The organism is Streptomyces niveiscabiei (assembly GCF_033794345.1).
In the GTDB taxonomy this organism is placed as follows: domain Bacteria; phylum Actinomycetota; class Actinomycetes; order Streptomycetales; family Streptomycetaceae; genus Streptomyces; species Streptomyces niveiscabiei.
Genome location: NZ_JARAYJ010000024.1, coordinates 55,494 through 112,934, shown reverse-complemented (window position 1 = coordinate 112,934; position 57,441 = coordinate 55,494). Strand labels below are relative to the sequence as shown.

The following is a 57,441-nucleotide window of genomic DNA, read 5'->3' as shown; positions in this document are numbered from 1 at the left end:
CCGCCTATTTTCCGCTCTCTGGGCCGTACCACTGGAGAGCCTGGCCGGTCACTGCTGCGATGCAGGCGAAGTCGTGGTCGCGGTGCAGGAGAGTGAGCCCTTGCAACTCGGCCGTCGCGGCGACGACGAGGTCCACCGCACCCGCACTGCGATGCTTTCCCTGTTTGGTGAGAGCTTCCTGGACCTGCCAGGCGCGGTCGTAGGCGCGGTCGTCGACGGGAACCCAGCCGAAGATCAGCCGCATGTCCTCGATGCCGCGCGCCCGGTCGGCGGCCGACCGGGCGCTGTAGAAGAACTCGAGCTCGGTGATCGGGCAGGTGGCGATGAGCCCGGCGGCTGCCGCCTGGTCCCAGCCGTACTGCTCCGCGTCCTCGCGCATGAACCGAGCGAGTGCGCTGGTGTCGATCAGGAACTGGGCCGCGTTCACCGACGGTAGTTCTCCTTGTTCTCGAACAGTTCCAGATCAAATGCGCCGTCGCCCGCCGCAGCCCGCAGCCGGGCGAGAGCCAGGGCGCGACGCCGACTCTCCAACACCTCGCGAAGAGCGGTGTTGACGGTCTCCTTCTTGGTGTTCGTCCCGAGGGCTTTCGCCACGTCCGCGACCAGGTCGTCGTCCAGGTCGATAACCGTCCGACTCATGTGCGCCTCCTGATATCAAATGTGGGGTCAAGTATATCCAGCGAGGGTGCCTTGGGGGTGTCATGTGGCCCGAACCCGGAGACCACTGACTGCGCCGGTCCGTGTCCAGTGCCCACGAGGGCGTGTGTCAGCCGACGGGGTAGCCCTGAGCGAGGGCGGACCTGCGGAAGGCGGGGAGCTTGTCGAGGGGGACGACGAGGTGGCGTTCGCCGAGGCGGGCGCAGTGGGCGCGGGTGCGGCGGTCGGTGGCGAGGAGGGCCGCGACGGCTGCGTCCGCGCACTCGATGAGGTGCACCGGCCCGGTGTCGCGGACCTGGCCGACGCGGCGGGCGGCGTCGGCCAGGAGCGTGGTGACCGTCTGCGGGAGGGGGACGGTGGTGGCAGCGTTCAGATGGTGGCGGAGTTCGGTGAGGTCGCGGCCCGCGTCGACGGCGGCGAGCAGCGAGGCGGAGGTCAGGGCCCACACGCGGTCGCTGGTGCGCTCGGCGAAGGCGTCGAGGAGGAGGGCCTCGGCGGGGGCGAGTCCGTCGAGGGCCACGACGTCGTGGTTGGGGAGCACCTTCAGACGGCCCGAACCCTTCGGGCCGGTGCCGGCCGGTGCGGGGGTGGGGAGGTAGACGGCGGTCTGCTCGGTGGCATAGGCACCGAGCGGGTTGAGGCGGAGGGCGAGGAGACCGTCGTAGCGGCTGATGCAGTCGGTCCAGTCGGCGCCCCAGTTGTCGCGGTAGTCGTCACGGGCGCCCACCGGCGGCTGGTAGTCCACATCGATCAGGCCGAGGACGGCGGCGTACTCGAAGAGCACGGCGAGGGTGTAGCGGCCCTGGAGGAGTTCCCAGTTGTGGAACCCGTCGTAGCCGAGGCTGCCGTACTCGGGGTCCTCCAGGTACAGCTTCCACAGGGCGCGCTCGGTGCGGGCGATCCTGGGATCGTGACCGGCCTTGCGCATGGTGCGGAAGAGCGTGTCGACGTCGGTCCACTCACCGGGTGCACAGGCGGCGAGGGCCGCGCCGACCTGGGCCCGGCGCGGTTTGACGGCGGTGAGGACGTTCGCCGCGCGCTGGCCCTTGATCGCGTCGACGCGGGAGAACTCGTCGATCACGCCGCGGCTGAGCCAGCGCCGCCACAGCAGGGCGAGCGTCTCGTGCGCCGGTTTGGTCAGCGCCGCGCTGCCGCGTGCGGTCAGCACGAGTTTCCCGGAGGCCAGTTCCGCGAGTCCGCCGGCCTGGAGCAGCAGCGGCCAGGCGAAGGACGCGATCGGTTCCTCGGCGTAGAAGTCGCCGCCACTGAGCGCTTCCGCGACCGCCTTGACCGTCGCCGCGGACGGGCGGAGTGTCTTCTCGCTACAGCGCAGCCTGCCCGCCGCGCAGAGTTGAAGCACGGCCTTCAGGTCGGCCTGCGCCTCGTGCTCCGTCGCGCGTACCTGATGTTCGTCGTGCTCGCTGGTCACAGGGGCCCCGACTCCAGGAGGTAGTGGTAGTTGCCCGCGCCGCAGGTGTGCTCCAGCGTGCGTACGATCTTCTGGGCGTCGTCGCGTGGGCCGTTGATGTAGAACGGCTTCCCCTGGCGGCCGAAGCCGATCCGCGGGGCGGCCGGGCCGGGCTCGCCGAGATGTACGGCGACCTGCGCGAAGTCCGGCGCGGGCTCGAAGCCGAGGGCGCGGGCGTAGGCCACACCACCGTGCACGATGCTCTGCGCCTGCTCCAGGCCGATCCGTAGCGGCGGTTGGTCGAACGCCCGGTAGCAGTCGCGTACGTAGGCGTCCAGCGATCCTCCGCCCATCACCTGTGGGCCGACGGTGTCCTTGACGCCGAGGCAGTAGACGTCGACCAGGAACCCGAAGACGGTGACCCGGCTGGCCCGCTCCTGGCGGGCGATCAGGACCTGGGCGAAACCGGCGACTGCGGGATTCCCGGAGCCTTCGTCGTCCGCGCGTGCCCAGTCGGGGGCCGCGGACAGCTCCAGGCCGGTGCTCCAGCCGGCGCTCACCCAGCAGCCCACCACCGGGCGCTCGGTCGGCGCGGCCGTGCTCTGCTGTTCGTGGGCCACCTGGCGCACCAGCGCGCTCGCCCGAGCCGGCTTCAGTCCGAGGGCCCGCGCGATCTGCTTCGGCCCGCTGCCCTTCTCCCGCAAAGACCGTACCTGGGACAGTAGTTGCGCGTCGTCGCCGTTCACGGGCACATTGTTCCGCAACTCCGGGGTGTCAGGTGTGGGGCCTGGCTGTTCCCGGCCGCGCGTCCCTCCGTGCCGGGGAAGGCGAACGGGGCCTGAGGACAACGTCGAAAGGCCCCACCTCGCGGTGGGGCCTTTCGACGTATTGCCCGGTGAGAGCAATGGCGGAGGATACGAGATTCGAACTCGTGAGGGGTTGCCCCCAACACGCTTTCCAAGCGTGCGCCCTAGGCCTCTAGGCGAATCCTCCGGTCGGAACATTACATGACGTCGGAGGGTGGTTGCGAACTCGTTCGGGGGAGGGGAGAGGGGGGCTGGGAGGGGGTGGGGGATCGGGTAGGCTGGGGGACAGCCCCTCACGCGGCGCTATCTGACTGAACTCCCCCAGGGCCGGAAGGCAGCAAGGGTAGGTCGGCTCTGGCGGGTGCGTGGGGGGTCTTCGCGTTGGTGCGCGGCGCTCTCCGTGAGGGGTCGTCCCTGGCGCGCGGCCCGGTTTGTCAGTGGGCGCCTATAACCTCGTAGGCGTGTCGTCTCTCGCGCTGTACCGCCGTTATCGCCCGGAGTCGTTCGCCGAGGTCATCGGGCAGGAGCATGTGACAGACCCGTTGCAGCAGGCGCTGCGGAACAACCGGGTCAATCACGCGTACCTGTTCAGTGGCCCCCGCGGTTGCGGGAAGACGACGAGCGCGCGGATCCTGGCGCGGTGCCTGAACTGCGAGCAGGGCCCGACGCCGACGCCGTGCGGGGAGTGCGAGTCGTGCAAGGACCTGGCGAGGAACGGCCCGGGCTCGATCGACGTCATCGAGATCGACGCGGCGTCGCACGGCGGCGTGGACGACGCCCGTGACCTGCGCGAGAAGGCGTTCTTCGGCCCCGCGCGCAGCCGCTACAAGATCTACATCATCGACGAGGCCCACATGGTCACGTCGGCGGGGTTCAACGCGCTGCTGAAGGTCGTCGAGGAGCCCCCGGAGCACCTCAAGTTCATCTTCGCGACGACGGAGCCCGAGAAGGTCATCGGCACGATCCGCTCGCGCACGCACCACTACCCCTTCCGCCTGGTCCCGCCGGGCACGCTGCGCGACTATCTCGGGCAGGTGTGCCAGAAGGAGGACATCCCCGTCGAGGACGGCGTCCTGCCGCTCGTCGTGCGCGCGGGCGCGGGCTCCGTACGTGACTCGATGTCCGTCATGGACCAGCTCCTCGCGGGCGCGACGGCCGAGGGCGTGACGTACGGCATGGCGACGTCCCTCCTGGGGTACACGGACGGCTCGCTGCTCGACTCGGTCGTCGAGTCCTTCGCCACGGGCGACGGCGCGGCGGCCTTCGAGGTCGTCGACCGCGTCATCGAGGGCGGCAACGACCCGCGCCGCTTCGTCGCCGACCTCCTGGAGCGCCTGCGCGACCTCGTCATCCTCGCGGCCGTGCCGGACGCCGCGGAGAAGGGCCTCATCGACGCCCCCGCCGACGTCGTCGAGCGCATGCAGGCCCAGGCCGGCGTCTTCGGCGCGGCCGAGCTCAGCCGCGCCGCCGACCTGGTCAACGAGGGGCTGACGGAGATGCGCGGCGCGACGTCCCCGCGCCTCCAGCTGGAGCTGATCTGCGCGCGCGTCCTGCTGCCCGCCGCGTACAGCGACGAACGCTCCCTGCTGGCCCGCCTCGACCGCATCGAACGCGGCGCGAGCTTCGTGACCGGCGCACCGCCCGCGGGCATGCCGGTCGGCTACGAGCCCGCGTCCGACGCCCACCAGCCGGTCCCCCCGGGCGGCGGCGCGGCAGCCGCGAGGGCGGCGGTCCGGGGAGGAGCACCGACGGGTACGCCGCAACAGACGCCGCCCGCGTACGCCGCCCCCGCGCAACCCCAGCCCCCAGCCCCGTACGCGGCACCCGCCCAGCCCCAGACTCCGCCCGCTCCCGGCACCCCCGCCCAGCCCCCCGCCGGGTACGCCGCCCCCGCGCAACCCCAGCCCCCAGCCCCGTACGCGGCACCCGCCCAGCCCCAGACCCCGCCCGCTCCCGGCACCCCCGCCCAGCCCCCCGCCGGGTACGCCGCTCCCGCGCAACCCCAGCCCCCAGCCCCGTACACCCCACCCGCCGAACCCGCCGAGCAAGCCGCCCCCGGTGCCTGGCCCACCCCCGCACCCCCCGGCGCCGGCCGCAAACCCGGCGGCTGGCCCACGGCCGCGAACCCCGGCAGCGCGGCCCGCCCCGCGCAGGCACCGCCCTCCGGGCACACCCCCGCGGCGGCCCCCGGCGGACAGGCCCCCGGCTACACCCCGCCGACCGGCGGCCTCGACCCCCGCATGCTCTGGCCCAACATCCTCGAAGCCGTCAAGAACCGCCGCCGCTTCGCCTGGATCCTCCTCAGCCAGAACGCCCAGGTCACGGGCTTCGACGGCACGACCCTGCAACTCGGCTTCGTCAACGCGGGCGCGCGCGACAAGTTCGCGAGCAGCGGCAGCGAGGAGGCGCTGAAGCAGGCGCTGGCGGAGCAGTTCAACGCGCAGTGGAAGATCGACGCGGTGGTGGACGCGAGCGGAGGCGGCGGCGCCCCCCTCGGTGGCGCTCCTCTCGGTGGCGCCCCCCTCGGCGGCGCCGCTTTCGGCGCCCCCCCGCAGGGCTACGCCCAGCCCGCCCCCGCGTACCAGCCCCCGGCACCCCAGCAGAGCTACCAGGCCCAGCCGCCCCCGGCGCAGCCGACAGCACCCACCCCGCAACCCCCGTCCCCCACACCCCCACCCCCGGTCCACGACATCGTCGCCCCCGAGGACGACGTCCCCGAGGACGACGACCCGGACCTCAACGAGTCGGCCCTGTCGGGCCACGAGCTGATCGTGCGGGAGCTGGGAGCGACGGTGATGGAGGAGTTCACGAACGAGTAGGGGACCCCGCCGGGGGGAAGCCGCCCACTCCCCGGGCGGCGTTGGAGGAACGCACAGCCCCCTCGACCCCCGGCGTTCAGCGGTTACGCTGACTCCCGTGAACGTCCTAGTCATCGGCACCGGCGCCCGCGAACACGCCCTGTGCCGCTCCCTGTCCCTCGACCCCGCCGTCACGTACCTGGCCTGCGCCCCCGGCAACGCCGGCATCGCGGAGGTGGCCGAGCTGCACCAGGTCGACGCCCTGGACGGCGAGGCGGTGACGGCGCTGGCGCGGAAGCTGGACGCGCACTTGGTCGTCGTGGGCCCGGAGGCCCCGCTGGTCGCGGGCGTCGCCGATGCCGTACGCGCGGCGGGCATCCCCGTGTTCGGCCCCTCGAAGGAGGCGGCCCAGCTGGAGGGCTCGAAGGCGTTCGCGAAGGAGATCATGGCGGGCGCGGGCGTCCCGACGGCCCGCTCCTACGTGTGCACGACCCCGGAGGAGGCCGCGGAGGCGCTGGACGCGTTCGGCGCCCCGTACGTCGTGAAGGACGACGGCCTCGCGGCGGGCAAGGGCGTCGTCGTCACGAGCGACCTGGACGTCGCGAAGGAGCACGCGGCGGCCTGCGAGCGGGTCGTGATCGAGGAGTTCCTGGACGGCCCGGAGGTCTCCCTCTTCGCGATCACGGACGGCGAGACGGTCGTCCCCCTCCAGCCCGCGCAGGACTTCAAGCGCGCCCTGGACGGCGACGAGGGCCCGAACACGGGCGGCATGGGCGCGTACTCCCCGCTGCCGTGGGCGGACCCGAAGCTCGTCCAGGAGGTCCTCGACACGGTCCTCCAGCCGACGGTGGACGAACTGCGCCGCCGCGGCACCCCCTTCTCGGGCCTCCTGTACGCGGGCCTGGCGATCACGAGCCGGGGCGTACGGGTCATCGAGTTCAACGCCCGTTTCGGCGACCCGGAGACCCAGGTCGTCCTGGCCCGCCTGAAGACCCCGCTGGCCGGCGTCCTGCTCGCCGCCGCGAACGGCACCCTCGCCGACCTGCCCCCCCTGCGCTGGAGCGAGGACGCGGCGGTCACGGTGGTGATCGCCTCCCACAACTACCCCGGCACCCCCCGCACGGGCGACCCGATCACCGGCCTCGACGAGGTCACCGCCGAGGACGCCCCCCACGCGTACGTCCTCCACGCCGGCACCCGGCGTGAAGGCACCGACATCCTCAGCGCCGGCGGCCGGGTCCTCTCCGTCACCGCCACCGGCGACACCCTCACGCACGCGCGCGACCGCGCCTACCGGGCGATCTCCCGCATCACCCTGGACGGCTCCCAGCACCGCACGGACATCGCGGCGAAGGCGGCGGCCGAAGCCTGAGCGCGCCGACTGAACCCGAAGGGCCCCGTATCCGTCTGTGGATACGGGGCCCTTTCGCCGTCCGCGCCCCCGGAAATCCATCAGCCGACCTCGTGATCACGTCAGCCACCTCTCCCCAGAGCCATTCCATCGAGTGACCGTCGGGCCATCCGGCTGACGGGGCTGCCCGCCCCAACTAGGGTGCGGCCCATGTGTTCAGGCGCCTGCCTAGGTTCCGGCACTTGGCCCACCGGCATTGCGATGTCAGTGGTGGGTGCCACAGTGGGGGAGTGAGCAGAGGCAGGCGGAAGCGAGCGAGCCGGGAGGGGGAGTGATGCGGGCATGAGCGGCGGTTCGGTCGGTACGGAGGCGGGTGTGCGGGCCGCGCGCGCCCGGGCCCTCGCGGTCCTGCGGCTGCGCGGGCGCGCGCTCGGCGCGGCCCTGCTGCCGGCCGCGGCGGCGGTGATCCTGCTGGCCGGGGGAGGTACGGGCCACCTGGTCGGCCCCGGCTGGGACCGGGCCCGCTGGATCGTCTCCGGCGTCGCCGTCGTCGTCCTGATCGCCGCCGCCGGGATCGCGCTCCTCGTCGCCCGCGCCCGCCCGGCGCTCAGCCCCACGGTCCCGATCCCCGAGTCCGCGGCGCCCGACCTCTACCGCCTGGTCCGCGACCTCGCCGACCGGCTCGACGTCCCCGCGCCCTCCGCGATAGCCCTGACGCCGGACTGCGACAGCTGGCTGGAGGACCGCACGCACCGCGCGCACGGCACGCCCCAGCCGCCCCGGCGCGACGAGGTCGCGGACACCCACCGGCCGGGGCGTACGGCGGTGGCGCCGGTCCTCGTCATAGGCTCGCCCTTCCTGTGGTGGATGCGCGTCGGCGAACTCCGCGCGGTCCTCGCGCCGGTCGTCGCCGGTACGGGCCCCTCCGCCCACCCCGACATAGCCGCCGCCCGCCGCTTCGTGCGCGGGCTGGACGCGGCGGTCGCCGTCACCGCCGGCCGCTCCCCCCGCGTGCTGTTCGCGGGCGTCGGACACGTCGTACGGCTCCTGCTGCGCGGCTGCCGGGTCCACGCGGCGGAGATGGAGCGGGGCGTCGCCGCAGCCGCCGCCGAGCGCGCCCAGACCGTCGACTACGGGCTGCGGATCGTCGCGCAGGAACAGGTCGGCCTCGCGTACGCGGGCTGGGACCGCCTGCTGACGCGGGTCGCGCTCCCCGCGTGGCGCATGGGCCGCTGGCCGTCCCGCCTCGACGCGGGCGTGGTGGCCGCCCTGACCGAGCTCTCCCGCCGGGACCGCCTCGCCGAAGGCTTCGCCTCCCGCCTCGGCGAACGCCCCGCCTGCGACCTCCTCGAAGAACCCGGCACCATCGACGAGGCCACCTCCCTCCTCGCCGCCCGCCTCTTCCACGGCGGCCCCACCGAACCGGGCCCCGACTGGTCCCCGGTGAGCTGGCAGGACTACCCGGACGAGGTCGTGGACCGCAAGTGGCGCACAGACGCGGCCCGCCTGCATCGGACCCTGGACGCGATGGGGGTACGCCGGACCCCGGGGACACACGCGCCGACGCTGGCGCGGGTGCTGGAACACCTGACGGAGGGCGAGCCGGGGCCGGGGTCCGGCGAGCGGGGTGCTGGTGGGCGAGGCATCGAACCTGTACTGGACGCCGGTGCTCAGGACCCCGACCCCAGCCAGTCCCCTCGTACGACTGCCCCGGAGCCGGAGGCCGACCCGGGTGCCCCAGCCCCCCGCGCCGACGACACCCCCCCCTACCTCGACGACGCCGACCTGTACCCCGAGGACCCCCCCGCCCTCTCCCCCCGTACCTCCGCCCTGGCCGCCCGGCTCAGCGCGGAGCTGGCGCGTGACGAAGCCGCCGCCCCCCGCCCCGCCCCCGGCGCCACCCCCGGCCCCGACGCGGCGCTCTGGGACGACGCGGCGCTCCCCCTCTTCCCCCTCCAACCCCCGCGCACGGAGCGGGAGTTGCTCGCGGATCACGTCACCGCGATGGTCTGCTGCGCGGCGATGGACACGGCGGGCGCGACGCCGGGCCTGGACTGGCTGGACGGCCCGGTCCTCCTGGTCGCGGGCGAGCGCGCCCCCGACCTGACCCCCCGGGTCCTGAGCCTCGTGGAGGACGGCGACCCCGACCCCCTCCGCGTCTGGCTGGTCGAGCTGGGCATACGCCCGGAAAAACCCCTCCGCCTGGTCTGAACCACCGAAACGCACCGGCCGGAGGAGCCCCACCCGTTCCGGAGCTGTGGATTCCTCTTCAAACCAATTAGCGACGAATAGTGACTACCTAAGCGCGTTATGTGATGTGCTGGGACAGATCCCGCCCTGAGGCAAGGGCAAGCGACATAGGACAAGCACACCGCACACGGCACGACCACGGGGGCATGCGGGAGGGGAGCGACGATGGTCAGGGAGTCGGAACAGGGACGCGCGAGCAACCACGAAGACCCCGCACTCGACGAAGTACCGCAGCCGCCCCCACCCGGCACCCCCACCCCCCGCTGGCAGTCCGGCGCCCTCGCCCACGCCGTCTCCGACCCCTTCGCCCTGGGCCCCCTCCCCTGGCTGCGAGGCAGCGAGACCTACTTCGAGGACGGCCGCATCATCCCCTGGTACGCGGACCCGCACACCCCCCGGGTCCCCCCGCCCAGAGACAAGACGTTCCCCACCGGCGCCCCCCGCTCGGCGGACGACGTACACCGCCAGATCAAGGGCTTCACCTCCCCCGGCGCGGTGACCCCCGGCGAGGCCCTCGACTTCCACATCACGGTCGACCCGCCCCAGCGGTTCACGGTGGACGTCTACCGGATCGGCCACTACAACGGCGAGGGCGCCGCGAAGATCACGACGAGCCCCCGCCTCTCGGGCATCGTCCAGCCCCCGCCCCTGGCGGCGGACCGCACGGTCTCCTGCCACCACTGGTGGCTCAGCTGGCGCCTCCAGGTCCCGGCGTACTGGAACGTGGGAGCGTACGTGGCGGTCCTCACGACGGTGGACGGCTACCGCTCGCACATCCCCTTCACGGTGCGCGACAACCGCCCCGCCGACCTCCTGCTCCTCCTCCCGGACGTCACCTGGCAGGCGTACAACCTGTACCCGGAGGACGGCAGCACCGGCGCGAGCCTCTACCACGCGTGGGACGACAAGGGCCGCCTCCTGGGCGAGGCGGACGCCGCGACGACGGTCTCGTTCGACCGCCCGTACGCGGGCGCCGGCTTACCCCTGCACGTCGGCCACGCGTACGACGTCATCCGCTGGGCGGAGCGCTACGGCTACGACCTGGCGTACGCCGACGCGCGCGACCTGCACGCGGGAACCGTCGACCCCACCCGCTACCGGGGCCTGATCTTCCCGGGCCACGACGAGTACTGGTCCGCGAACATGCGCCGCACGACGGAGTTCGCGAGGGACGCCGGCACCTCCCTCGTCTTCCTCTCCGCGAACACCATGTACTGGCAGGTCGAACTGGGCCCGTCCCCCTCGGGCGCCCCCGCCCGCCTCCTGACGTGCAGGAAGAGGAAGGGCCCCGGCAAGTCCCTCCTGTGGCGCGAGATCGACCGCCCGGAACAGCAGCTCCTCGGCATCCAGTACGCGGGCCGCGTCCCCGCCCCCCGCCCGATGATCGTCCGCAACGCCCACCACTGGCTGTGGGAGGCGACGGGCGCGCACGAGGGCGACGAGATCGAGCACCTGGTCGCGGGCGAGGCGGACCGCTACTTCCCCCGTACGGCGCTCCCGGAGCACGAGGAGCGGGTCCTGCTGGCGCACTCCCCGTACGACGACGCCCGCGGCACCCGCCGCCACCAGGAGACGTCCCTGTACCGCGCCCCCTCCGGCGCCCTCGTCTTCGCGTCGGGCACCTTCGCCTGGTCCCCGGCGCTGGACCGCCCCGGCCATGTGGACGCCCGTATCCAGCGGGCGACGGCGAACCTCCTGGACCGGATCTGCAAGCGCGACTGACCCGCCGAGCGGGCCGAAAACCGTATACGGGAGAATCGAGGCACCTGTACAGATCCACGGGGAGGAACCGTGCCCGGATTCGTAGTAAAGCCCGAACCCGTCGAGGTGCCGGGCCTGGTCCACCTGCACACCGGAAAGGTGCGTGAGCTGTACCAGAACGAGGCGGGCGACCTCGTGATGGTCGCGAGCGACCGCCTCTCGGCGTACGACTGGGTCCTGCCCAGCGAGATCCCCGACAAGGGCCGCGTCCTCACGCAGCTCTCGCTGTGGTGGTTCGACCAGCTCGCCGACCTGGTCCCGAGCCACGTCATCAGCACGGACGTCCCCGAGGGCGCCCCCGCCGACTGGCAGGGCCGCACCCTGGTCTGCAAATCCCTCACGATGCTCCCCGTCGAGTGCGTGGCCCGCGGCTACCTCACGGGCTCCGGCCTCGTGGAGTACGACGCGACCCGCACGGTCTGCGGCCTCGCCCTCCCCGAGGGCCTGGTCGACGGCAGCGAACTCCCGGCCCCGATCTTCACCCCGGCGACGAAGGCGGCCGTCGGCGACCACGACGAGAACGTCTCCTACGAGGAGGTCGCCCGCGAGGTGGGCGCCGACACGGCGGCCCAGCTCCGCCAGGCGACGCTGGCCGTCTACAGCCGCGCCCGCGACATCGCCCGCGACCGGGGCATCATCCTCGCGGACACGAAGTTCGAGTTCGGCCACGACAAGACCGGCGCCCTCATCATCGCGGACGAGGTCCTCACCCCCGACTCCTCCCGCTTCTGGCCGGCGGCCGACTGGCACCCCGGCCGAGCACAGCAGCCGTACGACAAACAATTCGTACGCGACTGGCTGACGTCACCGGAATCAGGCTGGGACAGAAAGAGCGAGCAGCCCCCGCCCCCGCTGCCGCCGGAGATCATCGAGGCGACGAGGGCGAAGTACGTGGAGGCGTACGAACGCTTGACGGGCCAGACCTGGTCGTAAGGCGCACGAGAAACTCCCCCGGACGGCAGAAGCTCCGGGGGAGCTTTGTCATGCCGGGGGACCTCGCTCTTTCAGGGGGGGGCTGCATCGATATGCGGCTCCGCCGCGTGGGCGAGACCAGCCTCCACCGGGCCCGCACCCGAAACTCAACGCAAGAAAACCCCGACCCAATCCCGGGCCGGGGTTTCAACTGGAGCGGACGACGAGGCTCGAACTCGCGACCTCAACCTTGGCAAGGTTGCGCTCTACCAACTGAGCTACGTCCGCACTGCGCCGAAGCGCGAGGCCAACTATACCCAACCCCGCTCCCGTGCGATCCGCACAGCCGCATGCCGGTTCTCCACCCCCAACTTGGACACGGCGGACGACAGATAGTTCCGCACGGTCCCCTGGGACAGCGACGCCCGCTCGGCGATCTCCGCGACCGGCGCCCCATCGGCGGCCAGCTCCAGCACCTCCGCCTCCCGAGAGGTCAGCGGCGAATCCCCGGAGGAGATCGCGTCGGCCGCCAACTCCGGGTCCACGTACCGGTTCCCGGCATGCACGGTACGGATGATCTCGGCGAGCCGCTGAGCGCTGACGGTCTTGGGCACGAACCCCCGCACCCCGGCGGCAAGGGCCCGCTTCAGATGCCCCGGCCGCCCGTGACTCGTCACGATCAGCACCCGGCAGGACGGCAGCTCCGTACGGAGAGATGTGGCGACCTTCACACCGTCCGCCCCCGGCATCTGAAGATCGAGCACGGCGACGTCGGGCTCATGGGCCAGAGCCATGGCCAACGCCTCCGGCCCGCTCGCGGCCTCCGCGACGAGGACGAGGTCGTCCTCCAGGGACAGCAGCGCGGCGAGCGCCCCCCGGATCAGATGCTCGTCGTCCGCGAGCAGCACCCGCACAGTCATGAAGTGACCTCATTCACAGAAACCGGCACCGTAGCCACCACCCGGAACACCCCACTCCTCACGAGCCCGGCCTCCAGAGTCCCGTCGACGGACGCGAGCCGCTCCCGCAGCCCGGCGAGCCCGGACCCGCCCTCCCCGACCCCGTCGGACGCCCCGTCGTTCTCGACGGTCAGCACGACCCGCTCACCGCTCACGACGAGCCGTACGCGGCACCGCTGAGCGTCCCCGTGCCGCAGCACGTTGGTGGTCGCCTCCCGCACCACCCAGCCCAGCACGGACTGCACCTCCCCGGCCAGCCCCCCGGCCTCCCCGCGCACCTCGCAGGAGATCCCGGCGGCGCTCAACACCCCCCGCGCACCGAGGAGTTCGACCCCGAGGTCGACCTCCCGGTACCCCCGGACGACTTCCCGCACCTCCCGCTGCGACTCCTGCGCGATCCGCTGCACCTCGACCATCTGCTCGACGGCCTCCGCCCGCCCCCGCCGCGCGAGCTGCACGGCGAGCTCGCTCTTCAGCGCGATGACGGCGAGGTTGCGGCCCATGACGTCGTGCAGGTCCCGCCCGAACCGCAGCCGCTCCTCGGCGACGGCGAGCCGGGCCTGGGCCTCGCGGGCGTGGTCGAGTTCGTACACGGCTTTGGTGATCCAGATCGAGAAGACGCCGACGGCCGCGCAGAGAGAGGCCGCCAGGAACACGACCACGGCGACGACCAGTGCAGCGAGCCAGGGCTGGCCGAAGGCGAGCATCGCCGGCACTGTACCGACGCTGAACCCGCCGACGACGGTGTACATGTACCGGCGTTCCCGCAGGCCGAAGCAGATGACGCCGGGCCCGAAGAACATGATGACGCCGTAGGTGACACCGGCCGCGTCGTCGACGTGGTCGCCGTCCGGGCCGTACTGGCCGAGCGCGAGCGCCGTGAGGCCGATGACGACGCTGAGCGCGCCGAACGCGTACAGCAGCCGTACGGGTTGCCCGCGCACCCCCCGGTGCCAGTCCATGGCCCGCGAGACGACCACCATGATGGCCGCCGCGTGCAGCAGGACCAGTACCCCCAGCAGCCCGCCGAACCCCGCCCCCAGCGCCCCGAGCGTCGGCACGATCACGGACGCCTCGATCACCCCGAACGACCCGAACGACCACCGCGTGTACGTGTCGAACTTCTCCGGCGTGCTCTTCCGCCCCCACCAGCCCCGCATGTCGTCCCGTTCCTCAGCGCCGGGGTTCCCACTTGAACCACCGCTGCACAGCAAACACGGCGGCGACGGTCCAGGCCACTCCGACGCCGATCGCCTGGAGCGCCTCGGCACCGGACATCTCGCCGGTCCAGGCACCCCGGATCAGCGTGATCGCGGGCGACAGCGGCAGCAACTCCATGACGGACGCGGCGCGGTCGGGGAAGAGCTCCAGCGGTACGGCGACCCCGGAGCAGATCATCGAGAGGAACAGGAACGGCATCGGCGTGACCTGCGCGCTCTCCGCGGTCTTCGTCACCCCGGACGTCACGGCGGCCAGCGCCGCACACACCACGATGCCCAACAGCACGCCCAGCACGGCGAGTTGGGGCGCCTTGGGGGCGTCCATGTCGAGCAGGACCGTGCACCCGGCGATCAGGACGAGACACTGCACGAGCCCCGTCGCGACCATCGGCAGCGCCGCCCCGACGAGGATCTCGCCGTCCCGCAGCTCGCCCGTGCGCAGCCGCTTCAGCACCAGCTCCTCGCGCCGCATCGTGTAGATCCCGGCCAGCGTCGAGTAGACGCCGAACAGCAGCGCGAACCCGATCCCGGCGGGCAGCAGGACCTGCCCGATGTCGAGGCCGGTCTCCTTCAGCATCTTGTCGTCGGTGAACGCCTTGAGGCTGAACGGCAGCATCAGCGGCACCATGACCGCCGTCACGAGCATGCTCTTGCTGCGCCCCAGCAACGTGAACTCGGCCCGCGCGAGCGCCTTCATCCGCCCGCCCGGCGTCGTCGTCGCGACCCCGCTCACACCGCCACCTCTTCCTTGTGCTCCGACGCGATCCCGAGGAACGCCTCCTCCAGCGACGCGGACCGCACGTCGAGCCGCCCCAGCTCGACCCCGGCGTCCCGCGCCCACAGCAGCACCCCGGTCGCCGTGCGCTGCAAGTCGTGCGTACGCAGCCGGACGAGGCCCCCCTCGACGGCGTGCCCGCTCACCCCGAGTTCCGCGAGCGGCGGCAGGTCCCCGACGAAGTACCCGGCGGGCAGCTCGAAGGAGATCCGGGACGGCTGCGAGGCGGTCACCTCGGCCGGCGTGCCCGACACGGCGACGCTCCCGGCGTGCATGATCGCGAGCCGGTCGGCGAGGCCCTCGGCCTCCTCCAGGTAGTGCGTGGTCAGCAGCACGGTCGTCCCGGAGTCGCGCAGCGCCCGCACCAACTCCCAGGTGTCGCGCCGCCCTTCGACGTCGAGCCCGGTCGTCGGCTCGTCGAGGAACAGCACCTCCGGCCCGCCGAGCAGCGCGAGCGCGAGATCGAGGCGCCGCCGCTCACCGCCGGACAACTGCTTGACCCGTACGCCGTGTTTGGCGCCGAGCCCCACCAACTCCAGTGCCTCACCGACGGGTCGGGCCCCGCTCACGCACCCGGCCCACATACGGGCCGTCTCCGCGACGGTCAACTCCGAGGGAAACCCGCCCTCCTGGAGCATGACCCCGGTCCGGGGCCGGACGGCGGCCCGCTCGGCGTACGGATCGTGCCCGAGCACGCGCACCCGCCCCCCGCTCGGCTGCGCGAGCCCCTCCAGCAGCTCGACGGTCGAGGTCTTGCCCGCCCCGTTGGTGCCGAGCAGCGCGAAGACCTCGCCCCGGTCGACGTGGAAGGTCACTCCGCGGACCGCCTCGAACCCGCCCCCGTACACACGCCGTAGGCCCTCGGCCTCGATCACGCGTTCTTTCGTCCCCTTGGCGTTCATGCGTTCAGCGTCCCGCGCGGGAAGTGGGGGAGCCAGTGCGCGATGTCATGGCCCGGCATGACAAATGTCAGACGCGTGAACAGGGCACGAAAAAGGCCCGGTTCCGAAGAACCGGGCCTTTGACCCTGAGCGGACGACGAGGCTCGAACTCGCGACCTCAACCTTGGCAAGGTTGCGCTCTACCAACTGAGCTACGTCCGCAAAGCATCCGATCGGCTCCCACCGATCGGCGCAAGCACCACCCTACCTGACCCACAAGCATGATCAGTACGGCGTTGCAGAGCGGGTGACAGGAATTGCACACTGCGCCTTCCCCCTGGAAGGGGGATGTTCTGCTACTGAACTACACCCGCACAACCTGCCTGGCCTGGGTTTTTCTCCCGTGCCTGGCGGCGTGCTCCAGACATTAGCCGATCGAGAGGGGGGTAACGCAAGTCGGCTGCCTCCAGGCCCTCCTGAGGGGGCCCGGCGGCAGCCGACGGCCGGGCTACTGCGCCTCGGCGAACGCCTCGTACACCTTCTTGGGGATCCGGCCGCGGGCCGGTACGTCGAACTTGTTCGCCAGGGCCCAGGCCCGGACGGCGGACGGGTCGGGGGCGACCTCCGTCTGCTTGTACGCCTTGCCGGAACGCGACCGCTTGCGGCCGGCCTCCACGTACGGCGCGAGCGCGGTACGCAGTTTCTCGGCATTGGCTTCATTCAGGTCGATCTCGTACGACTTGCCGTCGAGCCCGAACGCGATCGTTTCCGCCGCTTCCGAGCCGTCGATGTCGTCAAAGAGAGTGACCACGACCTTCTGCGCCACGAATATCGGTCCCTTCGGCTGAAAATGCCAATTTTTATGTACGGTACAGCGCCCAGTAATAAAAAGTGAAGCCGACTAAATCTTCCCGCGTGTCAGGTGCGCAATACCTGTCAGGGGTCGATCGGAGATCTTTCCCGTAACTTTTCCCGAACGCCCCCGTCCGATACCGGATCGTGATGGCGCTCACGTAGCTTCCTACAACTCTACCCGCGTAGAAATTTCGTACGGGTAGTCTGAAGCCACCTGCCGGAACAGCCGCAGGAACCCAAGCACCACACCACCGGGAGTGCCCGTGGCACGCGTCGTAGTCGACGTCATGCTCAAGCCGGAGATCCTCGACCCCCAGGGCCAGGCGGTGCAGCGCGCACTGCCGCGACTGGGTTTCGAAGGCATCTCGGACGTCCGCCAGGGAAAGCGATTCGAACTGGAAGTTGACGGACCCGTGGACGAGGCCGCCCTCGCCCGGATCCACGATCTCGCGGAATCCTTCCTCGCCAACACCGTGATCGAGGACTTCACGGTCAAGGTCGAAGAAGTCGCGGAGGCGGCCAAGTGACCGCTCGTATTGGCGTCGTCACTTTCCCGGGCAGTCTCGACGACCGCGACACCCAGCGCGCGATCCGCCTCGCCGGCGCCGAACCGGTCGCGCTCTGGCACAAGGACAAGGACCTCCACCAGGTCGACGCGGTCGTCCTTCCCGGCGGTTTCTCCTACGGCGACTATCTCCGGGCCGGCGCGATCTCCCGTTTCTCCCCGGTGATGGAGACGGTCATCGAGCAGGCGAAGGCCGGTATGCCGGTCCTCGGCATCTGCAACGGCTTCCAGATCCTCACCGAGGCCCACCTCCTGCCCGGCGCGATGCTCGGCAACAACCACCTGCACTTCATCTGCCGGGACCAGAAACTCCGGGTGGACAACGCGGAAACGGCCTGGACCGGCGACTACACGCAGGGCCAGGAGATCCACATTCCGCTGAAGAACATGGACGGCCGGTACGTCGCCGACGAGCGCACGCTCGACGAGCTGGAGGCCGAGGGCCGGGTCGTGTTCCGGTACCTGGACCTGAACCCCAACGGCTCCCTGCGCGACATCGCGGGCATCACGAACGCGGCCGGCAACGTCGTGGGCCTCATGCCGCACCCCGAACACGCGGTCGAGCCCCTCGTCGGCACCGGCCGCACCGACGGCCTCCCCTTCTTCACCTCGATCCTCAAGAAGCTGGTCAACGCATGAGCCGCACGCCTCTGGACACGGTCGAGCACGCGACCGCGACCCCCGACGTCGAGCTGCCCTGGGCCGAACTCGGCCTGAAGAAGGACGAGTACGAGCGCGTCGTCGAGATCCTCGGCCGCCGCCCGACCGGCGCCGAACTCGCCATGTACTCCGTCATGTGGTCCGAGCACTGCTCGTACAAGTCCTCCAAGGTCCACCTCCGCCAGTTCGGCGAGAAGGCCCCCCAGTCCGACGCGCTGCTCGTCGGCATCGGCGAGAACGCGGGCGTCGTCGACGTCGGCCAGGGCTACGCGGTCACCTTCAAGGTCGAGTCCCACAACCACCCCTCGTACGTCGAGCCCTACCAGGGCGCGGCGACCGGTGTCGGCGGCATCGTCCGCGACATCATCGCGATGGGCGCCCGCCCGGTCGCGGTCGTCGACCCGCTGCGCTTCGGCGCGGCCGACCACCCCGACACCAAGCGCGTCCTGCCCGGCGTCGTCGCCGGCATCGGCGGCTACGGCAACTGCCTCGGCCTGCCGAACATCGGCGGCGAGGTCGTCTTCGACGCCTGCTACCAGGGCAACCCGCTGGTCAACGCCGGTGCCATCGGCGTCATGCGGCACGAGGACATCCACCTCGCCAAGGCGTCCGGCGCGGGCAACAAGGTCATCCTGTACGGGGCCCGCACGGGCGGCGACGGCATCGGCGGCGCGTCCATCCTCGCGTCCGAGACCTTCGACGACGCCAAGCCCTCCAAGCGCCCGGCGGTCCAGGTCGGCGACCCCTTCCAGGAGAAGCTGCTCATCGAGTGCACGCTCGAAGCCTTCGCCGAGAAGCTGGTCGTCGGCATCCAGGACCTCGGCGCGGCCGGACTCTCCTGCGCGACCAGCGAGTTGGCGTCCAACGGCTCCGGCGGCATGCGGGTCACCCTGGACGACGTACCGCTGCGCGACTCCACGCTCTCGCCCGAGGAAATCCTCATGAGCGAGTCGCAGGAGCGCATGTGCGCGGTCGTCGAGCCGGAGAAGGTCGACCGGTTCCTCGCGATCTGCGAGAAGTGGGACGTCATCGCGACGGTCATCGGCGAGGTGACGGACGGCGACCGTCTCGAGATCTTCTGGCACGGCGGCAAGATCGTGGACGTCGACCCGCGCACGGTCGCGCACGACGGCCCCGTGTACGAGCGCCCCTACGCCCGCCCCTCCTGGCAGGACGCGCTTCAGGCGGACGGCGCGGAGAAGCTTGAACGGCCTTCCAGCGGGGCGGAGTTGCGGGAGCAGGTCCTTCGCCTGGTCTCCTCTCCCAACCAGGCGTCCAAGAGCTGGATCACCTCCCAGTACGACCACTTCGTGCAGGGCAACACGGTGCTGGCGCAGCCCGAGGACTCCGGGATGATCCGCATCGACGAGGCGACCGGCCTCGGCGTGGCCATCGCGACGGACGGCAACGGCCGCTTCGCCAAGCTGGACCCGTACGCGGGCGCCCAGTTGGCGCTCGCGGAGGCGTACCGCAACGTCGCGACGACCGGTGCGAAACCCCTCGCGGTGTCCGACTGCCTCAACTTCGGTTCGCCCGAAGACCCCGCTGTCATGTGGCAGTTCGCGGAGGCGGTGCGTGGACTCGCCGACGCCTGCCAGCAGTTGGGGACGCCGGTCACGGGCGGCAACGTCTCCCTGTACAACCAGACCGGCGAGGCGGCGATCCACCCGACGCCGGTCGTCGCGGTGTTGGGCGTCATCGACGACGTGGCGCGCCGCACGCCGGTCGCCTTCCAGGAAGAGGGCCAGCTCCTCTACCTCCTCGGCGACACCCGCGAGGAGTTCAGCGGGTCGGCGTGGAGCCAGGTCGTCCACGACCACCTGGGCGGGCTGCCTCCCAAGGTCGACCTGGAGCGTGAGCGTCTGCTGGGCGAGATCCTCATCTCCGCGTCCCGCGACGGCATGATCGACGCCGCGCACGACCTGTCGGACGGCGGGCTCATCCAGGCGGTCGTCGAGTCGGCGCTGCTCGGCGGCATCGGCGCGCGCCTGGTCGTCCCCGACGGCCTGGACGCGTTCACCTTCCTCTTCTCCGAGTCGGCGGGCCGCGCGGTCGTCTCCGTCCCCCGCTCCGAGGAGGTCCGCTTCAACGACATGTGCGGGGCGCGCGGCCTGCCCGTGACCCGCATCGGTGTCGTCGACGGCGAAACGGTGGAACTCCAGGGCGAGTTCGAGCTGCCGCTGGCTGAGCTGCGCGAGGCGCACGAGGGGACGATCCCGGCGCTGCTGGCGTAACTCTCAGGTACGACGCTCTCAAGTACTGAGGTCCCGTCCGGTCTCCGGGCGGGACCTCAGCGCGTATCCAGGCCCGCCCAGCGGCGCAGATCCGCGCAGGTCGGGTCGGGGACCGACGTACGTGCGGTGATCGTGCGCAGCGCACGCGGCACGTGCTGGGCCAGGTAGAACAGGTGGAGCGCCGGCTGTCGGGTGGAGTACGCGCACAGCCGGATCGTGAGGACCGCCTTCTCCTCGGCCTCGTCCGCGAAGGCGGTCGGCACGCCCGCGAGGAGCATCCAGCAGGCGCGGTCGTTCACCGCGTCGGAGACGGTCCGCAGAGGCACCGCGTCGAGCGTCGCGAGGGAACAGGGCGCCCCCTTCGCGACGGTGTCCCGCAGCACCGCGTGAAAAACCATCCCGGCGAGGACCCCGAACACGAACTCCCCCCACTCCACGTCGATCCCCTTCGCCCGGAGCCCTTCCCACCGCCTCTCCCTCCGCCACCAGTCCGCGTCCTCCAGCGGCAGCAGGCACCGCCCGAGCCGCAAACACTCCCCCCAGACCGCCTCTTGCCCACTCGCTCCCATCAACTCGCCCCCTTTCCCGGCCCATTGTCCGACCGGCGGAGCCAATTACCGCTCAGTTCCCCGGTACTTGAGCAGTGACCGCAAGGGACCGCACCCCAGGCAAACCCCACCCCCACCCTCCGACCACCCCCATTCCCACCCCACTCAACTCCCCCTAGCGTCCCCTCATGCCGAGAACCACGACCCTCCTCCTCCGCACCACCCTGCTCCTACTCGCCCTCACCGCAACGCTGTTCACCACACCCCCGGCGAGGGCCGCCACCGCACAGCTCCAACTCCCGTCCCCCACAGGCCCGTACGCGATCGGCCGCGACACCCTCCACCTGGTCGACCTCACCCGCCAGGACCCGTGGGTCCCGGAGGCGGGCGCACGGGAGCTGATGGTCTCGCTGTACTACCCCGCACGACGCGGAACGGGCACCCCGGCCCCGTACATGACCACCCCGGAAGCCGAACGGCTCCTGAAGAACCAGGGATACGACCGCCTCATCCCCGCCGAGACGGTCAGCGCGACCCGCACCAACACGACCGAACACGCCCGCCCGGCCCCCGGCCGCTTCCCCCTCATCCTCCTCTCCCCGGGCTTCACCCTGCCGCGCACGACCCTGACCCTCCTCTCGGAGGAACTGGCCGGCCAGGGGTACGTCGTCGCCGCGGTCGACCACGCGTACGAGTCCGTCGCCACCACCTTCCCCGGCGGACGCCTCCTGCCCTGCGTGGCGTGCGAGAAGTCCAAGGAGACGGGGATGGCGGCGTTCGCCGAGGGCCGGGCCAGGGACCTGTCCTTCGTGACGAACGAACTGACGGCGACCGGAAGACACCACGCCACCCCCTCCTACGCCCGGATGATCGACCCCCACCGCATCGGCGTCGCCGGCCACTCCATCGGCGGCGCGACCGCCGTCCCCGCGATGGCCGCCGACCCCCGCTTCCGCGCCGGCGCGAACCTGGACGGCGGCTTCTTCAGCGCCGTACCCCCGTCCGGCCTCGGCGCCCGCCCCTTCCTGATGCTCGGCGCCGAGTCCACGCACGTCCCCGGCAACGCGACCTGGGACCTCACCTGGCAACGCCTCGACGGCTGGAAACGCTGGCTGACGGTCAAAGACGCGGGCCACTTCACCTTCACCAACCTCCCCGTCCTCGCCGCCCAACTGGGCATCACGGACCCGGAGTTCCCCCTCCCCGGCGACCGCTCCGGCGACATCACCCGCACCTACCTCACCGCCTTCTTCGACCTCCACCTCCGCGCCGTCCCCCACCCCCTCCTCGACGGCCCCACCCCGGCAAACCCGGAAGTGACCTTTCAGCACACCTGAGCCTCACCCGAACGGGTGATCATCACCCGGTTGGCGGACTCGACGCGGGGCGCGGCCCTACGATCACGGCGTTCACAGTGAGTAACCGATGAAGGACGCCGTGGTCAGTTCACCGCATGAAGCAATGCACCGGATCATCCAGCAGGACCCCGGCGTGTTCGTCCGTGCCGCCCGGGCGAACGGCATCCCGTTCGCCGATGTCGTCACCAGCAAGGAGATGCCGACCGACCTCACCGAGAACCATCCGCTGGAGCGGCGGGTGGACAGCCTGCTGCGCATCTACACCGCCGACAGCGAGAGCTACCTCCTCGCAGTCGAGGCCCAGCGGCGGCAGGACCCCGACAAGCCCGCCAGCTGGGCCTACTACCTCAGTTACCTCTACTCCAAGTACCGGATCCCGCCGATCCTGGTGGTCGTCTGCGAGGACCGCACCACCGCGGAGTGGGCCGCGGGCCCCATCGATATCGGCCTCAAAGGATGGAACTCGCTCACCCTGCGCCCCATCGTCCTGGGGCCGGACAACATCCCCGTCTTCACGACCCGCGAACAGGCGGCCCGGGACATTCCGATGACCGTCCTGTCCGCGATTCTCCACCACCGTGACCCGGAGATCCGCGCCATACTGAAAGCACTCTCATCCGCCTTGCAGGACCTACAGGAACGCGACGAAGACGCGGCGGACCACTTCGTCGAACTCACCGCCCAGGGCCTGGGCAAGGGCCCGTACGCCGAATTCTGGAGGGAACTAGTGGCCATCGACACCTCATTCTTCGTCTCCCCCCTGTCGGAGGGCATCCGTGAGGAGGGCCGCATCGAAGGCAGGGAGCAGGGCAGGGCACAGGGTCGAGCAGAGGGCATGGCGGCAGCCGTCCTGCATCTGCTGGACCGCCGTGGAGTGGACGTCCCCGACTCCGACCGAGCCCTGATCACCTCCTGCACCGACCCCGCCGTCCTGAACCGCTGGTTCGACCGTGCGATCACCGCCACCACAGCGGACGAGGTCTTCGCCGGAGACACGTCCGACTGACCCGTGCGCCCGCCCGAGCACACAGCCGAGTCCCAGTCCGCCATCACCCGCGTCCTCGTCCCCCACCTCCCCACCCCCCTCCCCGACGGCCACCACATCCGAGGCGTACTCCCCACCCCCACGGACTCGGTCCGCGTCGCCACGGGCCCCCGGAACGCCTACGCCCCGAACCACCTGGCCGTCTGGGAGCTGCCGCTCACCGACGCGGCGGGCCTGGAGGGGCTGTCCCCCTGGAGGGCCTGGGGCGCGCTGAGGTCGCTGCACACCCCCGGAGCCGCCGTCCCCCCGAGAACCGGCGAGACCCTGGGCATGCCCCTGACCCAGGTGAACCCCTGGAACCTCACCCCCGCACCCCCCGCCCGCGACCACGACGCGTTCCTCGCCCTGTACGCCCTCACCCACCCCTTCACCGGAACCCCCCGCCCCAACCCCCGCCTCCGAGGCTTCCTGCTCCGCGCCCCCGACCTCCTCCGCCTGTACGTCGACAGGGAGGAGGACGGCACAGAGGTGACCGCCGCGGACATCCGCCCCACCGGCGCGCTGACCGCCCTCCTCGCCGCCCTGCACCCCCTCCTGGACGAGCCACTGAGACAGACCCCCACCGACGACCCCCACTGCACCCGCCTCCTGGACTTCACGGACTGGTGACCCGGCGCCTCCCTTAACCTCACCCCATGCCGCCCAAGAAACGCCCCCGCGCGTACGACCCCACCAAGACCCGCACGGCGATCCTCGCGCAGCTCGCGCACCTCGACACGGCCACCCGATCCCTCACGGACGGAGACCTCGCCCGCCCCACGAGGCTCGGCGACTGGACCGTACGGGAGCTGGTCGCGCACATCGGCATGGCGGTCACGGCGGTGGGCAGGGCGCTCGCCCTCCCGGAACCCCCCAAACAGGACGCCACCCTCTTGGACTGGCCCTTCGCGACGGCCGGGAACGCGACGGCGATCGACGAGTTCACCAAGAACCTGGCCCAGCAGAAGACCGACCTCGCGGCAGCAGCCCGCGCCCTCGCCGAGCAGCTCGACACCCACCCGGCGACGAGGCTCCTCCAGACGAACGCCGGCGCGATGCCGCTCGCGGAGTACCTGGTCACCCGCACCGTGGAGCTGATCGTCCACACGGACGACCTCAACGCCGCGCTCCCGGCCACGGACATCCCGTACGACCGGCAGGCGCTGGCCGCGGCCACCCGCCTCCTCGCGGACGCCCTCGCGGGAAAGGCCCCCGGCGGTTCGACGGAGGTCCGGGTGCCCCCGTTCGCGGTGGTCCAGGCCGTCCAAGGCCCCAGGCACACCAGGGGCACCCCGCCGAACGTCGTGGAGACGGACCCGCTGACCTGGATCAGACTGGCGACAGGCCGCCTGACCTGGGAGGACGCCCTCAACGACGCCACTCTCACCGCCAGCGGCGAACGCGCCGACCTCACCCCCTACCTCCCCGTGATGTCGTAGGCCACAAAGTCCCGAATGATGTGCGACACCTCACTCACCGGTACGCCGAACCGCACCGACCGATCCGGATAACACCCCGCTGACCAGCGGAAACGCAAACTCCGGAGACTACTGACCGGTATCCCCAATTCGGACCAGTGCTCGGCCTCGCCTACACTCGGAGCCGTGCCACGTGGTGACGGTCGACTCAGTCATGATCTGCTCCCCGGTGAGAAGGGTCCCCAGGACGCCTGCGGCGTCTTCGGGGTCTGGGCTCCCGGCGAAGAGGTCGCCAAGCTCACTTACTTCGGGCTGTACGCCCTCCAGCATCGGGGCCAGGAATCCGCGGGAATCGCGGTCAGCAACGGCTCCCAGATCCTCGTCTTCAAGGACATGGGGTTGGTTTCCCAGGTCTTCGACGAGACCTCCCTCGGCTCGCTCCAGGGCCATATCGCGGTCGGTCACGCCCGCTACTCGACGACAGGCGCCTCCACCTGGGAGAACGCCCAGCCGACGTTCCGCGCCACCGCGCACGGCTCGATCGCGCTCGGCCACAACGGCAACCTCGTCAACACCGCGCAGCTCGCGGAGATGGTCGCCGACCTGCCCAAGCAGGAGGGCGGCCGGACGCCCCGCGTCGCGGCGACGAACGACACGGACCTGCTGACGGCCCTGCTGGCCGCCCAGCGCGACGCGGACGGCACCCCCCTGACCATCGAGGAGGCCGCGCACGCGGTGCTCCCGAAGGTCCGCGGCGCCTTCTCGCTGACGTTCATGGACCAGCACACCCTCTACGCGGCCCGCGACCCGCAGGGCATCCGCCCGCTGGTCCTCGGCCGCCTGGAGCGCGGCTGGGTCGTCGCCTCGGAGACCGCGGCGCTCGACATCACGGGCGCCAGCTTCGTCCGCGAGATCGAGCCCGGCGAGTTCATCGCCATCGACGAGAACGGCCTGCGCACCTCCCGATTCGCGGAAGCGAAGCCCAAGGGCTGCGTCTTCGAGTACGTCTACCTCGCCCGCCCCGACACCGACATCGCCGGCCGGAACGTCTACGCGTCCCGCGTCGAGATGGGCCGCAAACTGGCCGCCGAGGCCCCCGTGGACGCCGACCTCGTCATAGCGACCCCGGAGTCCGGCACCCCCGCCGCGATCGGGTACGCGGAGGCGTCCGGCATCCCCTTCGGCAACGGCCTCGTCAAGAACGCCTACGTCGGCCGGACCTTCATCCAGCCCTCGCAGACCATCCGCCAGCTCGGCATCCGCCTCAAGCTGAACCCGCTCAAGGACGTCATCAAGGGCAAGCGCCTGGTCGTCGTGGACGACTCGATCGTGCGCGGCAACACCCAGCGCGCCCTGGTCCGGATGCTCCGCGAGGCCGGCGCCGCCGAGGTCCACATCCGGATCTCCTCCCCGCCGGTCAAGTGGCCCTGCTTCTTCGGCATCGACTTCGCGACCCGCGCCGAGCTCATCGCCAACGGCATGACCGTCGACGAGATCGGCACCAGCCTCGGCGCCGACTCCCTGGCGTACATCTCCATCGACGGCATGATCGAGGCGACCACCATCGCCAAGCCGAACCTCTGCCGCGCCTGCTTCGACGGCGAGTACCCGATGGAGCTCCCGGACCCCGAACTGCTCGGCAAGCAGCTCCTGGAGACCGAGCTCGCGGCGGGCACGGCCGCCCCGGCTGCCGTCGACGCGATCCGTCGTCCGTAACCCCCGCAGCCGTAAGCCTCCGCAGGACGAAACGAAAGTCACACCATGTCTGAGAGCACCGGTGCCAGCTACGCCGCGGCCGGCGTCGACATCGAGGCGGGCGACCGCGCCGTCGAACTCATGAAGGAGTGGGTGAAGAAGACCCAGCGCCCCGAGGTCCTCGGCGGCCTCGGCGGCTTCGCCGGCCTCTTCGACGCCTCCGCCCTCAAGGGGTACGGCCGTCCCCTGCTCGCCTCCGCCACGGACGGCGTCGGCACGAAGGTCGACATCGCCCGCCGCCTCGGCGTGTACGACACGATCGGCCACGACCTGGTCGCGATGGTCATGGACGACATCGTGGTGTGCGGCGCCGAGCCGCTCTTCATGACCGACTACATCTGCGTCGGCAAGGTCCACCCCGAGCGTGTCGCCGCGATCGTCAAGGGCATCGCGGAGGGCTGCGTCCTGGCGGGCTGCGCCCTGGTCGGCGGCGAGACGGCCGAACACCCCGGGCTCCTGGGCCCGGACGACTTCGACGTCGCCGGCGCGGGCACGGGCGTCGTGGAGGCCGACCGCCTGCTCGGCGCGGAGCGCATCCGCGAGGGCGACACGGTCATCGCGATGGCCGCGTCCGGCCTCCACTCCAACGGCTACTCCCTGGTCCGCCACGTCCTCCTGGACCAGGCGAAGCTGGCCCTGGACGCCGAGATCGCGGACCTCGGCCGCACGCTCGGCGAGGAGCTCCTGGAGCCCACCAAGATCTACTCCCTGGACTGCCTGGCGCTCACCCGCACGACGGACGTCCACGCCTACTCCCACGTCACGGGAGGCGGCCTCGCGGCCAACCTGGCCCGTGTGATCCCGGACACCCTCCACGCGGTGGTCGACCGCTCCACCTGGACCCCGGCCCCGATCTTCGACCTCGTCGGCAAGACCGGCAAGGTCGACCGCCTGGAGCTGGAGAAGACCCTCAACATGGGCGTGGGCATGATCGCCATCGTCCCCGAGGAGTCGACCGACGTGGCCCTGACGACCCTGGCGGACAGGGGAGTGGAGGCGTGGGTGGCGGGCGAGATCGAGGCGCGTGGCGCGCACACGACAGGCGCCGAGCTGGTCGGCGACTACGCGAACTGACCTTGGCCAGAAGGCAGCACAAAACCCGGTCCGATGATCCCCGGACCGGGTCGGGTGCGGCCAAACCGCCGACGGCAGAAGCTAACGCCTACGCGCCACGACGATGTTGGTGTTGGGACGACGGCGACTCATCGTCGTCGTCATCGTCCCCGTACAGCTCGGCGTACCGTGCGTACGGGTCATCCTGCCCATCGTCATCGTCGTCGTCCTCGAACGGCTCAGCGTTCGGCGGAATACTCGATGGCGATGCGCCCAGCTCTTCGGCCAGGCGTGAGAGATCCGTCCCGCCGCTGTTGTACTTCAGCTGGCGGGCGACCTTCGCTTGCTTGGCCTTGGCCCGGCCGCGCCCCATGGCTCGACCCCCTCAACGACGGGGCTCGACGGCCCCAGAGTCTTGACACGCGTTCATGATCCAGAACGGACTCTCCGTGGAGAGGCCGTCCGTAGGGCTCCCACGGTACCTGAGCCCGCACCCATACGGTACGTCGCCCGTGGCGGGCGCGTGCGCCCGGCCTCGGTGAGACATGCCGTCCTGGCTGGTCAGTGGCGATTTTAACCACTTATTGGCGGCCGACCCGCCGGGAAGAGTGAGAGTTCTCTCCAACTTTCCTCCCGGCGGTACCGCGACCAAGCTCTACGGGGCGTTCACCACCCCCGCGCGAGAGCCCCCTCGTGCATCCGCTGCTCGGCGATCCGGTCGGCCGCCGCGGCCGGCGGAATCCCATCCGACTTCGCGCGAGCAAATATGGCGAGCGTCGTGTCGTAGATGCCGGCCGCCTTCGCCTTGCACCGCTCGAAGTCGAACCCGTGCAGCTCGTCGGCGACCTGGATGACCCCGCCCGCGTTCACGACGTAGTCGGGCGCGTAGAGGATCCCCCGGTCGGCGAGGTCCTTCTCGACGCCGGGGTGGGCGAGCTGGTTGTTGGCGGCGCCGCACACCACGCGCGCGGTCAGCACCGGCACCGACTCGTCGTCCAGCGCCCCGCCCAGCGCGCAGGGCGCGTACACGTCGAGCCCCTCGACGCGGATCAGCGCCGCGGTGTCCGCGACGGCCCGCACCGACGGGTGCCGGTCGAGGACCTGGCGTACGGCGTCGGCGCGGACGTCCGTGATCACGACCTCGGCGCCCTCCTCCAGGAGGTGGCCGACGAGGTGGTGGCCGACCTTGCCGACCCCGGCGATGCCGACGCGGCGGCCGGCCAGGGACGGGTCGCCCCACAGGTGCTCGGCGGAGGCGCGCATCCCCTGGTACACCCCGAACGCCGTGAGGATCGAGGAGTCACCGGCGCCGCCGTTCTCGGGTGAACGCCCGGTCGTCCAGCGGCACTCGCGCGCGACGACGTCCATGTCCGCGACGTACGTGCCGACATCGCACGCCGTCACGTACCGCCCGCCGAGCGAGGCCACGAACCGGCCGTAGGCCAGCAGGAGTTCCTCGGTCTTGTCGCGCTGCGGGTCGCCGATGATGACGGCCTTCCCGCCGCCGTGGTCGAGACCGGCCATGGCGTTCTTGTACGACATCCCGCGCGCGAGGTTCAGCGCGTCGGCGACGGCCGCCTCCTCGGAGGCGTACGGATAGAACCGGGTCCCGCCGAGCCCGGGGCCCAGCGCGGTGGAGTGCAGTGCGATGACGGCCTTGAGGCCGGTCTTGCGGTCCTGGCAGAGCACGACTTGCTCATGACCACCCTGGTCGGAGTGGAACAGGGTGTGCAGGACGCCGTTGGATACGTCGGTCACGGTGGTGACTCCCAAGTAACTGGCGGCGGTTGGGGCTGGGCCCCGTACAGGTGGCGGGGCCTGTGGGCATGAGCGTAGAGCTTTTCCGGCCACCGGACGGGCTGTGCGGGGGATCATCTCCGCGCGGAGTACGCACGTGCGACGATTTGCACGGCTTTCGGGTTCATTCGTGACCGGTTCCGGGAGGTTTTCCGATCGGCCGGCTGGGGAGGGAGCAGGCGTGCCCAAGGTGTCCTCGGTGACCGTCCCGTACGCGGCCTACCTGCGCGTGTACGAGCCCCTGGCCGCCTTCCCCGAGCCGGAGCGCGAGCACTGGGCGCGCTACGCCCGGCGCCCGCACAAACCCTCGTACCAGGACGAACTGCGCCGCTCGCTCGCCGACCTGCTGCCCACCCCGCCGGTCGCGGTGCCGGTGCACGAGAGCACCGACGCGTTCGTCATCGAGGCGAACGGCGTGCTGTGCGTGTGCCCCTGGCGGACCCGGCTGCGCGGCTGGCAGGCCCTCGCCGAACTCGACGAGCACCTCCCGCGGCCGGTCGTCGACGCGGCCGTCCCCGAGGTCGTCCGGCTCCAGGCGGCCCAGGACCACGACCGCTGGCGCGAACGCAACCCGGACGCCCGGCCCTGGATCCGTACGGCGACCTGGCAGGTGCCGCTGAACTGGTTCCTGCTGGTCTCCGACGAGGAGCGGCGCTACGACAAGGGCACCGCCGACGAGCCGCCCACCCTGCGCTACCGCACCCCGATGGTGCAGGCCAGGCGCCGGGTCGCGCGGGGTCTGCGCGCGCTCAAGGACGCGATCGACGAGGGGCCGCTGATCGACGGGCTCGTGGACGTCGGGCGCTGGCTGGAGGAGTTCCACCCCCGCTCGCTCGTCGAGGTCGACTACGGGGGGCTCGTGCACGTCCTGGCCGCCGGGGACCTGGAGGTCGACCACTCCGCCGCGGACGTCGCCGAGGGGATCGAGGCGCTCAGGCGCGGGGACGGGGAGACCGCCGGAGAGGCGTACGGGCGGCTCGTCGAGCGGTGGCGCGCGGTGCGTGACCTGCGGTCCGCCAACTGACCGGTCGGTTAACAGGACGTTGCAAGTAACTGATCCGTCATCAAAAGTGACGTAGGTCACGGCTCGAACGTTGTCGAACAGCGTACGGTCTGCCGTACTTCGTCCTGAGGTTCGGAAACTGACAGGACGTTGGTCCCGATCCGGGCTTTTGTGTCAAGCGTGACAGACCGCACGTAACTGGCCCTTGCATCCCTTGCCGCTCCTCGTGCCAAAATAGGACAAGGAGCCCGGGGGAGGCTCTGTCTCAGCATTACATGCTTTGGGGGGTCTTGTGACTCCTGATCGCCGCCGTGACTGATCGTCACAGTGGTGTGACTGTCCGCTATGGCATGGTCCATCGGCTTCCGCGGCTGATGACTACCTGGGAGGGCAATTCCATCGGTTTGGCCGACGCGGCTGGACAGATGGTGTAGTTGTAGTGCCGAGGACAAGCCGTTCGTCCTATAACCGACTCGACCCTCGTCCGCCCATTTCGGGCAACGCGGGTCAAGGTGCAGAATTTAGAGGAAAGAACCGAGAAGGTTCGGTTCTCCCGAGGAGGCCGCTCATGACCGCTCGCACCCCTGATGCTGAGCCGCTGCTGACCCCGGCTGAGGTCGCCACCATGTTCCGCGTCGACCCCAAGACGGTCACGCGGTGGGCGAAGGCCGGGAAGCTCACGTCCATCCGTACGCTCGGCGGGCACCGTCGCTACCGCGAGGCCGAGGTTCGCGCACTGCTTGCGGGGATTCCGCAGCAGCGCAGCGAAGCCTGACCGCCGACTGAGCGGGCATCGCGGCGGTCCCCCCATCAGCCGTGATGTCCACCTGTTTCACCGCATGACCGCTTTGCCGTAACACCGTTTCACCGCATCACAGCTCCACACGGCGCGGGCCCTGCCCCAACAGGCCCCTGACCCTCACGGGTGTGTCGTCGATCGCGCTGGGCTCCGCCGAGTCCAGCGCGATCTTTTTTGTGCGCCTCGCGCCGCCTGCCGGCTCCCCGTGTGAGCGACCTTGTCGCCCCCTGAGCGGCTCTGTCGCATCGCCCCGCGCGGAGTCCCCCGGACCGGTGCAATTGCACATATTAAATTGACCCCTTGTAGGAGACGGGTAAGAACCCCACTCCGGGAAACAATCCCGGTGACACCCATCACACCCCCACCCTCTTGCCCCCAACCCCCGCTTCCCGTAAGGAACTTCCCCTCCCCTGCATGTCTACCCAGGACTGCCCCAAGGGACGCGCCCCTGAGGGCCGGGGTTCCCTCCAGATGGGGAGGAGTGGAGGAGAACGCCCCGAGGGCACCCCGGAAGCCCTCAACGGCCGCGTGAGGCGCCGATCTTGACGGGTAGGCAGAAAGTCCCGGGGCGGGGCGCGGAGGCCGCTGTGACGGCAGGTGAAGCCCCGGCTTCGAGGGGGGCGCGGAGAGGAGCACCTCACACGAAAAGGACCCGCCACCCTGGATGGGTGCGGGCCACTTCGAGATGCGGTCCTGACGGGATTTGCTGTGTCTGATGGCGGCTCCGCCGCGGGCGCGGCCTCCGCCTTGGCAGGGTGGCGAGCGGGTAAGCAGAAGGCCCGCACCCCTGGTTGGGCGCGGGCCTCTTCGCGATGCGGTCCTGACGGGATTTGAACCCGCGGCCTCCACCTTGACAGGGTGGCGAGCACTCCAAACTGCTCCACAGGACCTTGCTTTGTGCGGCTGGGGAGTTGGTTTCCCTGGCTGCGAGAAGGACTGTACAGGAGGGGGAGTGGTCAGGTCGAACTCACTCTGCGTCAGGGGTTCGTCACGGGGCTTCCGCGTCGATCGCCTTCACGATCCGCTTGTCGGAGATGGGGTACGCCGTGCCCAGCGCGTGCGCGAAGTAGCTCACCCGCAGCTCCTCGATCATCCAGCGGATGTCCAGGACCGAGGCGGGAACCGGACGGCCCGCGGGGAGCTGCTCGAGGAGCCACGCGTACTCGTCCCGCATCTCGTGGACCTTCTCCATGCGGGTGGTGTCCCGCTGGGCGTTGGCCGGCATCTGCTGGAGCCGGCGGTCCACCGCGACCAGGTACCGCATCAGGTCGGAGAGCCGCCGGATGCCGGCCTGCGTGACGAACCCGGGCCGCACAAGGGCATCGAGCTGCGCCCGCACGTCCGCGAGGTTCGCGAGCAGCGCCGGGCTGCGTACGTCCTTGAGGCGCCGCTCGGCGGCCTGCCAGGCGGCGAGGACCTGCTGGACCGCGCCGACCGTCCGCACGGTCGTGTCGACGATCTCCGCCCGCGCCTTGTCGTACAGCTTCCGGTACGACGACTCGTCCCAGGCGGGCCCCCCGAAGTCCCCGATCAGCTTGTCGGCGGCGGCCATCGCGCAGTCGTCGAACAGCGCCTGGATCGAACCGTGCGGATTCGCCGACAGCGCGAGCTTCTGCGCGTTGGTCAGCTTCTCGGAAGCGAACTTTGCGGGGTTGACCGGAATATTGCGCAGGATCAGCCGCCGCGTGCCCTTCCACATCGCCGCCTGCTGCTCGGCCTCCGTGTCGAAGAGCCGTACGGAGACGGTGTCCCCGTCGTCGACCAGCGCCGGGTACGCCTTGACGGGCTGCCCTGCGCGCCGCGTCTCGAAGACCCGGCTGAGGGAGCCGATCGTCCAGTCGGTGAGGCCCGTGCGTTCGAGGGACTCACCGCCCTCGCGTTCGGCGGTGGCCGCGGCGACCTTGGACAGCGCCTGCCGCGCCTTCGGCTTGAGTTGGAGGCGCAGCGCCTCAAGGTCCTTGTCCTCGGCGAGCTTTCGCCGCCGCTCGTCGACGATCCGGAACGTGATCCGCAGGTGCTCGGGGACGCGGGACCAGTCGAAGTCGTCCGCCTCGAAGGGGACGCCGACCATGCGCTTCAACTCCCGCGCCATGGCGGTGGTCAGGGGCTCCTGCACCGGAACTACCGTATCCAGGAAGCGTTTTGCGAAGTTCGGCGCCGGCACGTAGTTCCGCCGGATCGGCTTCGGCAGGGAACGGATCAGCTCCGTCACCAACTCCTCGCGCAGGCCCGGGATCTGCCAGTCGAACCCGTCGTCCGTGACCTGGTTCAGGACCTGGAGCGGGACGTGCACTGTCACCCCGTCCGCGTCCGCGCCCGGCTCGAACTGGTACGTGACACGGAACTTGAGCTGGCCCTGGCGCCAACTGTCGGGATAGTCCGCCTTGGTGACCGCCTCCGCGGACTCCCGGATGAGCATCTCCCGCTCGAAGTCCAGGAATTCGGGCTGCTCGTGCCGCTTGTGCTTCCACCAGGAGTCGAAGTGGGCGCCGGACACGACGTGTTCGGGCACCCGCTGGTCGTAGAAGTCGAAGAGCGTGTCGTCGTCGACGACGATGTCCCGCCGCCGGGCGCGGTGCTCGAGTTCCTCGACCTCGCTGAGCAGCTTCCTGTTGTCGGCGAAGAACTTGTGGTGCGTACGCCAGTCCCCCTCGACCAGCGCGTTGCGGATGAACAGCTCGCGGCTGACCTCCGCGTCCACCCGGCCGTAGTTGACCTTCCGCTGCGCGACGATCGGTACGCCGTACAGCGTGACCTTCTCGTACGCCATCACCGCCGCCTGGTCCTTCTCCCAGTGCGGTTCGGAGTACGTCCGCTTCAGGAGGTGCTCGGCGAGGGGTTCGACCCACTCGGGCTGGATGCGGGCGTTGACGCGGGCCCACAGGCGGGAGGTCTCCACCAGCTCCGCCGACATCACGAACTGCGGCGGCTTCCGGAAGAGGGCCGAACCCGGGAAGATCGCGAACTTCGCGTTGCGGGCGCCGAGATACTCGTTCCGGCCGCCGTCCTTCCGGGGGGACTGCTCCTTGTTCTCCTTCACGTCCTTCATCCCGACGTGGGAGAGGAGCCCGGCGAGCAGGGAGACGTGGATGCGGTCCGCGTCGGCGTCCTGCTCGTTCAGATGGATGCCCATCTGCTTGGCCACCGTACGGAGTTGGGTGTAGATGTCCTGCCACTCGCGGATGCGCAGGAAGTTCAGGTACTCCTGTTTGCACATCCGGCGGAAGGAGCTGGAGCCCCGCTCGCGCTGCTGCTCCCTGATGTACCGCCACAGGTTCAGGAACGCCAGGAAGTCGCTGGTCTCGTCCTTGAAGCGGGCGTGCTGCTGGTCCGCCTGCGCCTGCTTGTCCGAGGGGCGCTCGCGCGGGTCCTGGATGGACAGCGCGGCGGCTATCACCATGACCTCGCGGGCGCAGCCGTTCTTGTCGGCCTCCAGGACCATGCGGGCGAGCCGCGGGTCGACGGGGAGCTGCGCGAGCTTGCGGCCGACCTGCGTGAGCCGGCCTCGTGGGTCCTTCTGCGCCGGGTCCAACGCGTTGAGTTCTTGCAGGAGTTGGACGCCGTCGCGGATGTTGCGGTGGTCCGGCGGGTCGATGAACGGGAACTTCTCGATGTCCCCGAGCCCGGCCGCCGTCATCTGGAGGATGACCGAGGCGAGGTTCGTCCGCAGGATCTCCGCGTCCGTGAACTCCGGGCGGGTCAGGAAGTCGTCCTCGCTGTACAGCCGGATGCAGACACCGTCGCTCGTACGGCCGCAGCGGCCCTTGCGCTGGTTCGCGCTCGCCTGGCTGACCGGCTCGATCGGCAGTCGCTGCACCTTCGTACGGTGGCTGTAGCGGCTGATCCTCGCGAAGCCCGGGTCGATGACGTACTTGATGCCGGGGACCGTCAGCGAGGTCTCCGCGACGTTCGTCGCCAGAACGATCCTGCGGCCGGTGTGGGGCTGGAAGACGCGGTGCTGCTCGGCGTGGGAGAGGCGGGCGTAGAGGGGGAGGACCTCGGTGAAGCGGTACTTCTTCTTCTCCAGCGCGTCCGCCGTGTCCCGGATCTCCCGCTCGCCGGAGAGGAAGACGAGGATGTCGCCCGGGCCCTCGCCCTGGAGCTCCTCCACGGCGTCGCAGATCGCGGTGATCTGGTCGCGGTCGGAGTCTTCGCCGTCCTCCTCCAGCAGGGGCCGGTAGCGGACCTCCACCGGGTACGTCCGGCCGCTCACCTCGATGATCGGGGCGTCCCCGAAGTGGCGGGAGAAGCGCTCGGGGTCGATCGTCGCGGAGGTGATGACGACCTTGAGGTCGGGGCGTCTGGGCAGGAGCTGCGCGAGGTAGCCGAGCAGGAAGTCGATGTTCAGCGACCGCTCGTGCGCCTCGTCGATGATGATCGTGTCGTAGGCGCGCAGCTCGCGGTCCGTCTGGATCTCCGCGAGCAGGATGCCGTCCGTCATCAGCTTCACGAACGTCGCGTCCGGGTCGACCTGGTCGGTGAACCGCACCTTCCAGCCGACGGCCTCGCCGAGCGGCGTACGCAGTTCCTCGGCGACGCGCTCCGCGACCGTCCGCGCGGCGATCCTCCTCGGCTGCGTGTGCCCGATCATGCCGCGCACACCGCGCCCGAGCTCCAGGCAGATCTTGGGGATCTGGGTGGTCTTACCGGACCCCGTCTCCCCCGCGACAATAACGACCTGATGATCGCGGATCGCCTCCGCGATGTCGTCCTTCTTCTGGCTGACCGGAAGCTGCTCGGGATAGGAGACGGCGGGCACCCGCCCGGCCCTCACCCTCATCCGCTCGGCACACCGCTCCACCTCCTCCCCGATCTCGGCGAGCACCGCGGCCCGCGCCTCCGGCTTCCGGATCTTCCGCGCACCCTCCAACCGCCGACCGAGCCGCTGCGCATCGCGCAACGACAGCTCGACGAGGCGGGAAGCGAGATTCCCGAGGGCGGGGGCAGGCTGCGTAGACATACGCTCCCCAGGATCTCATCCCGGGGAAAATACTGGCGAACCCTTTTGCCCGGGGAGCCCTGGAGGCTGTCCCCTCCGGTTGTCAGTGGGGTCGGCTAGCGTGCGAGGCATGCGCTACTTCAACACGACCGGGCCTTGCCTCCCCACACGGCACTACATGCTGGCCGCACAGGAACGACTGCCGCTGGCCCATGAGCTTGTGGAGGAGGGCCGGTACTTCGTGGTGCACGCGCCTCGACAGACCGGGAAGACGACGGCGCTGGCGTCGATGGCCCACGATCTGACGGCCTCGGGAGAGTATGTGGCGCTGCGGTTCTCCTGCGAGACGGCCGAAGTGACGGGAGACGATTACGAGCAGGCGGAGTTGCTCATCCTGGGCGCGATCCGGAGGGCCGCCGAGTGGGCCGGACTGCCGGACGAGCTGGCGCCGCCGAACCCATGGCCGGATGACGTGCCCGGGGCCAGGCTCGTGCGAGGGCTGGCGGAGTGGGCGCGGAGCTGCCCGCGTCCGCTGGCACTGTTCTTCGACGAGATCGACGCGTTGCAGGGGGAGAGTCTGCGCAGCGTGCTCCGCCAGTTGCGGGACGGGTACACGGATGGGCGCGACCAGTTCCCGCATGCGGTGGTGTTGTGCGGGCTGCGGGACGTGCGCGACTACAAGGCGGCCTCGGGTGGGGATCCGAGGCGTCTTGGCACGTCGAGCCCGTTCAACATCAAGGTCGCTTCGCTGCGGCTGGGTGACTTCAGCGAGGCCGAGGTGCGTTCGCTGTACGGGCAGCACACCGCCGAGACCGGCCAGGAGTTCACGGCCGAGGCGCTGGAGCGAGCCTTCTGCTACACCCAGGGCCAGCCCTGGCTGGTCAACGCGCTGGGGTACGAGATCGTCAGGCGGATGCGGGTCCCTCAGGACACGCCGATCACGGCCGAGCATGTGGACGAGGCGAAGGAGCGGCTGATCCTGGCGCGGGCGACGCATCTGGACTCGCTGGTCGCCCGTTTGGGTGAGGACCGGGTGCGACGGGTGATCGAGCCGCTGATCGCCGGGGAGCTGCCGGAGGAGGCCGATACCTACGCCGACGATATGACCTATGTCCGTGATCTGGGCCTGATCGCCCCGAACTCACCGGTGCGGGTGGCCAACCCGATCTACAAGGAAGTCATCGTCCGCGTTCTGGGCATCAGGACGGAGTCGGTCGTCACCGACACCCCCAGCAGCTTCCGCCTCCCCGACGGCCGCATCGACCTGGACAAGCTGCTCCGCTCCTTCGCCGCGTTCTGGCGGGAGAACGGCGAGATCCTGGCCACGACGTCGACCTACCCCGAGGCCGCCGCGCAGCTGGTCATGATGGCGTACCTGCACCGCATCGTGAACGGCGCGGGCTTCATCGACCGGGAGTACGGCGTGGGGCGCCGACGGATCGACCTGCTGATCCGTCAGCCGTACACCGAGGCCGACGGGTCCCGGGCGGTGCAGCGCGCGGCGCTGGAGCTGAAGGTCTGGCGCGAGGGCCGTATCGACCCGCTGGCGGATGGGCTGGCGCAGTTGGACGACTACCTCGACCGCACGGAGCTGCCCACAGGCACCCTCGTCGTCTTCGACACCCGCTCACAGGCGGCCCCGGTGCACGAGCGCACGGCCTTCTCGGAAGCGACGACGCCCTCTGGACGTACGGTCACCCTGCTGCGGGCCTGAGGGCTGGGGGATACAACAAGGCCCCGATCCGGAGATCGGGGCCTGTGCTGTGGCTGGGGCCGGGGTCGAACCGGCGACCTACCGCTTTTCAGGCGGTCGCTCGTACCAACTGAGCTACCCAGCCGAGGAGTTCCAACGAGGGGAACTCCAGCGGTCCTGACGGGATTTGAACCCGCGGCCTCCACCTTGACAGGGTGGCGAGCACTCCAAACTGCTCCACAGGACCTTGCGTTGTGCGAACAGTGTCGCACAGGGTGTTGCGTGCCCCCAACGGGATTCGAACCCGTGCTACCGCCTTGAAAGGGCGGCGTCCTAGGCCGCTAGACGATGAGGGCTATCGGCCCGCCTGGGCGCTTTGTCAGCGCGTCGGGGACGTCTGAAGCATATGGGATGGCGGGGGGGATCGCCAAAACGGATTACGAGGGGGAGGGCGAGGGGGTCGCGCCGCGGCGGTTGTCGTCGGCGAGGTGGCGGCTGACCTCCGCCGTCGTCTCCCCCAGCCCGCCCAGCTTGATCTCGTCCCACGCCTGGAGCCGCCGGCTGTCGCGGTCGAAGTAGAGGATGGACGCCTCGATGGGGTCGGGGTACTTGCCTTCGACGGCACGCAGCCCGCTGCCTCCGGTGGACCCTTCGACGCGCAGCCGCGTGCCCTTCTTCATGACCTCGGTCTCCCGGTGATGGAGGTGCCCGGACAGGACGAGGGGGACGGCCCCGTCGACCTCGCGCGCGGCGGACGGCTCGTGGACGATCGCGACGTCGGCCGGCGGCCCCAGCCGCAGCGCGCCCGCGAGCCGCCGCCCGGCGGCCTCCTGGACGCCCTTCTGCCGGACCGCCGACCGGTCCGGCGTGAACTGGGGATCGCCCATGCCGGCGAACCGCAGCCCGGCGAGGGTGACGGCGCGCCCGTCGTCCAGGACGTGCACGTCGCGCATCCGCTCCAGGTACCGCTGGGTGACGAGGGAGTCGTGGTTGCCGCGCACCCAGACGTACGGCGCGCCCAGGTCGGGGATGGGGTCCAGGAAGGGGTTCTCGGCGGCCGACCCGTGGTCCATCGTGTCGCCGGAGTCGACGATGACGTTCACCTCGTACTGCTCGACGAGCGTCGCGATGATCTTCCAGCTCGCGGGGTTGAGGTGGATGTCGGAGACGTGCAGGACGCGGACGGTCGTGGGGTCGGGCCGGTACACGGGCAGCGTCGAGGTGACGTCGTACAGCTTGGTCACGTTCGTCACGAGCCGGGCGAGTTCCTGCTGGTAGACGTCGAAGTCGGTGACGATGCCGCGGGCGTCGCCGACGAGGGAGGGGGCGGAGGAGAGGAGGCCGGAGAAGCGGGGTTCCAGGACCGACTCGGGGTTGAAGGTGGCGGCGGCGGTGGCGCCCGAGGCGGTCAGCAGGGAGAGGGCGAGGCCCCCGGCCAGCAGCGCCTTGCGCGGGCGGCGGTACACCGCGAGCCCCAGCGCCGTCGCCCCCGTCACGACCGCGGCGCAGGAGCGTACGGCGAGGTCGAGCGTGCCGTGGGAGACGTCGCGGGCCACCTCGTCCTGGAGTCCGGAGAGGCGTTCGGGGTGGTCGACGAGGGCCTGGGAGCGGACGGGGTCGAGCTGGTCGACGTTGACGTCGAGGCGGACGGGCGCGGTGTGGGTGTCGAGGGAGAGCGCGCCGAGCGGGGAGACGTTGATCTTCGTGCCGCCGGTGAGGGACGGCCGCAGCGTCATCGTCGTGTCCATCGGGCCGACCGACGTACGGACGTCGCCGACGACCAGCAGACCCAGCCAGGCGCCGACGACGACCACGGTGACCATGGCGAGGGCACCGCGCCAGCGGATCAGGGACTCCCGGAGACGGACCATTGGAGCCGTATGCCCGGGGGCGTGTGCGGATATGTGCGGTGCCGGACAATGGGCGTGTGCTGGAGATGACGCGCGAGGAGTTCGAGGAACTGGTCGCCGAGGCGCTCGACCGGATCCCCCCGGAGCTGACGCGGCTCATGGACAACGTGGCGGTGTTCGTGGAGGACGAACCACCCGCCGACGACCCGGAGTTGCTCGGCCTGTACGAGGGCACGCCGCTGACCGACCGGGGGGAGTGGTACGCCGGTGTCCTGCCGGACCGGATCACGATCTACCGGGGGCCGACGCTGCGCATGTGCGAGACGCGGGAGGAGGTCGTCGCGGAGACCGAGGTGACCGTCGTCCACGAGATCGCCCACCACTTCGGCATCGACGACGAGCGGCTGCACGCGCTGGGGTACGGGTGACCGGACGCGTGTCCTCTTGAGTGCGGCGGGAGTTGGGAGGGGTGACTTCCCACTCCTCACCCGGAGGCTCCCGTGCGCTCCTGTTCCCTTTCCGTCCGGCTGGCCGCCTCGGTGCTGGCCGTCGCCGCCGCCTCCGGCTGCATGAGCGTGGGGGACGACGCCGACGGCGCGGGCGCCGCGAAGCCGTCGCAGTCGGCGGGTCAGCCGGGGGGCGCGGCGCCGGACGGCGGGAAGGCGGGGGAGGGCCGGTACGTGAACGGCTCGACGCACCGGGGCGACGACAAGGGCGCGCGCGACGGGGACCACTCCGGCGCCCCCTCGGCGACCCCGTCCGCGTCCCTCTCCGCGAGCGCCTCGCCGTCCGCGCCCGCGCCGAAGCCGGGGAAGCCGGGGCCTGGCAGGCCGACGCCGACCCGGTCGGCCGTACCGGAGCCGCCGCAGCAGTCGCCGGAGCCGCCGACGCCGTCCCCGGAGCCGCCGTCGTCCTCGCCGGAGCCGTCTCCGGTGGAGCCGTCGCCGTCCGCGCAGGAGCCCGCGCCCGGGGGCTGACCTGCGGGATTTGCCTAGTGGGGGGTGAGGTGCGTATGGTGGTAGATCGTTTGATCCCATTTGCCCGGCGCCAACGCAGAGCGCGCCGTGTGGCGCGTACTCTCCCCAGCCGTGGCGGACCGCATAGAGGCGGTCGTATTGCAGAAATCACGGAGTTGACGGGCGCGTGCCGACGAGACTCCGGAAGGTTTCGCATACGCATGTCCATTTCCAGTTCTGATCAGGTCGTCGAGTCGGTCGTCGTCGAGTCCGAAGAGATCGCGGAGGCCGCCGAGGCCGCCGAGGCCGTCGAGGCCGTTGAGGCCCCCGTCTCCGACGAGGCTCCCGAGACCACCTTCGCCGACCTCGGTCTCCCCGAGGGCGTCGTGCGCAAGCTCGCGCAGAACGGCGTCACGACCCCCTTCCCGATCCAGGCCGCGACCATCCCGGACGCGCTGGACGGCAAGGACATCCTCGGCCGGGGCCGCACCGGCTCCGGCAAGACCCTCTCCTTCGGCCTCCCGACGCTCGCGCGCCTGGCCGGCGGCCGGACCGAGAAGAAGCGCCCGCGCGCCGTCATCCTCACCCCGACCCGCGAGCTCGCGATGCAGGTCGCGGACGCGCTCCAGCCGTACGGCGACGTCGTCGGCCTGAAGATGAAGGTCGTCTGCGGCGGTACGTCGATGGGCAACCAGATCTACGCCCTGGAGCGCGGCGTCGACATCCTCGTCGCCACCCCGGGCCGCCTGCGCGACATCATCAACCGCGGCGCCTGCTCCCTGGAGGACGTCGAGGTCGCCGTCCTCGACGAGGCCGACCAGATGTCCGACCTGGGCTTCCTGCCCGAGGTCACCGAGCTCCTCGACCAGGTCCCGGCGGGCGGGCAGCGCATGCTGTTCTCCGCGACGATGGAGAACGAGATCTCCACGCTGGTCAAGCGCTACCTGAGCGACCCGGTCACGCACGAGGTCGACAGCGCCCAGGGCAACGTCACGACCATGTCGCACCACATCCTCATCGTGAAGCCCAAGGACAAGGCGCCGGTCACCGCCGCGATCGCCTCCCGCAAGGGCCGCACGATCATCTTCGTCCGCACCCAGCTCGGCGCCGACCGCGTCGCCGAGCAGCTGCGCGAGTCCGGCGTGAAGGCGGACGCGCTGCACGGCGGCATGACCCAGGGCGCCCGTACGCGCACCCTGGCCGACTTCAAGGACGGGTACGTCAACGTCCTCGTCGCCACCGACGTCGCCGCGCGCGGCATTCACGTCGACGGCATCGACCTCGTCCTGAACGTCGACCCCGCCGGCGACCACAAGGACTACCTGCACCGGGCCGGCCGTACCGCTCGCGCGGGCCGCACCGGCACCGTCGTATCGCTCTCGCTCCCGCACCAGCGGCGCCAGATCTTCCGGCTCATGGAGGACGCGGGCGTCGACGCCGGGCGGCACATCATCCAGGGCGGGTCGGCGTTCGAGCCCGAGGTCGCGGAGATCACCGGCGCCCGGTCGATGACCGAGGTGCAGGCCGAGTCGGCGGGCAACGCCGCTCAGCAGGCCGAGCGGGAGGTCGTGCAGCTCACCAAGCAGCTGGAGCGGGCGCAGAAGCGTGCCGCCGAGCTGCGGGACGAGGCCGACCGGCTCGTCGCCCGCGTCGCCCGCGACCGTGGCGAGGACCCCGAGGCCGCTGTCGCCGAGGCGCAGGAGCAGGCCGTCGCCGAGGTGCAGGCCGCCGTCGAGGAGGCGGCGGCTGCGGAGGTCGCCGCCGAGCGGCGCGAGTTCCGGCGCGACGACCGGGGCGACCGGCGTGACGACCGTGGTGGCCGTGGCTTCGAGCGGCGTGACAACGACCGCGGCGGGTTCCGTCGCGACGACCGCCCGTTCAACCGCGACCGCGGTGACCGGCGTGACGACCGTGGTGGCCGTGGCTTCGAGCGGCGTGACAACGACCGTCCGGGCTTCGAGCGCCGTGACGGCGAGCGTGGCGGCTTCCGTCGCGACGACCGCCCCTTCAACCGCGACCGGCGTGACGACCGTGGTGGCCGTGGCTTCGAGCGCCGTGACAACGACCGTCCGGGCTTCGAGCGCCGCGACAACGACCGTGGCGGCTTCGAGCGCCGCGACAACGACCGCGGTGGCTTCCGTCGCGACGACCGCTCCGGTCACCGCGGCAGCGACCGTCCCTTCAACCGCGACCGCCGCGACGACCGTCCCGGCTTCCGCTCCGGCGGCCACGACCGCCCGTCCTTCCGCCGCGACGACCACCGGGGTTCGGGCACGGGTTCGTCCTCCTTCCGCCGCGACGACAAGCCGCGCTGGAAGCGCAACGGCTGAGACCGAGTGAACCTGGAGGGCCCCTTGCTTCGGCGGGGGCCCTTTTGGCTGCCGTTGTTTTTTGGCCATCTGTGACGCATGTCACGCACCGGCCGAGGGAATTGCTGGGGGCATGACAGAAGACGCCGCCATACCCGCCGAACGCGCCTCGGAACTCACCTCCGACGAGGAGCGCCTGGCCCAGCTCGGCTACACCCAGGTCCTCGCCCGCCGCATGTCCGCGTTCTCCAACTACGCCGTCTCCTTCACGATCATCTCGGTGCTGTCGGGCTGCCTCACCCTCTACGCGTTCGGCATGAACACGGGCGGCCCCGCCGTCATCACCTGGGGCTGGGTCGCCGTAGGGCTCATGACCCTGTTCGTCGGGCTCTCGATGGCCGAGATCTGCTCGGCGTACCCGACCTCGGCGGGCCTGTACTTCTGGGCGCACCGCCTCGCGCCCCCGCGTACGGCCGCCGCCTGGGCCTGGTTCACCGGCTGGTTCAACGTCCTCGGCCAGATCGCGGTGACCGCGGGCGTCGACTTCGGCGCGGCGTCGTTCCTCGGCGCGTACCTCAACCTCCAGTTCGGCTTCGAGGTGACCCCCGGCCGGACGATCCTGCTCTTCGCGGCGATCCTGCTGCTGCACGGCCTCCTCAACACCTTCGGCGTGCGCATCGTCGCGCTGCTGAACAGCGTCAGCGTCTGGTGGCACGTCCTCGGCGTCGCGGTCATCGTCGGCGCGCTCACCTTCGCGCCGGACCACCACCAGTCCGCGTCCTTCGTCTTCGGGGAGTTCGTCAACAACACGGGGTGGGGGAGCGGCGTGTACGTCGTCGCGCTCGGGCTGCTGATGGCGCAGTACACGTTCACCGGGTACGACGCCTCCGCGCACATGACGGAGGAGACGCACGACGCGTCCACCGCCGGCCCGCAGGGCATCGTCCGCTCCATCTGGACCTCCTGGATCGCCGGGTTCGTGCTCCTGCTCGGCTTCACCTTCGCCATCCGGTCCTACGACGCGCAGTTGGGCTCCGAGACCGGCGTACCGCCCGCGCAGATCCTCCTCGACGCCCTCGGCGCGACGGCCGGCAAGCTGCTCCTGCTCGTCGTCATCGGCGCGCAGCTCTTCTGCGGGATGGCGTCCGTGACCGCCAACTCCCGCATGATCTACGCCTTCTCGCGCGACGGCGCGCTCCCCTTCTCCCGCGTCTGGCACACGGTCAGCCCCCGTACGCGCACCCCTGTCGCCGCCGTCTGGCTCGCGGCGGGCGGCGCGCTGGTCCTGGGGCTGCCCTACCTGATCAACGAGACGGCGTACGCGGCCGTGACGTCCATCGCCGTCATCGGGCTGTACATCGCGTACGTGATCCCGACGTTCCTGCGGCTGCGCAAGGGGGCGGAGTTCGACCGGGGGCCCTGGCACCTGGGCCGCTGGTCCTCGCTCATCGGCGCGGTCGCGGTGACCTGGGTCGCCTTCATCACCGTCCTCTTCATGCTCCCCCAGGTCTCCCCCGTCACCTGGGAGACCTTCAACTATGCCCCCATCGCGGTCCTCGTCGTCCTCGGCTTCGCGGCGACCTGGTGGCTCACCTCGGCCCGCCACTGGTTCCTGAACCCCGACCGGACCCCCCGATAACCCACCCATCCCCGCCCATTCCACCCCCCGACGCGGCCGTGTCCCCCATACCCGATCGGCGACACGGCCCCGGGCGGCTATGCTCGGGGGGCAACATCGGCCAGGGCCCTTAGCTCAATTGGCAGAGCAGTGGACTTTTAATCCATTGGTTGTGGGTTCGAGTCCCACAGGGCCTACGGGTCGTAGGTGGGGGTACTCCCTCTGACCTGCTGTGCAGCGCCTGAGTCGGCTTCGGTCGGGTCAGGCGCTGCTTCGTTGTCGGAGTCGTGCGTGAGCGAGGCTCGCAGAACGGACCGGCAGCGCGGCACAGCGTCCGGATGCCGAGGACCACACGGCATCCGCTGGTCCCGCCTCGCAATCGCTGCAAGCAAGGCGGCGCTGATCACGACCCCGCGGACAGCCTCGGGGCAAGCAGTTCCAGCGCTTCCTCCCAGTGATACCGGTCGGCCCCGCCCCCCGCCTTCGGCCGATGAGGCTCGTACGACCCGATCAGGACGCCCATCTCGCGCAGCCGCTCCAGGCTCTGCCGGTACGCGGGGTGAGCGGCCTGGGCGGAGTTCAGGTACGGCAGCACAGCCACCGGTACGCCCATCGCGGGTGCTTCGCACAGGATGCCCAGGGCGAGGTTGTCGGAGATCCCGGCGGCCCACTTGTTGACGGTGTTGAAGCTGGCCGGGGCGACCGCGATCGCGTCCGCGGGGCGGGTCGGGCGTGGTTGGTCCGGGGTTCGCCAGGCCGAGCGGATGGGGAGACCGGTCTGCGCCTCGACCGCCTCGACGTCGAGGAAGCCGAGTCCCTGCGGGGTGGCGACGACACCGACGTCCCAGTGCTGTTCCTGCGCTGCGGTGATCAGTTTGCCGACGTCGGGGGCCACCCCGGCCGCGCAGACGATGATCTGGAGGAACGGCTTGTCGGGCTGGTCACTCACGCGGGCACTCCCAGTTGGCGACTGAAGTGGTGCAGTTCGGGCAGGGCCCGGCGACGGTCGCGGGCCGCCATGTCGGCGACCAGCTCGCGTACGGCCGGGCGGCGGATGTCCTGGGCCGCACAGCTCTCGGCGATGCGCAGGGCCTGGTAGCCGTCGGCGAGTCTGCCCTGCTGACTGTAGGCGCGGGCGGTCTCCACCCAGAGTGCGGCCCGGCGCTCGGGGACGGGAATGTGGTGCCGCATGAGGGGCCGTGCGGTTTCCAGCGCGATGCCGGCGTCGCCGAAGGAGACGGCCGCGCTGATCTCGTGCAGAGCGACGTTGGTGGGGCTGAAGTTCGCCCAGGCGTCGGGTCGGTCGAAGGAGACGTAGCGCGCCACCTCCTTGGCCTCGGTGAGGAAGTCCTGAGTGGCGGCACGGTCACCGTTTCTGCTGGCGGCGGTCGCCCCACGGAGCAACAGCAGACCGACCGCTGCCAGGTACCGGGGTGAGCGCCGGTCGTAGGAACCGCTGAGCTGGTCGGCAGTGTGGCGGACCATGTGCACGGCCTGGGTGGTGTGCTTCTCGCGCACGAGGACGTGGGCGTGAACGCGGACACTGGCGGCGAGGACAACGGGATCACCTGACCGCTCCGCCTCGGCCATGGCCCGACCGGCCGCGAGCCAGGCGTTGCCCTGATCGGCTCGCTTCAGCAGCAGACTCACCGACGTCTGGTACGCGGTGGCCAGCAATCCGGACGCCTCCGCCGAGCCGGATGAGCCACTGGCGGCATGGCGCAGGTCGGTGATCAGACTCGGCAGCGTCCGCTCCAGGTCCGCGTACTCGCACGTGCAGAACATCCGGCGTACGTCCTGTGTCCGGTCCCGCAGTTCGTCGATGCCCAGGGCCTGCTCGGGGGCAGCAGGGCTCGTACCTGGCAGCAGAACTTGCACCAGGTCGTGATGTGCCGCGGTGGACGACGAGGGAGCCGCGAGAGCCGCGACGCTCGCGGCCAGGAAGGTACGGCGGTGCATGTCCTCTGTTCCGGGGTCGGCGGGGCTGGCATCGGAGGAGGCGGCGAGACCGAGACAGTGCGGCGGAATGCCCAGCACCCGCGCGATCTCGCGCAGCGTGCGCACGTCTTCGGTGCCCCTGCCACCCTCCAGGCGGCTCACCTTCGACTGGTGGTACCCCAGGGCGGCGGCGACGTCCGTCTGCGAGCGCCGCTGTAACACGCGTGCCTGCCGGATCACTTCGCCGATCCGTCTCGCCTCACTCTGTGCATCGGCCATCTGTGCCACGGCCCCTTCTGCCGCCGCCGATCCTGCCTGCTCAACCGAGCGTAACCGAGCGGCAATTGGACGCGATGCAGCTCCTGCATAAGCGATGCGGCGACGGCACACCGCGTGGCCCCGCCTGCCTCCGAAGCGGTTGCGTGGAGCCGCCGCACCGATCCAGGAGGCCGCTCATGGAAGCGCATCAGATCCACTTTCCCGTTCACGGCACCGCTGCTGCCGCCAGTTCGGCGCGCCAGCGGCTCGCGATCGGGATACGGGACTGGGACGCCTCCCTCGATCAGGAACTTCTGGAGACGGCGGAACTGGTCGCCGCCGAGTTGCTCGCCAACGCGGTACGGCACGCGGGCCACGGCCCCATCTCGGCCGGCGCCCGCTTGAACGACGAACGCCTGCTGGTCGAGGTGACCGACGCCGGCTCCCAGGCCCCACAGTCCGGACTGCCGGATGCGGAAGAGGAGGGCGGACGCGGCCTGTTCATCGTCGCCGCCCTCGCGGATCGCCACGGGATCGACCTGCTGCCCTCCGGCAAGCGGTGCTGGGCCGAGCTCAAGGTCACCGGTCCGGAACAGCCCTCACGATGCCTTCCCCCGCAAAGGAGTTGACGGTTGACAGCCGTAAGGATTCCCCCGGTCGCCGCCGAAGTGGTCGCCATCCGGCCAGGGACCCCCCTCGCCGGTTCCGTGACCGTCGACGGGTCCAAGAACGCGGCCCTGCCCCTGCTGGCCGCCGCAGCGACCCTGCACCGGCAGGTGCACCTGGGCAACGTCCCGGCGAACACCGACGTCGAAACGATGCTCACCCTGCTCCAGCAGTCCGGCTGGCACACAGCCCGCCCCGTCACCGATCCGCACACCGTGGCCGTCCTGCCCAGCGACAGGCCGAAATCGGGGCCCGACCCCGAGACCGCCGCGCGCATCCGAGCCTCGTACTACCTCGTGCCGGCACTGCTCGGTGCATACGGACGGGCCCGGCTCCCCTGGCCGGGCGGATGCCGGATCGGGGAGCGCGGTATGGAGCAGCACTTCACGGTCTACGAGCGCTTCGGCGACCGCACGACCGTCGACGACCGGGGCTACCTCGTGGAAGCAGCCGCCGCGGGGACCGGAACGGTCTCGATCATGCTGCCCTTCCGTTCCCGAGGTGCGACCGTCGCCGCCGTCCTGCGCGCCGTCGTGGCCGGACGGCCGCTGAGGCTGGGCGGGCCCAACCTCTCGCCGGAAGTGCTCAGTGTCGTAGAGGCGATACGGCTGGCTGGATGGCAGTGCAGGGCCGACGGGTCCCTTCTCTCGCTCACGCCGCCCCCGACCGCCCCCATGGAGGCCATCGCCTGGAAGGTGCCCGGCGACAAGATCGAAGCCGGCACGCTGGCCTGTGCCGTCGCGGTGACGGGCGGCGAGGCATGTATCCGCGGTGTACGCGGCGACGCCGTCGTACCCCTGGTCGGCACCCTGCGAAGGCTCGGCGTGCCGACCAGCGTCGAGGGCGGCGTCCTGACCGTCCACGCCCACGGCACCCGGCCCACCAGCCGGCCGCTACGAGCCGTCGCCTCCCTCGCCCCGGGCGGCCTGGACGCCGACTTCGAACCGTCCTTGATGGCCTTGGCCCTCACCCGCCCTGGCACCCACCTCTTCTCCGACCCCATCAACCCCGGCCGCCACGGCAACCTCCTGCCCCAACTCGCCCGCCTCGGCGCCGAGATCCACGACCTGTCACCCACCAAGTGCCGTCTCACCGGCCCGCAGCAGTTGACCGGGACCGGAGTGGAGGCCACTGACATCCGCACAGGCTCGGCCCTGCTCATCGCCGGCCTCACCGCGCGCGGCGTCACCACGCTGGGCGGCCTCGACCAACTCCGGCGCGGACACGCCGACCTGCCCACCAAACTGCACGCCCTCGGCGCCGACATCTGCGAGGTCACCCCATGAGCCGACGGTTACGGAAGATCACCGCTACGACCGACGTCCACTCGGCCTTCGACGTGGCCACGTCGATGCTCACCCATCTCCACACCGCCAGGGCCGAGAGCCTGATCGTGGACTGCGGCGATTTCTTCGAGGGGAGCGGCTACTACCGCTTCGGCAAGGGCCGGATCGAGCGCGAGATCCTCACCAGCCTGTACGACCTGCTCGCGCCGGGGAATCATGGCTGGCCGCACTACTTCGAGCCAGGGCTGCACGAGATGACCGTGTGCGCCAACGCCTCCGACACCAACGGCAAACCGCTCTTCGACCGGGTCCGCGTCAAGCGGATCGGCGGCCAACGGGTCGCCATCACGGCGGTGATCGGCCCTCAGGCGTTCAACACGATCCCCATCCGCGACCGCAACGGCCACCACGTCACCGACCCGGCTCACGCCCTGCGCGAGGTGATGCTGGAGAACCATCACCGAGCCGACGCGTGGATCGTGTTGTCCCACTCCGGCTTCGAGGAGGACCTGAAGCTCGCCGTCGTCTGCCCGTTCGTGGACGTCGTCTTTGCCGGGCACTGCCACAGCGACACCTACGGCCCGGTGCGCATCGGTGACACGCTGGTCGTCAAGGGGCGTGAACTCGGCATCGGCTATGCCACTGCGGCACCGGTCGGCAGCGGCTGGACTGCTCGCACATGCGCCTTTCCCGACGCTGCCGTAGTTCCCGAAGACCTCGCCATGGTGCGGGAGAAGATCTTCTTCGTCGGCCGGAAGCTGGCGAGTCCGCTCGGAACCGTGAATGAGCCTTATCGCAATGGGGAGTTGGATCGCGGTCGTCTGCTGCGAGAGATCGCTGGCCGACTCCACTCCGGCCTCGGCGTAGACGCAGTGGTCCTCAACGAGACCGCGCTCCGTTCCGTACCGCTCGGCGAAGTGCTCACCCTCGGCGACCTGTTGGCCGTCGAGCCCTTCGGCAACCACCTCGTCCACGCCGCTCTTCCAGACGAGCGCGCTCAGCTCTTCAGGCAACTCGCCGAACGGGTAGGCCCGTTGGTCATCACCCCTATGCCACTTCCGTTGGTGGTGAGCAGCGTACTGACGACCGACTACCTCGCCGACAGCCACTTGGGCGGACGAACGCGCCAAGCCGGGCTGCGACTTGGCCAAGCCGTACAACGCGCCGTTACTGCTGCGGGAGGCGAGCAGTGATCCTCACCGGACCCGAGATCACCGCCGCTGCCCGCGACGGTCGTCTGACCATCGACCCCTTCGAGCTGGAACAGGTCAACCCCAACAGCTACAACGTCCGTCTCGGTCCCACCCTGCTGACCTATGCGGACACGGTGATCGACTCCTACCGTCCGAACCTCACGCGTGAGTGGGAGATCGGGACGGACGGATACGTGCTCCAGCCCGGCGAGTTGTACCTCGGGCACACCCTCGAACAAGTCGGCTCCGACTCCTTCGTGCCGCTGCTGTTCGGTCGTTCCTCGGTCGGCAGGCTCGGCCTCTTCGTCGAGATCACCGCCCCCATCGGCGACATAGGCTTCCACGGCCAGTGGACGCTGATGCTTTCGCCGGTCCGTCCGTTGCGGGTGTACACCGGGATGAAGATCGCGCAGATCATGTTCTTCGTCTCCACCGGTGAAATCGCCCCCTACCAAGGCAAGTACCAGGCCGCCGCAGGCCCGCAGCCGTCGAAGTACTGGCGGGATGTCACCCCGTTGAAGCCGGTCGCCCCGTGATCCTCACCGGCCCCGCGATCAGTGCTGCCCTCCAGGCCGGCGAGATCACGATCGACCCCTATGACCCCGCCCGCCTTTCCCCGAACGCCTACGACTGGCGACTCGGAGACAGGCTCCGCATGTGTGCCGGCGACCTGGATGCCGCCGCTCCCACCACGTTCGTCGAACAGACCATCCCTGCAACGGGTCTGGTGTTGCGGCCAGGGGTGCTCTACCTCGGCATCACGCTGGAGAAGACCGGCTCGGAGACGTACGCGCAGATGCTCAACGGCGACCGCACCATCGGCGCACTCGGCATCTGGGTCCACGTCTCCGCCCCGCTCGGCCACCAAGGCCACGCCATCCGCTGGACGTTGGAGATCCGCGCCGCCAAGCCCGTCCGGGTCTATCCGGGGATGACCTTCGGCAAGCTCGTCTTCCTCACCGCCTACGGCACGCCGGCCAGCTATCAACAGCAGCTCTCCAAGTACGCGGCCACGGAGGGCATCGACATCTCTCGCCTCTACGAAGAGATCCGCGGAGGAGTCCAGTGAATCCCCATCCGGCCGCCACCCTGCTGGACCTGCCCGCCGGAAGTCCGGGCGGCAGCGTCGAACTCTTCCTCGATCTCTACACCGGCGACCGCCCTTTGATCCCGGCACGCGCGTTCATGCTTGGCCCGCCTAACGCCAGACACCACCTCCCAGCCGGGCTCGGCCTGCTTCCCGCCGCAGGGAAGTGCTTGGAAGGCCCGGCATTCGGCCGTTACGTCGCAGCCCTGCGCAAGGCTTTCTCAGCCGCGGTCGACCCAGCTCGGATCAGCGTCCTGCACCTCCAGCACCTCACCTTCGGAGCCAGCCCCGCGCTGATCCAAGCCCTGCCCCTGCATCCCCGCATCGCTCTGGTCCACGGCACCGACCTGATCTTCGCCGAGGCTCACCGCGATCAACTCCGCGTCCTGCGCGAGACCGCCAGAGCCGCCGACGCGATCGTCGTACCGACGGGAGCAATGGCCGACCGCCTCCTCAAACTCGCCCCGCAGACCGACCGCCGGAAGATCACCCAGATCTCCTGGGGCATCCCCGATCACCTGCTTACTGACCCGCCACCCCGGCCACCCCGCACTGCCACCAGCCACCTACGGCTGCTGTACGCGGGACGGCTGACAGCCGAGAAGGGGGCCGAGGCACTGGTCAAAAGCCTGGCGCCCGTGCCGGGTGTCGAGCTGAGCATCGCCGCGCCCCAGGCCCAATTCCACGCCCTGGCACCGATGTTCCACCGGGCTGGCATGCGGCCCCGCTACCTCGGCTGGCTACGCCGTCCACAACTGTGGAAGGCGTTCGCCGAACACGACGTGCTGGTCATGCCGTCCACCACCCTGGAGGCCATGGGCCTGGTCGCGCTGGAGGCCCAAGCCTGTGGACTGCCTGTCCTCTACCAACCCGTACCCGGCCTCAACGAGACCCTCGCCGCCTCCGGCGTCGCCACCGACTTCACCAACTCGGCTGCTCTCGCCCGCGATCTGGATCGGCTTCGAACCTCACCCGGCCTGCTGTCCGCGCTACGGCAGGCGGGTTACGCGAACGCTGCTCGATACCCGCTGTCGCGTGCCGCACAAGCTCTGCTCGACCTCGGCCGCCAACTCTCCTGAGCAGGTGCGGAAACCGAGCTGTCGGGGGAGGCAAGGGCAGCCCCGCACGCCGTTTCTCCACTCATCCCACCCGCGTCCTACGCTGACCGGCGGGATGCCCACTGCGAACAGGGAGACCATGACGTACCGCACCGACCGCATCGAACAGCTCCTGAGCGAAGGCGTCCGCGACAAGGTCTACCCCGGCGCTGTATGGGCCCTCGGAGACGCCGCCGGAACTCACGTCCACGGCACCACAGGGGTCCTCGACCCCGCGCAGCCGGATGTGCCGATGCGCCCCGACACCGTTTTCGACGCCGCCAGCCTCACCAAGATCCTCGCGGTGTGGTCCTCCATCGGCTCCCTCTGGGAAGAAGGCAAGCTCGACCTCGACTCCCCCCTCGGTACCTTCTGGCCCGAGGTCGAAGACCACGCGCTCGGATCGGTGACCGCCCGGCAGTTGCTGACCCACACGGCGGGCGTCCCTCTGCGGGCTCAACTCAGGAACCTCTACGGCACCGACCCACAGGACATCCGTGACGGCGTGCTGAGGGAAGCACTGCACCGCCAGCCCGGAGGGGCCGTCGAGTACACCGACCGGGCCGCCCTCATCCTCGGCTACCTCGCCGAACACCTCTCGGGCCGGCGCCTCGATCAACTCGCCGCTGAGCGGATCTGGCAGCCGCTCGGTATGAACACCACCCGGTTCGGGCCGCTGCCCTCCGCGATCACCGCACGGTGCGCACCGACCGAGTTCGACCAGGACACCGGCGCTCACCTCAAAGGCGTCGCCCACGATTTCTCCGCGCGGCTCCTGGGCGGCGTGTGCGGCATCGCCGGCGCCTTCACTGTCCTCGACGACCTTGCCGCGTTCCTGAGTCACATGCTGGGTGGCACCTCCGCGCCTGAGCAGGCCGGCTTCGGGCCCGCCTGGGTGGCCGAGTCGCTGACGATCCAGACCGGTGAACTGGAGCCCGTACGCGGCCTGTTCTGGCACCCAGCTCCCGGTACCAAGCCGACCGAGGATGTCTGGGTGCACTACGGCTTCACCGGAACGGGCATGTGGATCTCACCCGGTCAGGGGCGCTGGGCCGTCCTGCTGACCAACAAGCTCTACTACACCCGCGACCGCCAGCCCCTCACCGAGATTCGCAACGCCTTCCGCGAACTCGCCTTCGGCTGAGACAGCGGTCCGACTTGCGCCGTCGGCTCGAAGGCGACTTCAACTGCGACCATCAACCGGGGAACAGTGTCAGCACCTTAGGGGCGATGAGCTTCTCACCCACCTCGGACGCATCCAGGGTCAATGCCGCTAAGTTACGGCTTGGACCCGGCGCGGCCCGCCGCCAAGTCGGTGCGAGGGCAGGGGTCAGCCTTGGTCTTCCTCCTGCTCGTCCCGCAAGGCGTCGCGCACGGAGCGCCAGGCGCGGATGGCGTTATCGATGTCCACCAACAGTCCTCGAAGTTGGCGAATGAGTAACCGCGCAGCACAAATTGCAGTGACGACTTCGAATTCCACCGTCAGCCCGCTCATCGGCTGCTCCCCACCTCGGATACCAGCCTCTCCGTCTCACACCGCGAAGTCGTTACCACGCCAGGCAAATCTCGTGATCACCCTCGGTTTCACCCAAGCGATCAAACGGACATGCGGCTGAGTCCAGCGAGCCGATCCTCGTTGAAGCACCGCGTACGAGACTCGCCGCTGCGAGGGCGAGAGCCAGCATCAGAGTTGATGCTTTTACTGATCTTGGAGATCCGTGTCACGGGAACGACGCTGAGTCGATGCACCCACGCTGCCCGTCGAACGGGCCAGTGTCATTAGGGCTGAGCCTACTTTTTGTGATCTTGGATGGATTCGCAAGCGTGACCCGTCCGAAGCACTTCCGTGCAGCTCATGTGGGGCGGTCTGCGTGAGCGATGCGTGAGCGGATGGTCCAGCAGGAGCCGTCAGGCATTAGCCCCCGATACATAGCGAGGCCATCCTGAAAGGTAGTTCGGGACGCCCAAGGACCGTCCGGAACCACCCAACAAGCTCTGGCCAGGACTTTTGATCCATTGGTTGTGGGTTCGAGTCCGACAGGGCCTACGGGGTGTGCAGCGCCTGAGTCGGCTTCGGTCGGGTCGGGCGCTGACTCGTTTTCGGGCCGTGGCCGTGGGTGCTCAGTGGTCGGAAGAGCTGAAGTCGCCCACTGTCCAGGCGCTGACGTCGTCGATCGCTACCCGGTACATCCCGCCCGGGCGAGAACTTTCCCAGGAGGGCGGAATCCGTCAGCACCTCCGAGACCCTCTGCCTCCACACGGCTTCGGGAGCCAGTCGGCCGGTGATGACAGTGCCACCGGTGACCACGGTCAGAGACATCTGGTCACTCTGCCCGGACTCCGCCAGGGTGGCGTCGCGTACGGCATCCGGAACACCCCGACAGCCGCCGGGGTGTTCCGCCACGGTGCCCGGCGGCCCGGCTCGTCCGGCCCAGGACAGGGCGGAGAGCCTCCGCGTCGGGTCTGATCACCCGGTGACCGGGACGGGCGTGAGAGACATCCCGGTGGAACACAGGGCGGAAACCGGCGGGGTGTGAGGACCGCAATGACATGCGCACCCGGCCAGGCCGACACGGTCGTTCGCGCGGTGCCCCGCAGGTTCCAGAGCTGCGGTGTGAAGAACTGTCCACCGGCGCAGGATTCGGTCCCCTGCGCCGACCGTCGACGCCTCGGGTCGAGCGGTGCACGGACAGCTGCGCGACTGCGCTCAGTGCCTGTACCCAACCGTATGCCCGCCGGATCAGGAATGACCCGCCCGCCCGCCTCCTCCCGAAACGCAGGACGAACGGGCCTCTGGGCGGCGGGAAGCACACGCGTGGACCCACGAGCGACGGCATCAGGACCGTACGTCCACACGTCCACGCCTGCGACGCGGCAGCTATGCCGCTGTGTACGGCGGAGGCGCCCGCGGACACCGCCGTCGGTCAGGTTCATGGGAATCAGAGGAAGAAGGACGAGCCGAGCCGCCACAGCAGTAGGCTCGTCACACGGTTGCCCGTGACCCCGGCCCTCTCCGTGAAGTCCCGTTCCGCGCAACAGAGGTACTGCGCAGGGCGGAAGCCATCCGACCGACTGAGGAGATGGGACGCATGAGTCCGCATCCCGACGTGTTCGACGAGTGCCGCGTGGTCCGGGCGGGCGGTGAGCTGGACTTGACCACGGTGCCGGCCTTCGCGCGCGACCTGGAGGACGCCCGCCACGGCAGGGGCCGGCGGTTCCTGATCGTCGACCTGAGCGGTGTGATGTTCATGGACGGCAGCGTCCTGGAGCCGCTGTGCGCGGCCTGGCGCGACTGCCGCGGGCGGGGCGGATGGGTACGCGTGATCCATCCCCGGCCGGGAGCGGCGCTCGTGTTCCGGGCCGGCGGTCTGCTGGAGCGGTTCCCCCGCTACGCGAGTGCCCAGGACGCCTGGGAGGGCGTCACCGCGGACCCTGCGGCCACGCACCGGGGCACGTAATGTACGGCGCGGGCCAGGCGGTGTCCCACCCCGGAGCGTCCTGGCCGGCGAGGAACGGGAAACGGTGATCAGCAACGGCATGGCCGGCCTTCTGCGGACGCTGCGGCGCCGTGGGACCGGCGACCCGGCGCAGGCGTGCGCGCGGGTGCTGGGCGCCGACGGTGTCGTGCTGTCGATGCTGCCGGCCGGTGATCGGATGCCCGAACCGCTGTGGTGCCACCCGGAGTTGAGCGCTCGGTTCGAGGAGCTCCAGTTCACTCTGGGCGAGGGTCCGGGCCCGGACGCGGTCCGCACCGGAGCGCCCGTCGTGGAGCCGGACCTGGATCGGGTGCGTTCCGAGCGGTGGCCCGCGCTGCTGCCGGCCGCGCGCGAGCTGGGTGTCCACGGTGTGTGCTGCTTCCCGCTGGGTATCGGCGCCATCCGGGTCGGCGTCCTGACCGTGTTGTGCGACGGGAACCGACGGCTGAGCGAGCAGCAGTACGCGGACGCCACCGCCCTGACGGCCGCCCTGACCGGCGCCTTTCTGAACGGGGCGCCACCCCGCGAGGGTCGGAACGGGGACGTGCCCGGATCGGGCGGGTTCCCGGAGTGGCCGTCCGGGCTGCACCGTGCGGCCGTACATCAGGCCACGGGGATGGTCAGTGTCCAACTGGGCGTGTCCATGGACATCGCCCTGCTGCGTCTGCGGGCCCACGCTTATGCCAGTGGTCGTCCTCTGGGAGAGGTGGCGCAGGACGTGGTGGCCCGCAGGCTCCGATTCGACGACGATGTGAACGGGCCGTATTCGCCCGGTGGTGGAAAGGGATGATCGGCATGGCCCGCGAACGACGTCTGGCGGAGATCTTCGTGGAGGTCGCCGACTCCCTGGTCGAGGACTTCGACGTCATCGACCTGCTACAGCGCCTGTCCGCGCGCTGTGTCGAACTCCTCGACGTGTCGGCGGCCGGGATCCTGCTCGCGGACGCGCACGGGGAACTGCAGGTCATCGCCGCCTCGGACGAACACACCCGGCTGCTGGAGCTGTTCGCGCTCCAGCACGACCAGGGACCGTGTGTGGAGTGCTACCGCACCGGCGCCGCGCGCACCAACATCGACTTGACGCACCCGGAGACGACCGCGGGCTGGCCGCGCTTCGCCTCGCGGGCCCGCGAGACGGGCTACGTGCGCACGCACGCCATCCCGCTGCGCTTGCGCAGTCGCGTCGTCGGCGCGCTCAACCTCTTCCAGACCACACCCTTTCGCCTCGGCGACGACGACATCGCGCTCGCCCAGGCGCTCGCCGACGTGGCCACCATCGCGATCCTCCAGCAACGCACACTGGAGCAGTCGCACGTCGAGAACAGCCAGCTGGAGAGCGCGCTGACCAGCCGTGTCCTGATCGAGCAGGTCAAGGGCGTGCTGGCGGAGCGCTGGAACACCTCCGTGGACGATGCCTTCGCCGCGTTCCGGTCGTACGCCCGTGCCCGTCACCTGCGCCTGGCGGATCTCGCCGCCCGGATCATCTCGGGAGGTTTCGACACCACGGGCATCCCCGCGCCGGCTCCTGACCGGCCGGAGGACAGCCGCAGCTGACCCCTCTCAGGCCCCGCCGCCGGTGTCGACGAGGATCTGGGTGGCCGGCGTGACGTTGTCGGCGCGGACCGCTTCGGCCATGGCGGCACGCGCGGCGTCGGGTCTCGTGTGCGGTGGGACCACGAGGAGGGAGAAGAGATCCCTCTCGTTCCGGGTGATCAGGACGGTGTCGTCGCCGACCGGAGAGGAATCGATGCGGACGACACGGCCGTCGACGGTCATGCGCGTCGGCAGTTTCTCCCAGGCGTCGGCGTCCAGGCCGACGCGCGTGATGGGCCCGAGGTACCCGGTGAGCGCGGTGACCAGGGCGGGAAGTTCGGCGGAGATGTCACGGGAGCGCGGCCACCATGCCCCGTCCAGCACTCCCTGGCGGTCGTGAGTCGTCTCCAGACGTACGACGGCCGTGCCGGGCCTCACGGCCTGGTGGACGGCGTCCGGCAGGAGCCTGGTCACCCGCGGGGAGTGGGAGTCGGGCATCGCTCTCGCCTGCCTGCCGGGAATCGAGGGGGAACGGCGTGGCTTCCTGGTTTCACGGTACTCCCCGGCGGATGGCGGCAGGGAAGCCCGAGGGGCATCCGCGAGGGCTGTGGGACGCACCGGGGTAGGGTGGGAGAACCGGTCCGTCTTCCGCCGGCCGTCGAACTCCGAGGTCGCCATGCAGCCCATGGAAGCAC

At 70.3% G+C, this 57,441-nt stretch carries 50 protein-coding genes, 9 tRNA genes, 1 other RNA gene and 1 pseudogene (1 of these 61 cut by a window edge); 34 read left to right on the top strand and 27 right to left on the bottom strand.

Annotated features, from left to right (window positions below; genetic code table 11):
- Positions 1–4: 4 nt before the first annotated feature.
- From PV682_RS28820 to PV682_RS28800, 5 genes are all read right to left on the bottom strand, one after another.
- Positions 5–427, bottom strand: a complete 423-nt coding sequence (locus PV682_RS28820) for a PIN domain nuclease (RefSeq protein WP_053752750.1) — start codon at positions 425–427, stop codon at positions 5–7.
- Complete coding sequence (locus tag PV682_RS28815; protein ID WP_318325532.1) at positions 424–639, bottom strand: type II toxin-antitoxin system VapB family antitoxin; 216 nt, start codon at positions 637–639, stop codon at positions 424–426. The genes PV682_RS28820 and PV682_RS28815 overlap by 4 nt, the downstream gene beginning before the upstream one ends.
- Positions 640–766: 127 nt before the next feature.
- On the bottom strand, positions 767–2,086 hold the full coding sequence (locus PV682_RS28810; RefSeq protein WP_319734709.1) for a helicase-associated domain-containing protein: 1,320 nt from the start codon (positions 2,084–2,086) through the stop codon (positions 767–769).
- A complete protein-coding gene (locus PV682_RS28805) occupies positions 2,083–2,811 on the bottom strand; it encodes a hypothetical protein (RefSeq protein WP_319734708.1) in 729 nt (242 codons plus the stop codon). Before PV682_RS28805 ends, PV682_RS28810 begins: the two co-directional genes overlap by 4 nt.
- A 159-nt stretch (positions 2,812–2,970) precedes the next feature.
- Positions 2,971–3,058 (bottom strand) — tRNA-Ser (locus PV682_RS28800).
- Positions 3,059–3,155: 97 nt separating this feature from the next.
- On the opposite strand from PV682_RS28800, the gene ffs reads away from it, so the two are divergent.
- The 6 genes from ffs (at position 3,156) to PV682_RS28770 (ending at position 11,964) form a co-directional block, all read left to right on the top strand.
- An RNA gene (ffs, locus tag PV682_RS28795) (signal recognition particle sRNA small type) lies at positions 3,156–3,252 on the top strand.
- A gap of 80 nt (positions 3,253–3,332) precedes the next feature.
- On the top strand, positions 3,333–5,690 hold the full coding sequence (locus PV682_RS28790) for a DNA polymerase III subunit gamma and tau (RefSeq protein ID WP_319734707.1): 2,358 nt from the start codon (positions 3,333–3,335) through the stop codon (positions 5,688–5,690).
- A 97-nt stretch (positions 5,691–5,787) separates the two neighbouring features.
- Positions 5,788–7,041 (top strand): phosphoribosylamine--glycine ligase, encoded by a 1,254-nt coding sequence (purD, locus tag PV682_RS28785; protein WP_319734706.1) that lies wholly within the window; start codon positions 5,788–5,790, stop codon positions 7,039–7,041.
- A gap of 321 nt (positions 7,042–7,362) precedes the next feature.
- Positions 7,363–9,231, top strand: coding sequence for a M48 family metalloprotease (locus PV682_RS28780; protein WP_319734705.1), 1,869 nt, complete (start codon positions 7,363–7,365; stop codon positions 9,229–9,231).
- 204 nt (positions 9,232–9,435) lie between these two features.
- Positions 9,436–10,992 carry a N,N-dimethylformamidase beta subunit family domain-containing protein gene (locus tag PV682_RS28775; protein ID WP_319734704.1) on the top strand — a complete coding sequence of 519 codons (1,557 nt, stop codon included), beginning with the start codon at positions 9,436–9,438 and terminating at the stop codon, positions 10,990–10,992.
- A gap of 69 nt (positions 10,993–11,061) precedes the next feature.
- The gene (locus PV682_RS28770) at positions 11,062–11,964 is read left to right on the top strand and encodes a phosphoribosylaminoimidazolesuccinocarboxamide synthase (protein WP_319734703.1); all 903 of its coding nucleotides are present in this window, start codon (positions 11,062–11,064) and stop codon (positions 11,962–11,964) included.
- 191 nt (positions 11,965–12,155) lie between these two features.
- On the opposite strand, the gene PV682_RS28765 is transcribed toward PV682_RS28770, so the two are convergent.
- The 8 genes from PV682_RS28765 to PV682_RS28730 form a co-directional block, all read right to left on the bottom strand.
- Positions 12,156–12,231 (bottom strand) — tRNA-Gly (locus tag PV682_RS28765).
- 23 nt (positions 12,232–12,254) lie between these two features.
- Positions 12,255–12,863, bottom strand: coding sequence for a response regulator transcription factor (locus tag PV682_RS28760; protein ID WP_055722739.1), 609 nt, complete (start codon positions 12,861–12,863; stop codon positions 12,255–12,257).
- Positions 12,860–14,062, bottom strand: coding sequence for a sensor histidine kinase (locus PV682_RS28755; protein WP_319734702.1), 1,203 nt, complete (start codon positions 14,060–14,062; stop codon positions 12,860–12,862). The genes PV682_RS28760 and PV682_RS28755 overlap by 4 nt, the downstream gene beginning before the upstream one ends.
- Positions 14,063–14,075: 13 nt before the next feature.
- Entirely contained in the window at positions 14,076–14,819 is a 744-nt protein-coding gene (locus PV682_RS28750; protein WP_319734744.1) for an ABC transporter permease, read from the bottom strand.
- A gap of 32 nt (positions 14,820–14,851) precedes the next feature.
- Positions 14,852–15,799, bottom strand: a complete 948-nt coding sequence (locus PV682_RS28745; protein ID WP_319734701.1) for an ABC transporter ATP-binding protein — start codon at positions 15,797–15,799, stop codon at positions 14,852–14,854.
- A 128-nt stretch (positions 15,800–15,927) separates the two neighbouring features.
- Positions 15,928–16,000 (bottom strand) — tRNA-Gly (locus tag PV682_RS28740).
- Between the two features lie 80 nt (positions 16,001–16,080).
- A tRNA-Gly gene (locus tag PV682_RS28735) sits at positions 16,081–16,152 on the bottom strand.
- A 134-nt stretch (positions 16,153–16,286) separates the two neighbouring features.
- Positions 16,287–16,604 (bottom strand): histone-like nucleoid-structuring protein Lsr2, encoded by a 318-nt coding sequence (locus PV682_RS28730; RefSeq protein ID WP_055722735.1) that lies wholly within the window; start codon positions 16,602–16,604, stop codon positions 16,287–16,289.
- Positions 16,605–16,896: 292 nt separating this feature from the next.
- On the opposite strand from PV682_RS28730, the gene purS reads away from it, so the two are divergent.
- The 3 genes from purS to purL are packed head-to-tail and all read left to right on the top strand — an operon-like array spanning position 16,897 to position 20,092.
- Complete coding sequence (purS, locus tag PV682_RS28725; RefSeq protein ID WP_015659417.1) at positions 16,897–17,160, top strand: phosphoribosylformylglycinamidine synthase subunit PurS; 264 nt, start codon at positions 16,897–16,899, stop codon at positions 17,158–17,160.
- Positions 17,157–17,837, top strand: coding sequence for a phosphoribosylformylglycinamidine synthase subunit PurQ (gene purQ / locus PV682_RS28720; protein WP_055722734.1), 681 nt, complete (start codon positions 17,157–17,159; stop codon positions 17,835–17,837). The genes purS and purQ overlap by 4 nt, the downstream gene beginning before the upstream one ends.
- A complete protein-coding gene (gene purL, locus PV682_RS28715; RefSeq protein ID WP_319734700.1) occupies positions 17,834–20,092 on the top strand; it encodes a phosphoribosylformylglycinamidine synthase subunit PurL in 2,259 nt (752 codons plus the stop codon). Before purQ ends, purL begins: the two co-directional genes overlap by 4 nt.
- A gap of 56 nt (positions 20,093–20,148) precedes the next feature.
- On the opposite strand, the gene PV682_RS28710 is transcribed toward purL, so the two are convergent.
- Entirely contained in the window at positions 20,149–20,622 is a 474-nt protein-coding gene (locus PV682_RS28710) for a hypothetical protein (protein WP_319734699.1), read from the bottom strand.
- 206 nt (positions 20,623–20,828) lie between these two features.
- Between PV682_RS28710 and PV682_RS28705 the strand changes: the two genes are divergently transcribed.
- The 6 genes from PV682_RS28705 to purM all read left to right on the top strand — a co-directional run bounded on the left by PV682_RS28705 (position 20,829) and on the right by purM (position 27,269).
- Positions 20,829–21,977: an alpha/beta hydrolase family protein gene (locus PV682_RS28705; protein ID WP_319734698.1), complete on the top strand. Its 1,149-nt coding sequence runs from the start codon at positions 20,829–20,831 to the stop codon at positions 21,975–21,977.
- Between the two features lie 124 nt (positions 21,978–22,101).
- The gene (locus tag PV682_RS28700; protein WP_319734697.1) at positions 22,102–23,004 is read left to right on the top strand and encodes an RpnC/YadD family protein; all 903 of its coding nucleotides are present in this window, start codon (positions 22,102–22,104) and stop codon (positions 23,002–23,004) included.
- Between the two features lie 3 nt (positions 23,005–23,007).
- Positions 23,008–23,652, top strand: a complete 645-nt coding sequence (locus PV682_RS28695; RefSeq protein WP_319734696.1) for a hypothetical protein — start codon at positions 23,008–23,010, stop codon at positions 23,650–23,652.
- Positions 23,653–23,678: 26 nt separating this feature from the next.
- Entirely contained in the window at positions 23,679–24,461 is a 783-nt protein-coding gene (locus tag PV682_RS28690; protein WP_319734695.1) for a maleylpyruvate isomerase family mycothiol-dependent enzyme, read from the top strand.
- 165 nt (positions 24,462–24,626) lie between these two features.
- The gene (gene purF / locus PV682_RS28685; protein WP_319734694.1) at positions 24,627–26,156 is read left to right on the top strand and encodes an amidophosphoribosyltransferase; all 1,530 of its coding nucleotides are present in this window, start codon (positions 24,627–24,629) and stop codon (positions 26,154–26,156) included.
- Between the two features lie 45 nt (positions 26,157–26,201).
- Entirely contained in the window at positions 26,202–27,269 is a 1,068-nt protein-coding gene (gene purM, locus PV682_RS28680; protein WP_319734693.1) for a phosphoribosylformylglycinamidine cyclo-ligase, read from the top strand.
- Positions 27,270–27,357: 88 nt separating this feature from the next.
- On the opposite strand, the gene PV682_RS28675 is transcribed toward purM, so the two are convergent.
- Both PV682_RS28675 and PV682_RS28670 read right to left on the bottom strand, forming a co-directional pair.
- Positions 27,358–27,621 (bottom strand): DUF3073 domain-containing protein, encoded by a 264-nt coding sequence (locus PV682_RS28675; RefSeq protein WP_055723995.1) that lies wholly within the window; start codon positions 27,619–27,621, stop codon positions 27,358–27,360.
- A 293-nt stretch (positions 27,622–27,914) separates the two neighbouring features.
- The gene (locus PV682_RS28670) at positions 27,915–29,006 is read right to left on the bottom strand and encodes a Leu/Phe/Val dehydrogenase (RefSeq protein ID WP_319734692.1); all 1,092 of its coding nucleotides are present in this window, start codon (positions 29,004–29,006) and stop codon (positions 27,915–27,917) included.
- 220 nt (positions 29,007–29,226) lie between these two features.
- On the opposite strand from PV682_RS28670, the gene PV682_RS28665 reads away from it, so the two are divergent.
- Entirely contained in the window at positions 29,227–30,069 is an 843-nt protein-coding gene (locus tag PV682_RS28665; RefSeq protein ID WP_319734691.1) for a hypothetical protein, read from the top strand.
- A 547-nt stretch (positions 30,070–30,616) separates the two neighbouring features.
- A complete protein-coding gene (bldC, locus tag PV682_RS28660; RefSeq protein WP_003949541.1) occupies positions 30,617–30,823 on the top strand; it encodes a developmental transcriptional regulator BldC in 207 nt (68 codons plus the stop codon).
- 839 nt (positions 30,824–31,662) lie between these two features.
- Here bldC and PV682_RS28655 read toward each other — a convergent pair.
- Both PV682_RS28655 and hrpA read right to left on the bottom strand, forming a co-directional pair.
- Positions 31,663–31,737 (bottom strand) — tRNA-Asp (locus tag PV682_RS28655).
- Positions 31,738–31,835: 98 nt separating this feature from the next.
- Positions 31,836–35,807, bottom strand: a complete 3,972-nt coding sequence (gene hrpA / locus PV682_RS28650) for an ATP-dependent RNA helicase HrpA (protein WP_319734690.1) — start codon at positions 35,805–35,807, stop codon at positions 31,836–31,838.
- A 109-nt stretch (positions 35,808–35,916) separates the two neighbouring features.
- Here hrpA and PV682_RS28645 point away from each other — a divergent pair, with 109 nt between their 5' ends.
- Entirely contained in the window at positions 35,917–37,500 is a 1,584-nt protein-coding gene (locus tag PV682_RS28645) for a P-loop NTPase family protein (protein ID WP_319734689.1), read from the top strand.
- Positions 37,501–37,550: 50 nt separating this feature from the next.
- Here the strand turns inward: PV682_RS28645 and PV682_RS28640 are convergent.
- The 4 genes from PV682_RS28640 to PV682_RS28625 all read right to left on the bottom strand — a co-directional run bounded on the left by PV682_RS28640 (position 37,551) and on the right by PV682_RS28625 (position 39,350).
- Positions 37,551–37,624, bottom strand: a tRNA-Phe gene (locus PV682_RS28640).
- Positions 37,625–37,651: 27 nt separating this feature from the next.
- Positions 37,652–37,726: transfer RNA gene (locus PV682_RS28635), tRNA-Asp, on the bottom strand.
- A 36-nt stretch (positions 37,727–37,762) separates the two neighbouring features.
- Positions 37,763–37,835: transfer RNA gene (locus PV682_RS28630), tRNA-Glu, on the bottom strand.
- 81 nt (positions 37,836–37,916) lie between these two features.
- Positions 37,917–39,350, bottom strand: coding sequence for a metallophosphoesterase family protein (locus PV682_RS28625; RefSeq protein ID WP_319734688.1), 1,434 nt, complete (start codon positions 39,348–39,350; stop codon positions 37,917–37,919).
- A 56-nt stretch (positions 39,351–39,406) separates the two neighbouring features.
- On the opposite strand from PV682_RS28625, the gene PV682_RS28620 reads away from it, so the two are divergent.
- The 5 genes from PV682_RS28620 to PV682_RS28600 all read left to right on the top strand — a co-directional run bounded on the left by PV682_RS28620 (position 39,407) and on the right by PV682_RS28600 (position 44,409).
- Positions 39,407–39,757 (top strand): metallopeptidase family protein, encoded by a 351-nt coding sequence (locus tag PV682_RS28620; RefSeq protein ID WP_055723322.1) that lies wholly within the window; start codon positions 39,407–39,409, stop codon positions 39,755–39,757.
- 72 nt (positions 39,758–39,829) lie between these two features.
- The gene (locus PV682_RS28615) at positions 39,830–40,306 is read left to right on the top strand and encodes a hypothetical protein (RefSeq protein WP_319734687.1); all 477 of its coding nucleotides are present in this window, start codon (positions 39,830–39,832) and stop codon (positions 40,304–40,306) included.
- Positions 40,307–40,506: 200 nt separating this feature from the next.
- Positions 40,507–42,615 carry a DEAD/DEAH box helicase gene (locus tag PV682_RS28610; RefSeq protein WP_319734686.1) on the top strand — a complete coding sequence of 703 codons (2,109 nt, stop codon included), beginning with the start codon at positions 40,507–40,509 and terminating at the stop codon, positions 42,613–42,615.
- A gap of 112 nt (positions 42,616–42,727) precedes the next feature.
- The gene (locus PV682_RS28605; protein WP_319734685.1) at positions 42,728–44,233 is read left to right on the top strand and encodes an amino acid permease; all 1,506 of its coding nucleotides are present in this window, start codon (positions 42,728–42,730) and stop codon (positions 44,231–44,233) included.
- 103 nt (positions 44,234–44,336) lie between these two features.
- Positions 44,337–44,409 (top strand) — tRNA-Lys (locus PV682_RS28600).
- A 206-nt stretch (positions 44,410–44,615) separates the two neighbouring features.
- Here the strand turns inward: PV682_RS28600 and PV682_RS28595 are convergent.
- Both PV682_RS28595 and PV682_RS28590 read right to left on the bottom strand, forming a co-directional pair.
- Positions 44,616–45,161, bottom strand: coding sequence for a flavoprotein (locus PV682_RS28595; RefSeq protein ID WP_319734684.1), 546 nt, complete (start codon positions 45,159–45,161; stop codon positions 44,616–44,618).
- Positions 45,158–46,429: a helix-turn-helix domain-containing protein gene (locus PV682_RS28590; protein ID WP_319734683.1), complete on the bottom strand. Its 1,272-nt coding sequence runs from the start codon at positions 46,427–46,429 to the stop codon at positions 45,158–45,160. The genes PV682_RS28595 and PV682_RS28590 overlap by 4 nt, the downstream gene beginning before the upstream one ends.
- Positions 46,430–46,605: 176 nt before the next feature.
- Between PV682_RS28590 and PV682_RS28585 the strand changes: the two genes are divergently transcribed.
- From PV682_RS28585 to PV682_RS28555, 7 genes are all read left to right on the top strand, one after another.
- Positions 46,606–47,037: an ATP-binding protein gene (locus PV682_RS28585; RefSeq protein ID WP_319734682.1), complete on the top strand. Its 432-nt coding sequence runs from the start codon at positions 46,606–46,608 to the stop codon at positions 47,035–47,037.
- A gap of 39 nt (positions 47,038–47,076) precedes the next feature.
- A complete protein-coding gene (locus tag PV682_RS28580) occupies positions 47,077–48,360 on the top strand; it encodes a UDP-N-acetylglucosamine 1-carboxyvinyltransferase (protein ID WP_319734743.1) in 1,284 nt (427 codons plus the stop codon).
- Positions 48,357–49,553 (top strand): metallophosphoesterase, encoded by a 1,197-nt coding sequence (locus PV682_RS28575; protein ID WP_319734681.1) that lies wholly within the window; start codon positions 48,357–48,359, stop codon positions 49,551–49,553. Before PV682_RS28580 ends, PV682_RS28575 begins: the two co-directional genes overlap by 4 nt.
- Positions 49,550–50,089, top strand: a complete 540-nt coding sequence (dcd, locus tag PV682_RS28570) for a dCTP deaminase (protein WP_319734680.1) — start codon at positions 49,550–49,552, stop codon at positions 50,087–50,089. Before PV682_RS28575 ends, dcd begins: the two co-directional genes overlap by 4 nt.
- Entirely contained in the window at positions 50,086–50,622 is a 537-nt protein-coding gene (locus PV682_RS28565; protein ID WP_319734679.1) for a dCTP deaminase, read from the top strand. The genes dcd and PV682_RS28565 overlap by 4 nt, the downstream gene beginning before the upstream one ends.
- Entirely contained in the window at positions 50,619–51,719 is a 1,101-nt protein-coding gene (locus tag PV682_RS28560) for a glycosyltransferase family 4 protein (protein ID WP_319734678.1), read from the top strand. Before PV682_RS28565 ends, PV682_RS28560 begins: the two co-directional genes overlap by 4 nt.
- A 118-nt stretch (positions 51,720–51,837) precedes the next feature.
- Positions 51,838–52,881: a serine hydrolase domain-containing protein gene (locus tag PV682_RS28555; protein ID WP_319734742.1), complete on the top strand. Its 1,044-nt coding sequence runs from the start codon at positions 51,838–51,840 to the stop codon at positions 52,879–52,881.
- Between the two features lie 186 nt (positions 52,882–53,067).
- Here PV682_RS28555 and PV682_RS28550 read toward each other — a convergent pair whose 3' ends face one another.
- Both PV682_RS28550 and PV682_RS28545 read right to left on the bottom strand, forming a co-directional pair.
- On the bottom strand, positions 53,068–53,232 hold the full coding sequence (locus tag PV682_RS28550) for a hypothetical protein (protein WP_319734677.1): 165 nt from the start codon (positions 53,230–53,232) through the stop codon (positions 53,068–53,070).
- Between the two features lie 626 nt (positions 53,233–53,858).
- A pseudogene (locus PV682_RS28545) lies at positions 53,859–54,057 on the bottom strand (hypothetical protein).
- Between the two features lie 769 nt (positions 54,058–54,826).
- Here PV682_RS28545 and PV682_RS28540 point away from each other — a divergent pair.
- The 3 genes from PV682_RS28540 to PV682_RS28530 all read left to right on the top strand — a co-directional run bounded on the left by PV682_RS28540 (position 54,827) and on the right by PV682_RS28530 (position 56,767).
- Positions 54,827–55,195 (top strand): STAS domain-containing protein, encoded by a 369-nt coding sequence (locus PV682_RS28540; RefSeq protein WP_319734676.1) that lies wholly within the window; start codon positions 54,827–54,829, stop codon positions 55,193–55,195.
- A gap of 64 nt (positions 55,196–55,259) precedes the next feature.
- Positions 55,260–56,003, top strand: coding sequence for a GAF and ANTAR domain-containing protein (locus tag PV682_RS28535; protein WP_319734675.1), 744 nt, complete (start codon positions 55,260–55,262; stop codon positions 56,001–56,003).
- Positions 56,000–56,767, top strand: coding sequence for a GAF and ANTAR domain-containing protein (locus tag PV682_RS28530; protein ID WP_319734674.1), 768 nt, complete (start codon positions 56,000–56,002; stop codon positions 56,765–56,767). Before PV682_RS28535 ends, PV682_RS28530 begins: the two co-directional genes overlap by 4 nt.
- Before the next feature lie 6 nt (positions 56,768–56,773).
- Here PV682_RS28530 and PV682_RS28525 read toward each other — a convergent pair whose 3' ends face one another.
- Positions 56,774–57,244 carry a DUF5994 family protein gene (locus PV682_RS28525; protein ID WP_319734673.1) on the bottom strand — a complete coding sequence of 157 codons (471 nt, stop codon included), beginning with the start codon at positions 57,242–57,244 and terminating at the stop codon, positions 56,774–56,776.
- A gap of 178 nt (positions 57,245–57,422) precedes the next feature.
- Between PV682_RS28525 and PV682_RS28520 the strand changes: the two genes are divergently transcribed.
- A protein-coding gene (locus tag PV682_RS28520) for a hypothetical protein (protein WP_319734741.1) crosses the window boundary here: on the top strand, positions 57,423–57,441 show its start. It continues 233 nt past the right edge of the window; only the first 19 of its 252 coding nucleotides appear in the window; the start codon lies at positions 57,423–57,425; its stop codon lies beyond the right edge, outside the window.

Bases quoted from the DNA above. Each gene is read 5' to 3' on its own strand.
- PV682_RS28530 (WP_319734674.1), top strand. From the start codon at position 56,000: ATGATCGGCATGGCCCGCGAACGACGTCTGGCGGAGATCTTCGTGGAG.
- PV682_RS28610 (WP_319734686.1), top strand. From the start codon at position 40,507: ATGTCCATTTCCAGTTCTGATCAGGTCGTCGAGTCGGTCGTCGTCGAG.
- PV682_RS28815 (WP_318325532.1), bottom strand. From the start codon at position 639: ATGAGTCGGACGGTTATCGACCTGGACGACGACCTGGTCGCGGACGTG.
- PV682_RS28525 (WP_319734673.1), bottom strand. From the start codon at position 57,244: ATGCCCGACTCCCACTCCCCGCGGGTGACCAGGCTCCTGCCGGACGCC.
- PV682_RS28745 (WP_319734701.1), bottom strand. From the start codon at position 15,799: ATGAACGCCAAGGGGACGAAAGAACGCGTGATCGAGGCCGAGGGCCTA.
- hrpA (WP_319734690.1), bottom strand. From the start codon at position 35,807: ATGTCTACGCAGCCTGCCCCCGCCCTCGGGAATCTCGCTTCCCGCCTC.
- PV682_RS28550 (WP_319734677.1), bottom strand. From the start codon at position 53,232: ATGAGCGGGCTGACGGTGGAATTCGAAGTCGTCACTGCAATTTGTGCT.
- PV682_RS28750 (WP_319734744.1), bottom strand. From the start codon at position 14,819: ATGAAGGCGCTCGCGCGGGCCGAGTTCACGTTGCTGGGGCGCAGCAAG.
- purM (WP_319734693.1), top strand. From the start codon at position 26,202: ATGTCTGAGAGCACCGGTGCCAGCTACGCCGCGGCCGGCGTCGACATC.
- bldC (WP_003949541.1), top strand. From the start codon at position 30,617: ATGACCGCTCGCACCCCTGATGCTGAGCCGCTGCTGACCCCGGCTGAG.
- PV682_RS28780 (WP_319734705.1), top strand. From the start codon at position 7,363: ATGAGCGGCGGTTCGGTCGGTACGGAGGCGGGTGTGCGGGCCGCGCGC.
- PV682_RS28625 (WP_319734688.1), bottom strand. From the start codon at position 39,350: ATGGTCCGTCTCCGGGAGTCCCTGATCCGCTGGCGCGGTGCCCTCGCC.
- PV682_RS28690 (WP_319734695.1), top strand. From the start codon at position 23,679: ATGCCGCCCAAGAAACGCCCCCGCGCGTACGACCCCACCAAGACCCGC.
- PV682_RS28605 (WP_319734685.1), top strand. From the start codon at position 42,728: ATGACAGAAGACGCCGCCATACCCGCCGAACGCGCCTCGGAACTCACC.
- purL (WP_319734700.1), top strand. From the start codon at position 17,834: ATGAGCCGCACGCCTCTGGACACGGTCGAGCACGCGACCGCGACCCCC.
- PV682_RS28755 (WP_319734702.1), bottom strand. From the start codon at position 14,062: ATGCGGGGCTGGTGGGGGCGGAAGAGCACGCCGGAGAAGTTCGACACG.
- PV682_RS28585 (WP_319734682.1), top strand. From the start codon at position 46,606: ATGGAAGCGCATCAGATCCACTTTCCCGTTCACGGCACCGCTGCTGCC.
- PV682_RS28760 (WP_055722739.1), bottom strand. From the start codon at position 12,863: ATGACTGTGCGGGTGCTGCTCGCGGACGACGAGCATCTGATCCGGGGG.
- PV682_RS28705 (WP_319734698.1), top strand. From the start codon at position 20,829: ATGCCGAGAACCACGACCCTCCTCCTCCGCACCACCCTGCTCCTACTC.
- PV682_RS28700 (WP_319734697.1), top strand. From the start codon at position 22,102: ATGCACCGGATCATCCAGCAGGACCCCGGCGTGTTCGTCCGTGCCGCC.
- PV682_RS28555 (WP_319734742.1), top strand. From the start codon at position 51,838: ATGACGTACCGCACCGACCGCATCGAACAGCTCCTGAGCGAAGGCGTC.
- PV682_RS28775 (WP_319734704.1), top strand. From the start codon at position 9,436: ATGGTCAGGGAGTCGGAACAGGGACGCGCGAGCAACCACGAAGACCCC.
- PV682_RS28575 (WP_319734681.1), top strand. From the start codon at position 48,357: ATGAGCCGACGGTTACGGAAGATCACCGCTACGACCGACGTCCACTCG.
- PV682_RS28540 (WP_319734676.1), top strand. From the start codon at position 54,827: ATGAGTCCGCATCCCGACGTGTTCGACGAGTGCCGCGTGGTCCGGGCG.
- PV682_RS28645 (WP_319734689.1), top strand. From the start codon at position 35,917: ATGCGCTACTTCAACACGACCGGGCCTTGCCTCCCCACACGGCACTAC.
- PV682_RS28590 (WP_319734683.1), bottom strand. From the start codon at position 46,429: ATGGCCGATGCACAGAGTGAGGCGAGACGGATCGGCGAAGTGATCCGG.
- PV682_RS28675 (WP_055723995.1), bottom strand. From the start codon at position 27,621: ATGGGGCGCGGCCGGGCCAAGGCCAAGCAAGCGAAGGTCGCCCGCCAG.